The 57671-nt window shown below is 38.5% G+C and carries 55 protein-coding genes and 1 pseudogene (2 of these 56 cut by a window edge); 32 read left to right on the top strand and 24 right to left on the bottom strand.

The features are described from left to right. The 3 genes from J663_RS09635 to acnA all read left to right on the top strand — a co-directional run. A protein-coding gene (locus tag J663_RS09635; RefSeq protein ID WP_033849375.1) for an RsiV family protein crosses the window boundary here: on the top strand, window positions 1-425 show its 3' end. It extends 517 nt beyond the left edge of the window; only the last 425 of its 942 coding nucleotides appear in the window; its start codon lies off the left edge, out of view; the stop codon is at window positions 423-425. After that, window positions 425-1237, top strand: a complete 813-nt coding sequence (locus J663_RS09630; RefSeq protein ID WP_033849373.1) for a TatD family hydrolase — start codon at window positions 425-427, stop codon at window positions 1235-1237. Before J663_RS09635 ends, J663_RS09630 begins: the two co-directional genes overlap by 1 nt. A gap of 124 nt (window positions 1238-1361) precedes the next feature. Beyond that, on the top strand, window positions 1362-4118 hold the full coding sequence (acnA, locus tag J663_RS09625; RefSeq protein ID WP_033849372.1) for an aconitate hydratase AcnA: 2757 nt from the start codon (window positions 1362-1364) through the stop codon (window positions 4116-4118). 46 nt (window positions 4119-4164) lie between these two features. Here the strand turns inward: acnA and J663_RS09620 are convergent, their stop codons facing one another. Further along, a complete protein-coding gene (locus J663_RS09620; RefSeq protein ID WP_033849370.1) occupies window positions 4165-4920 on the bottom strand; it encodes a hypothetical protein in 756 nt (251 codons plus the stop codon). Between the two features lie 110 nt (window positions 4921-5030). Here J663_RS09620 and J663_RS09615 point away from each other — a divergent pair, with 110 nt between their 5' ends. Next, complete coding sequence (locus J663_RS09615) at window positions 5031-5792, top strand: ThiF family adenylyltransferase (protein WP_033849367.1); 762 nt, start codon at window positions 5031-5033, stop codon at window positions 5790-5792. Between the two features lie 64 nt (window positions 5793-5856). On the opposite strand, the gene J663_RS18905 is transcribed toward J663_RS09615, so the two are convergent. Beyond that, window positions 5857-5979 (bottom strand): hypothetical protein, encoded by a 123-nt coding sequence (locus J663_RS18905; protein ID WP_002117232.1) that lies wholly within the window; start codon window positions 5977-5979, stop codon window positions 5857-5859. A 96-nt stretch (window positions 5980-6075) separates the two neighbouring features. On the opposite strand from J663_RS18905, the gene J663_RS09610 reads away from it, so the two are divergent. Then, window positions 6076-6975: a LysR family transcriptional regulator gene (locus J663_RS09610; protein ID WP_081404691.1), complete on the top strand. Its 900-nt coding sequence runs from the start codon at window positions 6076-6078 to the stop codon at window positions 6973-6975. 31 nt (window positions 6976-7006) lie between these two features. Here J663_RS09610 and J663_RS09605 read toward each other — a convergent pair whose 3' ends face one another. The 3 genes from J663_RS09605 to dusA all read right to left on the bottom strand — a co-directional run bounded on the left by J663_RS09605 (window position 7007) and on the right by dusA (window position 9443). Then, window positions 7007-7402: a hypothetical protein gene (locus tag J663_RS09605; protein WP_081404700.1), complete on the bottom strand. Its 396-nt coding sequence runs from the start codon at window positions 7400-7402 to the stop codon at window positions 7007-7009. Between the two features lie 178 nt (window positions 7403-7580). Next, a complete protein-coding gene (locus J663_RS09600; RefSeq protein ID WP_033849361.1) occupies window positions 7581-8090 on the bottom strand; it encodes a hypothetical protein in 510 nt (169 codons plus the stop codon). A 336-nt stretch (window positions 8091-8426) separates the two neighbouring features. After that, window positions 8427-9443, bottom strand: coding sequence for a tRNA dihydrouridine(20/20a) synthase DusA (gene dusA, locus J663_RS09595; protein WP_033849360.1), 1017 nt, complete (start codon window positions 9441-9443; stop codon window positions 8427-8429). A 134-nt stretch (window positions 9444-9577) separates the two neighbouring features. Between dusA and J663_RS09590 the strand changes: the two genes are divergently transcribed. Further along, window positions 9578-10726: a tyrosine-type recombinase/integrase gene (locus tag J663_RS09590; RefSeq protein WP_033849358.1), complete on the top strand. Its 1149-nt coding sequence runs from the start codon at window positions 9578-9580 to the stop codon at window positions 10724-10726. On the opposite strand, the gene J663_RS09585 is transcribed toward J663_RS09590, so the two are convergent. From J663_RS09585 to J663_RS09565, 5 genes are all read right to left on the bottom strand, one after another. Further along, on the bottom strand, window positions 10710-10982 hold the full coding sequence (locus J663_RS09585) for a pyocin activator PrtN family protein (RefSeq protein WP_033849356.1): 273 nt from the start codon (window positions 10980-10982) through the stop codon (window positions 10710-10712). The two genes, J663_RS09590 and J663_RS09585, sit on opposite strands and share 17 nt — an antisense overlap. A gap of 18 nt (window positions 10983-11000) precedes the next feature. Continuing rightward, window positions 11001-11981: a hypothetical protein gene (locus J663_RS09580; protein ID WP_033849354.1), complete on the bottom strand. Its 981-nt coding sequence runs from the start codon at window positions 11979-11981 to the stop codon at window positions 11001-11003. A gap of 1 nt (window position 11982) precedes the next feature. Next, window positions 11983-13224, bottom strand: coding sequence for a YagK/YfjJ domain-containing protein (locus J663_RS09575; protein ID WP_033849352.1), 1242 nt, complete (start codon window positions 13222-13224; stop codon window positions 11983-11985). A gap of 750 nt (window positions 13225-13974) precedes the next feature. Beyond that, window positions 13975-15087, bottom strand: coding sequence for a hypothetical protein (locus J663_RS09570; RefSeq protein WP_033849351.1), 1113 nt, complete (start codon window positions 15085-15087; stop codon window positions 13975-13977). Window positions 15088-15448: 361 nt separating this feature from the next. Next, a complete protein-coding gene (locus J663_RS09565; RefSeq protein ID WP_033849349.1) occupies window positions 15449-15664 on the bottom strand; it encodes a hypothetical protein in 216 nt (71 codons plus the stop codon). Between the two features lie 546 nt (window positions 15665-16210). Between J663_RS09565 and J663_RS09560 the strand changes: the two genes are divergently transcribed. The 6 genes from J663_RS09560 (at window position 16211) to J663_RS09540 (ending at window position 20646) form a co-directional block, all read left to right on the top strand. Beyond that, entirely contained in the window at window positions 16211-16471 is a 261-nt protein-coding gene (locus tag J663_RS09560) for a hypothetical protein (RefSeq protein WP_033849348.1), read from the top strand. 104 nt (window positions 16472-16575) lie between these two features. Then, on the top strand, window positions 16576-16725 hold the full coding sequence (locus J663_RS19415) for a hypothetical protein (protein ID WP_002017940.1): 150 nt from the start codon (window positions 16576-16578) through the stop codon (window positions 16723-16725). 15 nt (window positions 16726-16740) lie between these two features. Next, window positions 16741-17814: a molecular chaperone DnaJ gene (locus J663_RS09555; protein WP_033849657.1), complete on the top strand. Its 1074-nt coding sequence runs from the start codon at window positions 16741-16743 to the stop codon at window positions 17812-17814. 233 nt (window positions 17815-18047) lie between these two features. Continuing rightward, on the top strand, window positions 18048-19166 hold the full coding sequence (locus tag J663_RS09550; RefSeq protein ID WP_033849346.1) for a hypothetical protein: 1119 nt from the start codon (window positions 18048-18050) through the stop codon (window positions 19164-19166). Window positions 19167-19249: 83 nt separating this feature from the next. After that, the gene (locus J663_RS18895; RefSeq protein WP_081404690.1) at window positions 19250-19543 is read left to right on the top strand and encodes a hypothetical protein; all 294 of its coding nucleotides are present in this window, start codon (window positions 19250-19252) and stop codon (window positions 19541-19543) included. Between the two features lie 53 nt (window positions 19544-19596). Beyond that, window positions 19597-20646 carry a DUF932 domain-containing protein gene (locus tag J663_RS09540; protein ID WP_033849343.1) on the top strand — a complete coding sequence of 350 codons (1050 nt, stop codon included), beginning with the start codon at window positions 19597-19599 and terminating at the stop codon, window positions 20644-20646. A gap of 320 nt (window positions 20647-20966) precedes the next feature. Here J663_RS09540 and J663_RS09535 read toward each other — a convergent pair whose 3' ends face one another. Both J663_RS09535 and J663_RS09530 read right to left on the bottom strand, forming a co-directional pair. Further along, window positions 20967-21848, bottom strand: a complete 882-nt coding sequence (locus J663_RS09535; RefSeq protein ID WP_033849342.1) for a copper resistance D family protein — start codon at window positions 21846-21848, stop codon at window positions 20967-20969. Between the two features lie 67 nt (window positions 21849-21915). Then, window positions 21916-22296 carry a copper resistance CopC family protein gene (locus J663_RS09530; RefSeq protein ID WP_000689218.1) on the bottom strand — a complete coding sequence of 127 codons (381 nt, stop codon included), beginning with the start codon at window positions 22294-22296 and terminating at the stop codon, window positions 21916-21918. Between the two features lie 278 nt (window positions 22297-22574). Between J663_RS09530 and J663_RS09525 the strand changes: the two genes are divergently transcribed. Further along, window positions 22575-24941 (top strand): heavy metal translocating P-type ATPase, encoded by a 2367-nt coding sequence (locus J663_RS09525; protein ID WP_033849340.1) that lies wholly within the window; start codon window positions 22575-22577, stop codon window positions 24939-24941. Window positions 24942-24988: 47 nt separating this feature from the next. Here the strand turns inward: J663_RS09525 and J663_RS09520 are convergent, their stop codons facing one another. Beyond that, complete coding sequence (locus tag J663_RS09520; protein ID WP_000149044.1) at window positions 24989-26365, bottom strand: heavy metal sensor histidine kinase; 1377 nt, start codon at window positions 26363-26365, stop codon at window positions 24989-24991. Then, window positions 26355-27038 (bottom strand): heavy metal response regulator transcription factor, encoded by a 684-nt coding sequence (locus J663_RS09515; protein WP_001221578.1) that lies wholly within the window; start codon window positions 27036-27038, stop codon window positions 26355-26357. Before J663_RS09515 ends, J663_RS09520 begins: the two co-directional genes overlap by 11 nt. Window positions 27039-27187: 149 nt before the next feature. Here J663_RS09515 and J663_RS09510 point away from each other — a divergent pair, with 149 nt between their 5' ends. The 3 genes from J663_RS09510 to J663_RS09500 all read left to right on the top strand — a co-directional run bounded on the left by J663_RS09510 (window position 27188) and on the right by J663_RS09500 (window position 30716). Then, window positions 27188-27529 carry a hypothetical protein gene (locus J663_RS09510; protein WP_033849339.1) on the top strand — a complete coding sequence of 114 codons (342 nt, stop codon included), beginning with the start codon at window positions 27188-27190 and terminating at the stop codon, window positions 27527-27529. 84 nt (window positions 27530-27613) lie between these two features. Beyond that, window positions 27614-29803 (top strand): multicopper oxidase domain-containing protein, encoded by a 2190-nt coding sequence (locus tag J663_RS09505; RefSeq protein WP_033849337.1) that lies wholly within the window; start codon window positions 27614-27616, stop codon window positions 29801-29803. Next, window positions 29790-30716 (top strand): copper resistance protein B, encoded by a 927-nt coding sequence (locus J663_RS09500; RefSeq protein WP_033849335.1) that lies wholly within the window; start codon window positions 29790-29792, stop codon window positions 30714-30716. Before J663_RS09505 ends, J663_RS09500 begins: the two co-directional genes overlap by 14 nt. A gap of 85 nt (window positions 30717-30801) precedes the next feature. On the opposite strand, the gene cadR is transcribed toward J663_RS09500, so the two are convergent. Then, window positions 30802-31221: a Cd(II)/Pb(II)-responsive transcriptional regulator gene (gene cadR / locus J663_RS09495; protein ID WP_024436134.1), complete on the bottom strand. Its 420-nt coding sequence runs from the start codon at window positions 31219-31221 to the stop codon at window positions 30802-30804. Window positions 31222-31309: 88 nt separating this feature from the next. Here cadR and J663_RS09490 point away from each other — a divergent pair, with 88 nt between their 5' ends. From J663_RS09490 to J663_RS09445, 10 genes are all read left to right on the top strand, one after another. After that, the gene (locus tag J663_RS09490; protein WP_033849333.1) at window positions 31310-32605 is read left to right on the top strand and encodes a cation transporter; all 1296 of its coding nucleotides are present in this window, start codon (window positions 31310-31312) and stop codon (window positions 32603-32605) included. A gap of 10 nt (window positions 32606-32615) precedes the next feature. Next, window positions 32616-32873 carry a FeoA family protein gene (locus J663_RS09485; protein WP_001048221.1) on the top strand — a complete coding sequence of 86 codons (258 nt, stop codon included), beginning with the start codon at window positions 32616-32618 and terminating at the stop codon, window positions 32871-32873. Further along, window positions 32863-34695: a ferrous iron transporter B gene (feoB, locus tag J663_RS09480; RefSeq protein WP_001093284.1), complete on the top strand. Its 1833-nt coding sequence runs from the start codon at window positions 32863-32865 to the stop codon at window positions 34693-34695. Before J663_RS09485 ends, feoB begins: the two co-directional genes overlap by 11 nt. A 137-nt stretch (window positions 34696-34832) precedes the next feature. Beyond that, the gene (locus J663_RS09475) at window positions 34833-35240 is read left to right on the top strand and encodes a hypothetical protein (RefSeq protein WP_001198643.1); all 408 of its coding nucleotides are present in this window, start codon (window positions 34833-34835) and stop codon (window positions 35238-35240) included. An 80-nt stretch (window positions 35241-35320) separates the two neighbouring features. Beyond that, window positions 35321-36622: a TolC family protein gene (locus J663_RS09470; protein ID WP_033849330.1), complete on the top strand. Its 1302-nt coding sequence runs from the start codon at window positions 35321-35323 to the stop codon at window positions 36620-36622. A 5-nt stretch (window positions 36623-36627) separates the two neighbouring features. Then, a complete protein-coding gene (locus tag J663_RS09465; RefSeq protein ID WP_033849327.1) occupies window positions 36628-38154 on the top strand; it encodes an efflux RND transporter periplasmic adaptor subunit in 1527 nt (508 codons plus the stop codon). Further along, window positions 38151-41297 (top strand): efflux RND transporter permease subunit, encoded by a 3147-nt coding sequence (locus J663_RS09460; RefSeq protein ID WP_033849326.1) that lies wholly within the window; start codon window positions 38151-38153, stop codon window positions 41295-41297. The genes J663_RS09465 and J663_RS09460 overlap by 4 nt, the downstream gene beginning before the upstream one ends. Before the next feature lie 34 nt (window positions 41298-41331). After that, a complete protein-coding gene (locus tag J663_RS09455) occupies window positions 41332-41697 on the top strand; it encodes a copper-binding protein (RefSeq protein WP_033849323.1) in 366 nt (121 codons plus the stop codon). 231 nt (window positions 41698-41928) lie between these two features. Continuing rightward, a complete protein-coding gene (locus J663_RS09450; protein WP_033849321.1) occupies window positions 41929-43692 on the top strand; it encodes a hypothetical protein in 1764 nt (587 codons plus the stop codon). Between the two features lie 170 nt (window positions 43693-43862). Then, window positions 43863-44681, top strand: a complete 819-nt coding sequence (locus tag J663_RS09445) for a hypothetical protein (protein ID WP_033849319.1) — start codon at window positions 43863-43865, stop codon at window positions 44679-44681. 75 nt (window positions 44682-44756) lie between these two features. Here J663_RS09445 and J663_RS09440 read toward each other — a convergent pair whose 3' ends face one another. Beyond that, complete coding sequence (locus J663_RS09440) at window positions 44757-45239, bottom strand: GNAT family N-acetyltransferase (RefSeq protein ID WP_033849317.1); 483 nt, start codon at window positions 45237-45239, stop codon at window positions 44757-44759. A 212-nt stretch (window positions 45240-45451) separates the two neighbouring features. On the opposite strand from J663_RS09440, the gene J663_RS09435 reads away from it, so the two are divergent. The 3 genes from J663_RS09435 to J663_RS09425 are packed head-to-tail and all read left to right on the top strand — an operon-like array spanning window position 45452 to window position 48070. After that, the gene (locus J663_RS09435) at window positions 45452-45724 is read left to right on the top strand and encodes a type II toxin-antitoxin system HigB family toxin (protein WP_033849315.1); all 273 of its coding nucleotides are present in this window, start codon (window positions 45452-45454) and stop codon (window positions 45722-45724) included. Beyond that, window positions 45714-46937: an ImmA/IrrE family metallo-endopeptidase gene (locus J663_RS09430; RefSeq protein WP_033849313.1), complete on the top strand. Its 1224-nt coding sequence runs from the start codon at window positions 45714-45716 to the stop codon at window positions 46935-46937. Before J663_RS09435 ends, J663_RS09430 begins: the two co-directional genes overlap by 11 nt. A 2-nt stretch (window positions 46938-46939) precedes the next feature. Then, on the top strand, window positions 46940-48070 hold the full coding sequence (locus J663_RS09425) for a beta family protein (RefSeq protein WP_033849311.1): 1131 nt from the start codon (window positions 46940-46942) through the stop codon (window positions 48068-48070). A 341-nt stretch (window positions 48071-48411) separates the two neighbouring features. Here the strand turns inward: J663_RS09425 and J663_RS09420 are convergent. The 3 genes and pseudogenes from J663_RS09420 to J663_RS09410 all read right to left on the bottom strand — a co-directional run bounded on the left by J663_RS09420 (window position 48412) and on the right by J663_RS09410 (window position 51024). Then, window positions 48412-49603 (bottom strand): annotated as a pseudogene (locus J663_RS09420) (MFS transporter). Window positions 49604-49618: 15 nt separating this feature from the next. Next, on the bottom strand, window positions 49619-50029 hold the full coding sequence (locus J663_RS09415; RefSeq protein WP_033849307.1) for a RidA family protein: 411 nt from the start codon (window positions 50027-50029) through the stop codon (window positions 49619-49621). 68 nt (window positions 50030-50097) lie between these two features. Continuing rightward, window positions 50098-51024, bottom strand: a complete 927-nt coding sequence (locus J663_RS09410; RefSeq protein WP_033849306.1) for a DMT family transporter — start codon at window positions 51022-51024, stop codon at window positions 50098-50100. A 238-nt stretch (window positions 51025-51262) separates the two neighbouring features. Here J663_RS09410 and J663_RS09405 point away from each other — a divergent pair, with 238 nt between their 5' ends. Genes J663_RS09405 through J663_RS09395 form a run of 3 tightly spaced genes read left to right on the top strand, consistent with a single transcriptional unit; the run spans window position 51263 to window position 54183 of the window. Further along, complete coding sequence (locus J663_RS09405; protein WP_032052909.1) at window positions 51263-52390, top strand: Re/Si-specific NAD(P)(+) transhydrogenase subunit alpha; 1128 nt, start codon at window positions 51263-51265, stop codon at window positions 52388-52390. A gap of 11 nt (window positions 52391-52401) precedes the next feature. Beyond that, window positions 52402-52716, top strand: coding sequence for a proton-translocating transhydrogenase family protein (locus tag J663_RS09400; RefSeq protein WP_000230434.1), 315 nt, complete (start codon window positions 52402-52404; stop codon window positions 52714-52716). Window positions 52717-52728: 12 nt separating this feature from the next. Continuing rightward, window positions 52729-54183, top strand: a complete 1455-nt coding sequence (locus tag J663_RS09395) for an NAD(P)(+) transhydrogenase (Re/Si-specific) subunit beta (RefSeq protein ID WP_033849305.1) — start codon at window positions 52729-52731, stop codon at window positions 54181-54183. Window positions 54184-54237: 54 nt separating this feature from the next. On the opposite strand, the gene J663_RS09390 is transcribed toward J663_RS09395, so the two are convergent. The 5 genes from J663_RS09390 to J663_RS09370 form a co-directional block, all read right to left on the bottom strand. Continuing rightward, the gene (locus J663_RS09390) at window positions 54238-55059 is read right to left on the bottom strand and encodes an SDR family NAD(P)-dependent oxidoreductase (protein ID WP_033849303.1); all 822 of its coding nucleotides are present in this window, start codon (window positions 55057-55059) and stop codon (window positions 54238-54240) included. 207 nt (window positions 55060-55266) lie between these two features. After that, window positions 55267-55668, bottom strand: coding sequence for a ribosome silencing factor (gene rsfS, locus J663_RS09385; protein ID WP_001047580.1), 402 nt, complete (start codon window positions 55666-55668; stop codon window positions 55267-55269). A gap of 81 nt (window positions 55669-55749) precedes the next feature. After that, the gene (locus J663_RS09380; protein WP_033849301.1) at window positions 55750-56544 is read right to left on the bottom strand and encodes a hydroxypyruvate isomerase family protein; all 795 of its coding nucleotides are present in this window, start codon (window positions 56542-56544) and stop codon (window positions 55750-55752) included. A gap of 16 nt (window positions 56545-56560) precedes the next feature. After that, window positions 56561-57427, bottom strand: coding sequence for an NAD(P)-dependent oxidoreductase (locus J663_RS09375; RefSeq protein WP_033849299.1), 867 nt, complete (start codon window positions 57425-57427; stop codon window positions 56561-56563). Window positions 57428-57439: 12 nt separating this feature from the next. Next, window positions 57440-57671 carry the 3' portion of a crotonase/enoyl-CoA hydratase family protein gene (locus tag J663_RS09370; RefSeq protein ID WP_033849297.1) on the bottom strand. The gene runs 557 nt beyond the window's last position, so the window shows 232 of its 789 coding nt (coding positions 558-789); its start codon lies off the right edge, out of view; the stop codon is at window positions 57440-57442.

Below are 57671 nucleotides of genomic sequence, written 5' to 3'. Positions count from 1 at the left end.
CTGTAGTGCTTAATAGTAGTAGTTATTTAGGAGGGGCTCATGGCTCTGCTGCACAGCATTATTATAATTTTGATTTAAAAGAGCAAAAGCAAATTAAGCTTGAAGATTTATTACGCCCTCAGCAAAAAGCAACTTTAGAGAAGTTAGCTCATGAAGCCTTTAAGACATGGGTAACGGACTCTAAATTGGCTGATAATGTTGCTGACTATGAACAAGCATGGCCATTTAAATTATCTAATAACTTCTTATTGGGTGAGCAAGGTTTAATCCTTCAATACGGTGAGTATGAAATTGGACCATATGTGGTTGGACTCCCTCGATTAGTCATTCCTTATGATCAATTGCAAGATGTGTTGAAAGAGGAATATTTGCCACAGCCTAAAGTTAAACCAGCTTCGGCACCAGTTGCAAAAAGTGTTGGCTAATGCATTTGTTTGATACTCATACCCATTTCGATGTTGCCGATTTTGATGAAGATCGGCAACAATTAGCATTTAATGCTAAAAAAGCTGGAGTTGATGCATTAGTCTTAATTGGGTTTGTGCAGTCACGTTTTGATGAGTTGGTGCAAACTCATCATCAGTTAAAAAGCTGGGAAAATGTGCCTGCTTCATATTTAGCACCAGGTTTACATCCGTTTTATATTGAGCAGCATCAACCAGAACATTTGACTCATCTTGAACACATCTTGCAGCAAGAAAATTGTGTGGCAGTGGGTGAAATTGGCTTAGATACTTTTTTAAAAGAACATAAAAAGCCAGATGTATATGCAAAGCAAAAACAATATTTTGCTGATCAGTTAGAGCTGGCAACCCAATACCAAAAACCAGTGTTGCTCCACATTCGAAAAGCGCATGGTGATGTGCTTGCTATATTAAAATCTCAAAAATTTAAATTGGGAGGCATTGCTCATGCATTTAGTGGTGGGGTAGAAGAGGCAAAGGGCCTTATTAAGCTTGGTTTTAAAATTGGTGTAACGGGGCAAATTACCAACCCAAATGCGAAAAAGCTTCATACTGTGGTAAATGCTATAGGTGCCGAGCACTTGGTGATTGAAACAGATTGCCCAGATATGACACCGCTTTGTTGTCAAACCTCAACTGAACAGCGTACTCGTAATACCCCTGTTAATTTGCCTTATGTTTTACAAAGTTTGGCCGAAAATTTAAACATGCCTGAGTCAGATTTAGCTGAGTTGCTGTGGAAAAACTCTCAATCTGCTTTGAAATTATCGTAATAAAAATCAAAGATTAGAAATAGTAACTAAAACAAAACACAGCGATTAGAAAAGAAGCTTAAAGTAAGAAAACAACATGTAAAAACGTGAAAAATAACATTGCCAGACATGGGAGGATAACCCAATGGCTAAGTATAGCAATATCAATAGTTTTAATGCTTTACAGACGCTAACAGTAGGTTCCAGCAATTATCAGATTTTTAGCTTAACCCAAGCCGAGAAAAAGCTAGGTGACATTGCCAGACTGCCGAAATCATTAAAAGTACTGTTGGAAAACTTATTACGGTTTGAAGATCAACATAGTGTTAAAACGGAACACATTCATGCTTTAGCTGAGTGGCTAAAAAACCGTAGTTCCGATCAAGAAATTCAATATCGACCTGCACGGGTTCTAATGCAAGATTTTACCGGTGTTCCCGCTGTAGTTGACTTGGCTGCAATGCGTGCTGCAATGGCACAAGCAGGTGGCGATCCTGAAAAAATTAATCCGTTATCACCTGTAGACTTAGTGATTGATCACTCGGTGATGGTGGATCATTTTGCTGATGATCAGGCTTTTGAAGAAAACGTTCAGATTGAAATGCAGCGTAATGGCGAGCGATATCAATTTTTGCGTTGGGGGCAATCTGCTTTTAATAACTTTAGTGTTGTGCCGCCGGGTACGGGGATTTGTCATCAGGTCAATTTAGAATATTTGGCTCAAGCGGTGTGGCTAGGTGAAGATAATGGACAAACCTTTGCTTTCCCTGACACCTTAGTTGGTACAGACTCCCATACCACCATGATCAATGGTTTAGGTGTATTAGGTTGGGGTGTTGGCGGGATTGAGGCCGAAGCAGCTATGTTGGGTCAACCCATCTCTATGCTGATTCCTGAAGTCATTGGTTTTAAATTGACAGGAAAATTACCAGAAGGGATTACTGCAACAGACTTGGTGCTGACTATTACTCAAATGCTTCGTCAAAAAGGTGTCGTGGGTAAATTTGTAGAGTTCTATGGAGATGGCTTAGCCGATCTACCTCTTGCTGACCGTGCAACCATTGCCAACATGGCGCCAGAGTATGGTGCGACTTGTGGCTTCTTTCCGATTGATGAAGTGACATTGGGATATTTGAAATTAACTGGTCGTCAAAGTGATCGTATTGAACTGGTTGAAGCCTATAGCAAAGCACAAGGCTTATGGCGTAACCCTGGTGATGAACCTGTTTTTACAGATACTTTAAGTTTAGATATGAGCACGGTTCAGGCAAGTCTAGCTGGTCCAAAACGTCCACAGGACAAAGTTCTTTTATCTGATGTGCCGAAAACCTTTAATGCTTTAATGGAGTTAACGCTAAAACCGGCTAAAGAAGCTAAAGAGCGTTTAGAAAATGAAGGCGGTGGTGGCACAGCCGTAGAGGCAAAAAAAGCAAATATCCAGCATGAAAGTCCGTCATGTGTGATTGAAGGAAAAGAGTATCCATTAACTCATGGTGATGTTGTTATTTCAGCGATTACCTCTTGTACCAATACTTCTAACCCAAGTGTAATGCTAGCCGCAGGTTTGCTTGCAAAAAAAGCGATTGAAAAAGGCTTGCAGCGTAAACCATGGGTGAAAAGTTCACTTGCACCAGGCTCGAAGGTGGTGACGGATTATTTGCTGGCTGCTGGGCTTACACCGTATTTAGATGAGTTGGGCTATAACTTGGTGGGATATGGTTGTACAACCTGTATTGGTAACTCAGGTCCACTACCCGAACCAGTTGAAGAAGCAATCCAATGCCATGATTTAAATGTTGCATCTGTACTTTCTGGTAATCGTAATTTTGAAGGACGCGTACACCCATTAGTTAAGACAAACTGGCTTGCTTCGCCACCTTTGGTAGTCGCTTATGGTCTTGTGGGTAATATTCGTACTGATTTAACTACGCAACCTATTGGGCAGGGTAAAGATGGACAACCTGTTTACTTAAAAGATATCTGGCCAAGTCAGGCAGAAATTGATGCTGTCTTACAGAAAGTAAATACAGACATGTTCCATAAAGAATATGCTGCGGTCTTTGATGGTGATGAAAGCTGGCAAGCGATTCAGATTCCAAAAAGTAAAACCTATGAATGGGCTGATGATTCGACTTATATCCGCCCCCCGCCATTCTTTGAGGGCATTGGCGAACCTCCAAAACCAATTAAGAATATTGAACAGGCACGTATCTTGGCAGTACTTGGTGACTCGGTAACAACTGACCATATTTCACCAGCAGGTAACATCAAAAAAGACAGCCCAGCAGGTCGATATTTGCAAGAGCAAGGTGTTGAACCAAAAGACTTTAACTCTTATGGTTCTCGACGCGGTAATCATGAAGTCATGATGCGAGGTACTTTTGCCAATATTCGTATTAAAAACGAGATGCTAGGTGGTGAAGAGGGTGGTAATACTATTCATGTGCCAAGTGGTGAAAAGCTCGCTATTTATGATGCAGCAATGCGTTACCAACAAGAACATACGCCGCTTGTGATTATTGCTGGTAAAGAGTATGGCACAGGTTCTTCGCGTGACTGGGCTGCCAAAGGAACGAACTTATTAGGCGTGAAAGCAGTAATTGCTGAAAGTTTTGAGCGTATTCATCGTTCAAACTTGGTAGGTATGGGAGTGTTGCCATTACAATTTGTTGATGGGCAAACTCGACAATCTCTCAACTTAACTGGTCATGAGGTGATATCAATTCGAGGTTTGTCTGATGGCATAGAACCTCATCAAATTCTTGAAGTTGATGTCAAAGGACCAAATGGAGTGGCGAGCCATTTTAATGTGTTATGTCGAATTGATACGTTAAATGAGGTCGAGTACTTTAAGGCGGGTGGTATTTTGCATTATGTACTTCGGAATTTGATTGCTGGTTAGTTAAAAAAGAAACCCCGTAAAATATGGGGTTTCTTTTTATGAAAATCTAACTAAATTTAAATAATTTCTTCCAGCTAAATGATGACGTCAGTACCCAAACATCGAATGGATTAAAATATAGTGAATCTACATCAAAAAAATCGCTAGATGCTTTTAGGGAAAGCTTTAGTGGTTCTGATTCTTCATCAGCCGAAAAAGTTTGATTTTCTAATAACTCAGGGTTTTCTATAAGAAGATATAACAAGAAGTTATTCACAATATAGGATGCTTGATCTACCTTTAGGTTTATACATCCATCTGGTTTGCCGAATTGCTGCATTCCACAAGAGTAGAGTAAATTATCATCAGAAATAATAGGTATAAAGGCTTTAAATAGATCTAATATATTTTCAGCGTTATAGCTAAGCCAATCGCTTTTAAGGTGTATAAGACCCGAAGTCTCAATTTTAATTGCTAAGCCACCTGCTTTCATGAGGGCCTGACCTATTAACAGAGCTTGTTGTGCTAACTCTATTGATCCGCCATCACAAACAACATAAATAACCATATTATGTTGTTCAATTTTTTTTAATTCGCTTTCAGAAAAACGACCTAGACTAAATGATCTAAAAACCTCACTGACATTTAGATCATTTCCATATTCTTCAACTTCAGCGTAATATTCATTTGTTAAAGATTTAATAATTGAGCCCGCATAAATATATCCAGTTTCATTAACAAGTAGGGCATGTAATAAAGCTTGATGATTTTCCCAAATACCAGGAATACATAAGATAATTTTTTGATTAAATTCTTGATTCATTATTAATAAGTTCTAAGGAGCTTTTCCCACTCATAATATCGTAAAAGATATGCGATACCAATTGATTGAGGTAAAATACCTCCCGTGTTTTATATCCCCACAGAGTAGCAATGACCGATCTCCAACAAGATGAATATGACCGCCGTTTTGCAGGTGTAGCCAAAGTTTATGGTGATTCATCGTTCCAGCACTATGAAAAAAGTCATGTGATGGTGATTGGTATTGGTGGTGTCGGCAGTTGGGCGGTAGAAGCTTTAGCACGCACAGGTATTGGTGAGATTACATTAGTCGATATGGATGTGATTGCAGCATCAAATGTAAACCGTCAGCTACCTGCCATGACCTCAACTCTGGGCTGTGAAAAAGTTGAAATTATGGCGGAGCGTTGTCGCCAAATTAACCCACATATTAAAGTTAATATTATTGATGACTTCTTAACGCCTGAAAATGTCACAGAGCTTTTAAACCCTGTACCAGACATTGTTTTGGACTGCATCGATGACGTTAAAGCAAAACTGGCTTTAATGCTGCATTGCCGCTTTAATAAGATTCCTTTGATTGTTTCGGGCGGAGCAGGTGGTAAGCTCGATCCACTTAAAATCCGCGTAGCTGATTTATCAAAAACAGAACAAGACCCAATGTTAGCTAAGCTCCGTAGCCAGCTTCGTGCTCGAGGTATCTGTAAAAAGCCAAAAGAGAAATTTGGCATTACCTGTATTTACTCAATCGATAACCCATTTTCTAGTGCAGATGTTTGCCCATCGGCGGGATTACGTTGTGGTGGCTATGGTTCAGCGGTAGTGGTGACTTCAAGCTTTGCGATGATTGCTGTGGCTGAAGTTTTGAAAAAGCTTGATTTAAAGAAAGCCTAATTTAAATATTGAAAAGGCATGTGCTTATGTGAGTGCATGCCTTTTTATTTTTGAGAGAAACTATTTAATCATACAGCTCTATGTTGTCTTGCTGGGGCTGTGTGGGTAGTTGCTGATCATAAAATTTAAAGCACCATAAAATTAGAACAACAACGGTGAAAATGACAAACCCTTTTAAATACTTCATGAATAATTCAATCAATTGAATGGTCTTGATAAAATTCTAGCGAAGGCTATCTATCTAATCTAATATAGAAAATAGACCTAATAATCTAATTTTGAGATGGTTATGCTCACATTAAAACAATTCCAATATTTCATAAAAATCGTTGAAGAAGGAAGCTTTACTGCGGCTTCTGAAAAGCTATTCATAGCTCAGTCTGCTTTAAGTCGGCAAATTAAATTATTAGAAGAAGAAATTGATTTTCAGTTATTTGATCGTACTGATAAGAAAGTAAAACTCACGGCGGCAGGAGAAGTCTTCTATAAAAAAATAAAAGATAATATGCATTATTTAAATGAGATCATTGGAGTTTCTAAGAATATTGCAGAAGGGAAAAATCGCCAGATTAAAATTGCTCACTCGAGCAGTATTGTTATGGATAATAAAAAGGTTCAGATATTAAAAGAAATTAGCTTAACGCAACAAATCAATTTTGAGATAAATACCTTGTCATCTGAGCATCAGATTTTGGCTTTACTGAATGGGGAAATTGATATTGGTTTGATTAGACCGCCAGTTCTGCATAGCCTTGAAGAAATAACGACCTTGAAACTATATGAACAGCCATTATTTGCAGCTGTTTATATTGATCATCCTAAATTTAAAGAAACACAAAGTATCCAGATAAAAGATTTAAAAGATGAATATTTTGTTTCGACTCCACATCCTAAGCGGGGAGGTTTGAGTTATTTAGTCTCAAACTTGTGTATAGGGGCTGGCTTCTGGCCTAAAGCAGCGACGATCCAATCACGTAAGCTAAACCAATTACAGTTAGTTGCTGCAAATTTGGGTATTAGCATTGTTCCCCAAGAGTTTGAGAAAATATTACCCAAAAATGTAAAATTGATTCCTCTAGAAAATAAGAATCTTTTATCTGAAGTGGTTTTGGCTTATAGAACAAACCAGAGTGATCTGATTCAGCATTATGTTGAGCAGATCTACCATCTGCTGCAAGTTTGAGAGGCAATATGTTTAACTTCTGCTGAAATAATTATTGTGGCCCAATGTGCTCACTAATAGAAAATGTATATTCGGTATCACCTTCTAACGGACGTTCCTGAGATAGAATGTCCATTTTGGGGCGTTTATGCTGGTAGAATTCCAAATTGATACAACCACTATTGTTAACCGCATAGCGAATATAGTAACGATCCGGCTCTAGATAAAATATTGCTTCTTCAAATGAGTGCAAAGATAGAATTTTCTTCTTGTCGTGATAAATCACAGAAGGACAGTCTAGTATTCCATTTAAATATTGTTTTCGTATCACATGGATTCGAGCTTGAGGAGTCGTCCCTTTTAATAAATATTGAGGTTGATAAATCCGTTTTTCGGGTACTTTCTTAAAAACCTCTATAATGTTTGTATCAGGGGCGGCATAAGTCATGCTAAACGATGTCAGTAAGTAGAAGCTCAGCAGTATTCTTTTCATAAAGTTCCATCATTATTTTTGATAATTACAATATGAAAATAAAGCAAAAAAGAAGCCAAGCTGGGTTTAAAACACTCGTTTGATCAGTTGTTTGAAACAATTAAAGCAATTGAACATCTAGTTCTTAGGTAGATTACCCTAGTCGATAATAGGTATAAGTTACGCTGTCATCTTTATAGACGTCATAGCTATTTTGTTTAAAGTCAGAGACCCATTCACTTCCAGTGTATCCTGCAATGTGACCATAAACGTGGTTGCGGGTTCTGTGAATGATGTAAATGTCACCTTCTTGAGGTTCGTCGAAGGCTGGATCAATTTGTTTATAGCCAATCTTTTTGAGGGTATCGCCCCAATCTGAAGCTGCGATTGGGTGGTTTTCAACATTAGCACCAGCAGATTCGAGTGCAAGACGGATACTACGTGCGCATCTAGCTTTACTGCGTCTAGAGGTAACGCTTTCTAATTTTTCTACAAACTTTTCTACATCGATCGGTGGGTTGGTTGAAGTTTTAGTTTGATGATTATTGGGTTTCATGGTGAAAGGATAAGGTAGGCTGGGTGCGCTGTGCGATACAACAATGGCTGCCTGATTTGAATCCTGATACATGTAATTATCAGCTACTTGTCCGTCATAAATAATCATCGTGAAATCTCTACCGTGCTACCCATATCCATATTAAAAAAAATCACCACCTACCTGTGGCGTTCAGAGATACTAATAGGCGTATCTTAAAAGTTTTGTTTATGTTATGTAATAACGTATCTTTTTTCCAGAGGTGTCTGCCTTGGAGCGAAAAGATACTTATCAAAAGAGGTGGTTAAAAATAGTGAAATTTAAATTATTGATATCATTGTAAATAAATAACTAATCAGAGCTTAAATTTGAATATTTTGTTCCAACATTTGCGAATATACTCAAAATCTAAGTCTCTGATTTAAAATGCCACATTTTCTTACAATTTAAGAAGTCGTCGCCAACTTAAACTTGCTGCTCTTTTACATACTCTTCAGTGCGAATCATGGCTGCTCGCATGTTCTGAATTGCAGTTTCAACATCGGCTAAAGTTTTTGCATTTCCGCCACTTAGCGCCTGACGCCATTTACGAGCACCTGGTAAGTTTTGAAATAAACCTAAAATATGACGTGTAATGATTGAAAGGGGTGCACCTTCAGCCATACGTTGCTCAATATAAGGCAGCATTTGTTCCATAATATCGAAACGGTCTGGTGCTTCTAAGTTCCAAAGCTGTCCCAATTCAGCGAGTAGGTAAGGGTTGTGATAGGCTTCACGGCCAATCATGACACCATCAACATGTTGTAAATGAGCTTGAGTTTCGGCAAACGTTTTAATACCGCCGTTAATTTCAATAGTCAGATGTGGGCGTTCTTGCTTTAAGCGGTATACATCTTCGTATCGTAAAGGAGGGACTTCTCGATTTTCCTTCGGAGACAAACCTTTTAATATCGCAATACGGGCATGGACGACAAAGTGCGTGCAGCCCGTTGCCGCAACGGTGTCTACGAAGTGTAGCATTTCTTCGTAAGACTGCATGTCATCAATACCGATACGGTGCTTTACTGTGACAGGAATATTAACCGCCTTTTGCATGCTGTGAATGCATTCAGCCACCAAGTCTGGCTCTGCCATTAAACATGCACCGATTTTATTGTTCTGTACGCGGTCACTTGGGCAGCCTACGTTGAGGTTGACTTCATCGTAACCCCAGTCTTCGGCCATTTTTATGCAAGTGGCAAGCTCTTGTGGGTTTGAACCGCCAAGTTGTAATACGATTGGGTGTTCTTGAGCGTTATAGTCTAAATGACGTTTTGCATCGCCAAATAAAATCGCGCCTGTAGTCACCATTTCGGTGTATAGCACAACGTTTGGGTTAAACAAGCGTGCAAAGAATCGGTAGTCCTTTGTAGTCCAGTCCATCATCGGAGCTACACTGATTCTTGGAGATTTAATAGTTTCAATGGTTTTATCAATAGTCATTAAAAATCATACCTTTAATCAGTGTTTTGTAACCTGTTTGAATCTGTGAGAACTCATGTTTAGCTGCGTTAATCGGTTTGCATTTACACCAAAGTTTACACCATAATGGAAAAAATGGTTCATGGTGTAAATTTATGGGGTCAATTACTGCCAGAAAAGGTGCAGATGGAAGTGTTAGTTACCGAGCTGCTATCCGGATCAATAAAAAGGGCTATCCAGCTTATTCTGAAAGCAAAACATTTCATTCAAAAAAGGTGGCAGAGAACTGGCTTAAAAAAAGAGAAGTCGAGATTCAAGAAAATCCAGATATATTACTTGGCAAAGAACAACTGATTGACCTAACTTTGTCAGATGCCATTGATAAATATTTGGATGAAGTTGGGAGCGAGTACGGAAGGACGAAACGCTATTCTCTACTCTTAATTAAGAAGTTGCCAATCGCGCGCAATATTATCACAAAAATACATTCAATACATTTGGCTGAGCATGTTGCTCTAAGACGGAGAGGCGTGCCTAATCTTGGTTTAGACCCTATTGCAACAAGTACACAGCAGCATGAGCTTTTACATATTAGAGGTGTTCTGTCTCATGCATCTGTTATGTGGGGTATGGAAGTTGATTTAAGTAGCTTCGATAAAGCTACAGCACAGCTTAGAAAAACTCGCCAAATCTCGTCTAGCAAAGTGAGAGATAGACTTCCTACAAATGAAGAGTTAATTGCTTTAACAAAACTTTTTGCTGAGCGTTGGAAATTAAATAAATATGGTACTAAGTATCCAATGCATTTAATTATTTGGTTAGCAATTTTTTCATGCAGACGTGAAGCAGAGTTAACACGCTTGTGGCTGCAAGATTATGACTCTTATCACTCTTCATGGAAAGTTCATGATTTGAAAAATCCAAATGGTTCAAAAGGCAATCATAAGTCTTTTGAGGTGTTGGAGCCATGTAAAACAATAGTTGAGCTTTTATTAGATAATGAAGTGCGAAGCCGTATGCTCCAATTGGGCTATGATGATCAGCTCTTATTGCCTTTGAATCCGAAAAGCATAGGAAAAGAATTTCGTGATGGATGTAAAATATTGGGAATTGAAGATTTACACTTTCATGATTTAAGACATGAAGGTTGTACGAGACTGGCAGAACAGAGTTTTACAATACCTGAAATTCAGAAAGTAAGTTTGCATGATTCTTGGAGCAGCTTACAGCGTTATGTTTCTGTGAAATCAAGGCGAAATGTAATTCAATTAGAAGAGGTGCTACGCCTCATTGATGAAACGTAGCAAAGTCTTTAGCAGCTTCAGAATACTTTTTGTCTAAAATACCAGCCAAGTCTTGGACGTGTACCAGAAATGGTGCACGTTTACTTGGATCTATTTTAAAGACTGAGAAAGGAAATTCTTGATTATTTGCCTTTCTCAGCGCTTCCGCCTTACTTAAATGAGGGTAATATTCTTGTACTACCGTCATAAGTTCAACAGTCATAGTGCGATATTTCATGAACAGGTAATCAGCGGTATTTAACTGAAATACTCCCATTGTGAAATCGCTCCTGAACTAACTAGCTTTAAATTTAGAATACAAAACATCGAAACCAGACTGCGTATCCCAGATTCGAAGGATTGTATCGGTGCCAACTAGGTATGTTTTAAGTAACTTAATAAGGTCTCTGTACTTTGGATCATCTTTAAAAAAGCGATTGGTTTGTATAAAACCGTTTAATGGCATTGGTACAGGATATGCTTTGCAATTAAACAGGTCTTCCAGATTACCTTGTAGGGCAATGAAAGCATTTTCATCAGACAAACCAAAAGGATCATCTATAAACTGACGTTCAAGTAAGAACACCAGTTTTAGAGCTAATTGTCCTTGTAGGGTAAGTTCCCATTTGGAAAATACGGCAATAATCTCATTATTACCACCTTCATTAAGGAAAATGGCGATCATATCTTTCTTCTGCTGATCTAAATATTGTTGTTTTGAATACATTGGAGTATTCGCTGAAAGCGTAAATAGCATTGGCAAATATAGCTCATGTGTTTCGAAGCCTGCGTAGCCTTTGAATAGAACCTTCATTGTCGAATCAAATAACTCTTCAGCACGACTTTGTTCTGTATTCCAAGCTGTTAAATCCTCATTAAACTGCCTAGTGTTGAGCATATATTGGTAGCCCGTAATTTGATTAGAAAAATACTGATCATGGCAGTAAATCCCCCCATTAAGCATAGGCCCCATATGTTTAATAAACTGAATAAACAATTCGTTCTCTGGCTTTAGCCGAACAGATAACATCCCATTAGTGACAGGGGAGCCTGTCACTAATGGATATGCTGATCTAATCAACTCAACAGGTTTACTGAGAGATAATGCCTGATTACTATTTTGAGAATTTTGTTTTGCAAACATACTCGTAGTTTTTGATCTCCCAAGAGCTTTTGCTGACTTCTCAGAACCAATCAGATCGTAAGCCCAAATAGGTTGAATGCTGCATGACGAATGTGTAGCTGCAAGTAAAGCATCTGATGCGTACTTAGTCATGTTACTGTCCTCCTACTTGAGCATCATCTGACTGATCAGAGTCTAGTAGGTTAAGTTGCTCGAACTTGCGTGGACGGCCAAGTTTGGTAGCAGGAACTTTTGGTATTTGGCTGGTTCGGAAGCTCCGAATTTGTTCTCCATTAGTAAAGGCGAAGTACTGATCATTTTTGCATATGTAGTCAAACGTAGCCTTAAGATTCTTAAGCATTTCATGGTCGGTATACTCCAAAATGCCTAAGGCACGATAGCGGTACTCATCTTTCTTCATATTGCAGATAAAAGCAGTCCCAAGATTGTTTGTAGCAACTTTCCATTTCTCAGCAATATATTGCCCCCACGTGATGTCCTCACGATGGTCATTGGCATTGAAGAAGTAATAAAGATGTCCATGGAATCCCTTGGTTGGGGTGTGTTCGATACGCAGGATATACCCGAGCGCATGCTTAAGCTGATTATGCTTAGATGCATCATAGAACCGAATAAAAGACTCTTGCATAAACTCACTATCATGCTCAGCCTGAGCAAAATCAGTTGAGATAGCAAGTTGTTGAAGCTTAGCTGGATCGCGTATTAATCCTAGGTCTACTCGAACAACAAGGATTCGAGAATGGATTTTGAGTAGAGTCTCTACAAGCTCAACACAACGCTTTTTAGAACGGCGTCGATTACTAGCACGATTCGAAAGTTGTTTACGAATTGAGACACTACTCATTCTTGCTGCAAACAGTTCCTGAAATTTAATTAAAGCTGCAACATAAGCCTGAGCCTGTTCAGATGTGTAACACTGATTGATCAGAGAAAATTCATAAAGGGTATATTGTTCTTCCTTTGAAAGTTCTAAGAATGAATCCTTAAAGGCCTGTAACTCTATGCCCATCTTGTAATTACCAGAGTGAGCAAATACAAAGATTGTCGCAATTTGGTTTTTCAGCAAAAGTGGAATATCTTTCGCATACTCAACACGTAGTTGCTCTTTGCCCTTAAAACTTTGAATAGATTTTAGTGTCGCGATTGGGCGCACTTTCTCAAAATACTTGATGAACTCAATACGACTGAGCATTGTTTCAACTTCAGGGGGGATACTCGTTCTGAATGTTTGAGTCTTACCGTTTTCTATCATGTATTCATGAGTTGAAAAATCTTCCTTGAGTTGTTCTATGAACGCATCTCTATCTGCATCTAAGAATTGTGCGACAGGTGGAAGAGTTGGTTTAGCTAAGGTGTTGGTGTTCAAAGATTTCATAATATACCTACATACAAATAATTAATTACGTATCAGGCGTCATGAGGTAAAAGCTCTCCCTATGGACATCGTTTAGAAATGTCCATTAGGGTAGGCGTAGAGTGGGTATTGGCTAATCTATCTGGAGTGTATTCATCTCACATGGATACACACTTAAATCAATCTAATCCATAAGCAGTATTTGCTAAGGCACACTGCTTATGACAATAAGTATCTAGTAGATTAATTACATATATCTAATATTACTTATTACAATTGTATTTAAACCGAAAAGCCGATTGCACTTTACTCCGAGAATGCTCTACCAAAAAATGACGGTAATACGAGGACTTTTTAAAAGTTACGATGTCCTGCGTTACGCAGCATTTAAATGGCTTCGTTGAGCAATTCTTAGATTGATCCACATTCGGAAATTGCTAAGCTTCCAATTGAATGTACTTCTCAATTTGATGTGTTGCTGGCTTTGGTTTAAGCTAGTCATATTGATTCCTTATGTAGCAAGTTTTGTATGCTTTATTGCATAAGGAAAATTCTAAAAAAAATTTCACACCCCTTAAAAAACTGCGGAGAATTTATCTAACCTATTGATATTTTTATTTTTAATGTCTTTAAAATATGGAAATTTCATTGTAATTATTATTCTTTTAATTTTTTTTTTAACTTTTTTAAGAGCATGCCAGTGTAGAACTAACAGGCTCTAAATAAACTATATGAGTAATCGGGTTTTTTATTGGGGTAGGAAGGGGAGTCTTAAAGTTTTCTACCTTTCTTTTCTATAAGATTGTTCAGCGCATCATATAGGTTTGGTTCGCTTTTCTTTAACCAAGATTTAGCTCCATTCAGTAATTTTAATCTTTGATCGAAGTCTCTAATTTTACTTTTTTGTGCTTCTAAGTCAGAAATCTTTTTCTGATAAAATACTCTTATTTCCTCATAACGTTCGATAGGATGGCCTGCAAAAGAAGTTAGGGGTTGATTACGGTTCTGAGCTTGTATGATTACAGTTTTTTTACCATATTTTTCAATTTCTTTGACTTCCGCTGTAGATAGATCATTTCGAGCTGCAAAAAGAAAATACTCAGCTTCTTCTTTTTTTCGTAAGCAATGTTCTATTTCAGCATTGTATTCTTGAGTGAGATATTCTGGAATCTTTGAAATAGCTTGTTCCTCAATTGCTCCTAAAACCATCTTCATACTTGAGTAAGCTTTTTGATTGCTTTTAATAAAACGTTGAACAATTGAGAGGTAAGTTTTTTTTACCCGTTGGGATTGTTTATGACTGTTTCGGGCTAATTGAGATTGCCTAATTTGTTTATAGATTTCTTTTGGTAGGGTGTAGACATAGAAGGAACAATCATAATGCTTGGAGTAGAGACTAAATGCTTCTTTAAAATGTTTCTCAGCTTCTTGTTCTGTTTTTTTGAATATTCTGATTTTAGTTGATACTAGGTTTTTAAATTTACGAATTTCAATCGCGATTTCATTATAGTGCCGTTCAAGTCGGTCCTCTTCTGGAATGTAGATGTAAATTTCCGATTCACCTCGAAGTAATGGTGGAGGTAATCTCCATGCCTGTTGACGGAGAGTCTTTTGTTCTGGCGATTCTTTTAATAAGCCTTGATCAAGCTGTTCATAAAACCACTTTCGGTCATTCTCCGTTATTTCTTCACTGATAGGTTCCATTTGTTCAGGTAAATAAGCTTTGTAGTGTTCGGCATAGGCTGATGGCAAACCATAGGGAAATTTATGTCTTCTAATAATATGTTCTTCAAGTTGGTCAATTAAGCCAATAAGTTTTTTGATGTTACTCGTAGATGTAGTTTCTTGTTTAGCCTTAGTATTTTTTTTAGCTGAAGTTACCATGTAATCAAGTTCACTTATTAATTTTAAAGAAGTGCAAATATTATAATTCGTAACTGCTTAAAATTTAATAATGATTTAGCCTAACTTGCAGGGGATTTTAGATACTAGGGTAGGATGCTAGCTCTTAAATCACACTCTATTTATGTACCGACTTGTGATGATTCTGTACCGACTTGCGATGTTTTGGGTGAAAAGTAGTCAAAATTAAAGTGTAGTTTCGAGTTGTAATTATTGGACTATAAATTGTAATACAGTGATCTATTTTAGCGGATTATAAACCTATTATGGACTGAATCAAGTCCTAGAAAATCACTCATTCTTGTTTAGTTAATAGTATGTTTCCGATACTACAACAAGAGCATCAAGAGCGGTTCATCAACTGTAATGCAAGATTATAGGCTACGGTTTTAGAAATTGACTCTGCTACAAAGAACTCTTGGGGTGGGGTGAAGTCTAAAGTCTGTTTACGATAATACGTATGTTTTCCTGTCTGTTTGTCTTTAAAAATAAACTCGTCATATGTATGAGAATATTCTTGTCCATACAGGGGACCACCAAGACACTTTAACCGAAGCACTGAACCATCCTTAAATTTACTTAATGGTTAGTTTAAATGGCTAATCTAATGAAAAACAATAACAATCCCTTTACGACTTAGTCGACAGATCATTGACACCTTAAATGTTGCACATTATCCTTTGCTTGCTGGCCTACATTGCCAGTCGGTTTTAGCAGACCGTTCACTCCGCATCAGAGAATTATTTCTTCTGAGGAATAATTCAATGTGTGTATCTCCGTTCCCTCCCGTTGCGGTAGGACGGGAGAGGGACACATTCGTGTGTGCTAGTTGAGTGACTAGTCTGCTAACCCTCTTTCGTTCTGCCACCATAATTCTAAATTAATGCTTTGGCAGAACTCCAAATATAAGGAGTTGGCTATGCATGTTCTTTTTATACCCCCTGATTAGTTTTAATAGGGTTTGATGAACTTCTGGTTTTTCAAGCTTTAGTTTTTTTCGTCTAAAAATTTAACTTTAAAAATATGTCATGTGAGATACACCGTGGCAGGGCCTCAATTTGCCTAAAAAAGCCTAAGCTCCATGACCATGTTACTGGATATAACGATGAAGAATAAAATTTTGATGGGTGTGGTCGGTGTCAGTGTTCTGATTCTAAATGGCTGTACTTCCGATTTTGAAAAGGGTGTCAAACATGGCTGTTACAACATGGGGGGCAGTCGCAGCTACTGCTCTTGTGTCTATGACAAAGTCGAAGAACATTATGGAAAAACTGTCATGCGCCAGATTGAACGTATGAGCTATCTCCCAAATGACCTAGACCGTGTGATGTATCAGTCAGGTCAACAATGCATGGACAAGCTTTAACACCAGATATTTAAAGCCTTAAGCAAATTATTAAATCACTCATTTCCTGTTGCCTGTTCGGGCAACGGGAAGGGGTTATGCAACTCAAATTAGGAATATTGATCATGAAACATCCATTTTTTACGTTCTATTTTACGATTGTCATTGGTTACTGGCTGTATTGCATTTGGGAATATCCGGGTCATTACTCTGGTGCTTATCTATTAGGGCGTGCTCTGGTCTGGCCTTTTATATTTATACGCTGGTTCTTCTAGGGGGGACTTATGGTGATGAGCATATCGGATCGAATCCAGCAAAGTCAGTGGGTGTCCTTATTACGAAGTAGCGACAATATCTATTTTGCGCCAGTCATTCCTAATAAGAAGCTACAAGGTGCCATGACCTATCTTCCTCATGGCGTAAATCCTAACGATGTATTGATGTTAATTGATGACACTGTGTTTGGCAGTGCCAAGGTCGGGATGTGCCTCACGGCAAAGGGGATATTTTACAAAGCCAGCTTTGAGGATGAGCAAGCCTATCTGTTTGAACATATTCAGCAGGTAGAGGCTGATATTGGAATGATCACCAGTTCCATTCTCATCAACGGTCAGGATGAACTGAACTTTACTCAACTGGATAAAGGTGTTGTGAGAACCCTAGTTGCCTTCCTAAAGGAATGTTGTCAGGGGCAACATGGTAGACAAAGCACTCATCAGAAAGTTGTAAGAATTGATGCCGAGATGCAAATCGTGATTGATCTGTTTGCCTATTTTATTACCTTTAATAGGAGGCAGTGGAATGCCAGATCAAAAGAAGTTGTATCCGATCATTTTACTAAATTGAATGATCAGGCAGTGCATCAGTATGTCGAAAAACTATTGAGTGAACAGATGAGCTTCGATTATGACGACTTGTTGCATCGGTTGGCCGACCTGAAAGATAGACTTGCCTATAACTTTCGTAGGGAAATGATTGAGCAACTGGTCTATGCCATGGCACTCGGTCAAGTTGAGCAGGAGCAGGCTGATTTGTTCATGACTCATTTGTGCCGAGTATCCAATGTCTCTAGGGCAGTCTTTCCAGACCTCGTCAAAATTATCTATCAATGTTTAGCAGAAGAACAAAATAAGAAAAGAGCTCCTGATTTGAATCATGAGCAACGACAGGCATGCCAACTTCTTGAGATTCAACCTCACGTATTGAGTGAGCAAACCCTGCAAGCCGCTTACCGAAAAAAGATGGCAGATTTCCACCCCGATAAATACCAGAGCCTACCAGAATCAGTACGCCAATTGATTGAGCAACAAGCCCAGCAATTCAACCAAGCCAGAGCTGTATTAAAAGCTTATCTCGGAGTCTAGCCGATGAAGATCAATACCCAACGGCTCATACGGCGCTGGAAATGGTATGCAGCTTATATCGTGATTTTTATCCTGACGTTTACCTTGTTTTATGCCTATGACCATATCGGAAAAACATAAATAAAGAAAATTTAAATACACATTACCTCTGTGAATAAGGTACTGCTCCTGATGAAAACCTCTTGATCAGTATTGTCTATCACGTGAATAAATTCGAATTTAGAGTACTTACCATGATGAAAAAACAATTACTTTGCTGTTGTATTACCAGTGTTTTATTTCTCGGTGGCTGTTCAAAAAAAGAGGAACCGCAGACGGTACAGGATGAATATGATGTCTCTGGTTCAGGCGAGAGTGAGACTGAAACTGAAACCGTAGCAACATCACCAGTCATTCTCTCAAAAACTGCTGTGCAACCTTTGCCTTTGATTGATGGTGATATTCTGGGCAACTTTCCAGAGGATGATTACCGATACGCAAGTCCGGCTAGATTTCCACTCAATATCGTCGAGAGACGAGATGATCAGGATACCCATTCATTTGACCAAGTCGCTGGGATATTAAGACAGAATTTGAAACTACGTAATGATCAGATTGTAGTGATGGGTCGTGAAAGTGGACCAATGGAAGGGATGGATCAAGTTCTGTTTGATTTAACTAATGATCAGCTCTATCAGTTTGCCAATAATCTGGCAATCAACTATATCCGGATGTTAAAAACACCGATCATTAAGCCGAAAGGTGAGTTTGAAACCACGGAGCAATACCAGTTACGTGTAGAGCAGACCCAAGCAGAGTTGAAGGCTTATCAAGTTGATTATGATGTCAACCTATTGCAGAACGCCTTAAATAAAGCCATGCGTCGACTTTACATTAAGGGTGGATTTGCAGACCCTGATTATCAGTACAATGCTGATCAAGGTATTCTGACCTTAAAGCTTGAAGAGAATGCATCATCTCGAAGACTAGAAACTTTACTCACGTTACCTATGGCAGCAGCAGATGCACAGGAACTGGTAAAAGGTTCAGGTTGGGCAAGAGCTTATATCATGGACTTTAAACAAAACCACTTAAAAGTATCTGGGGTACTGTTCTTTAAGTTTCGTTCCCAGATTACCCAACAACAACGGGTAGGGGGTGAATCGCTCATCTATACCCAAGTGTATAAACCCATTAAGTTTGAACAAAAATCGATTGATACATGGTTAGAGCCGAATGTCGATTTTGCAACGCTACCGTTTCAGGATGTCTTGAACTCGGCAGCGAACCAGTTTGAATTTGGTTTAAAGCATTACCTTCCAGCAGAGACTTATACCAAACAGTGGGAAGCAAAACGCCAACAGGCTGAATAGCATTATTTAAAACATAACCCTTCAAGAGGACTTGCTGATCAGGCAGGTCCTTTTTTTATGCCTTTTATTTAAGGGAGAGGTCCATGCACCAGTGTCCTTACTGTCACTCATTACATATCACATTACTGCGCCAGACTGAGCCTACTTCTGGTGTATTTGCAAAGCTTTCATCATTTTCACCGATGTCTCTGGCAGCAGCCTGTATGCAATTGTCCAAACGTAGTCCTGTTCATCCTTTGGTAGGGGGCTTAGTTGGCTTAGTGATCGGGGGCATGTTTCTGCTTTACGTCCAGCATCAAGACAACATGGTGACGCTGCATTACAAGTGTGAGCAATGTCTGGAACATTTTGAAATCCAGCAATCTGGATTTTCATAACTCCCATCTTTTACAGCATCCAAACTATTTAAATCACTTAAAGGAAATCAATCATGGCACATCAAATAGAAACTATGGCTTTTGTTGGTCAAACCCCTTGGCATGGCTTAGGAAATCAACTCCCTCAAAATCAGCCGATAGAAGTCTGGGCACAGCAAGCGGGTATGGACTGGCGCATTGAATCTTCTAATGTCAGTTATATGGCAAAGAATGAACGAGGGCAAAATATCATTCTGCCCTTTGAGGAACAGCGAGTGCTTTATCGTTCAGATACTCATGCGCCGTTATCGGTGGTGAGTCAGCGTTATCAGGAGGTGCAACCGATGGAGATATTAAATTTCTACAAAGACCTCACTGAGCAGTCAGGTTTTGAACTGGAAACGGCGGGGGTACTCAAAGGGGGGCGTAAGTTCTGGGCATTGGCAAGAACAGGGCAATCGGCAGCGTTGAAAGGCAAGGATGTTAGTAATGGCTACATTCTTCTGGCAACAGCATGTGATGGCACATTGGCAACCACGGCGCAATTTACCTCAATTCGTGTGGTGTGTAATAACACTCTGGCGATTGCTCTACGTGGGCAGAATAGCAGTGCAGGTGTGGTGAAAGTTCCCCACAGTACCAAGTTCGATGCAGAGAAGATTAAACAGCAACTAGGTATTTCAGTTCGTGCATGGGATGAACACATGTATGAGATGAAGCAACTGAGCCAGCGTAAAGTCACCCAACAGGAAGCTGCAGCCTACTTTGATGCCGTGTTTAATAACACGAACTTGAGCATTGCCGAACAGGATGAAAGTATCATCCAGTTCTACCGTAATGTGGCAAGACCTCAACCAATTCATTCATCCAAAGCCGACAATAGAACTGAACCGAATGGACGTGCTATGTCTAAGGTCATGACAATGTTTAACGGACATGGACGTGGTGCAGAGTTAGCTTCAGCCAAAGATACAGCCTATGGTTTACTTTGTAGTCTTACTGAGTTTGCGGATCATGAACGCCGTGCAATGAGTCAGGATCATCGATTGGATTCAGCATGGTTTGGAATGGGAGCTAACATTAAACAACGTGGGCTGGAACAGGCTCTAAGAATGGTGTCTTAATTTTTAATTTAAACGTTTTAATAGTAGGAGCTCTCTATTTAGAGAGCTCAATTTTAAAATTAAAAAATAAATATAATTTTTTTTTACTGTTTTAGAAGATTTTATCTTATTAAAAGTTCTATTAAATAAAAGGGTAATACAGTTACCAAAAAAGAATGGCCATTTTACGATTATCAATCAAACATAAGGGAAGGCGAGTTAGATTAAAGGGTAATTGTTTCTGGCAAAGTTGGTTTTGCCCAGCTTATCGTACTCATTACAATAGGTAGAAGTAAGATACAGCTTATCTTCTTCCATGAAGTCATTATTTGATTCTCCTCTCATTCGATACCTACTACTGTCGTGATATAACCAGTCGTTAAAAGAATTAAGAGGCCTAAAGACATCTCAAATAAAATGGCATAACCCAGTTGTTTAGCAAATTTCGGATCTTGTAAGCGAGGAGTGAAATACCATTTATTAAACGCGGCTAATAACAGAATACTTAGAACGAATAGGATTTTAATAATAAATCCATGCCCATAAGGAGTATTTAGCAGAGTATTGAAATCTTTAATCAGTAACAGAGCAATGCTGGCACCACAAGCAAGTAATATCCCTACAACAAAAGCTGCAATGCGTCCAAACAAATGCATGCGTTCTTTTAATGGTAAGCCAATAATTCTTTTACTGGTTTTCCATAAAGGATAAAGTGATCCCATCCATAAAGACATTACAAGTACATGTATTGACAATAAAAATTGAGCGAATAATGGTAAATTCGTAACGTGACCTAGTTGGGAAAAGCTAAAAACTATTGGTATGAGTAATATGGCAAATATGGTTCCTTCAATTTTCGAAACTTGAATAGTACCTTTACTCAGTTTTATGATCATAAATAGTAGTAACAATGCAAAACTGATTGACCGGATGATATGGATATGTCCAATAGGAGTATTGATCAAAATATTTATGTAGTTACTGTCCCACATGCCGGAAAGACCTGTATTGGCGAAACTCCCTATAAGAATGAAGAATCCTAAAACACTTGAAAAAAAGCCTAAACCAGCACCTATAGTGATGTATTTAAGAATCGTTTCCTTAATTTCTACATAACGGCCAAGTAAGAAATAGCAGAAAGCACCTCCGATAACAGATGCAATTCCTAAATATAGAATGACTTTAATTAGCCATGTTGCATATATCCAAGTTTCAGGAACCATATTTTTCTCCCCTTTTTATAGCAATATGCCAGCAAGCTGCTGGCATATTGCTATTTACTTTCTATTGTTATTTTGCAGATTTAATAGTGAAGTTATATTCACCATTCATGTTGTGGCCATCTGTACCCATTGTGGTCCAAACCACCGTATATTTTCCTTGTTTGAGTTTTGGTATTGCTACTTCGAATGATTTTTTCAAATCATGATTTACTTGATAATTTAAAGGGATGTCTTTGCGTTGAGCATCAAGTAATTTAACGTTCATGAGCATGACCGGTTCACCAAAATTTAACGTTATATTTTTTGGCTGGCTTGCTACCGTAGTATTAATTGCAGGAATTGCACTCTCAAGTTTGACATGTGCAAATGCGCTTGAAGCAGCAGCAACCATAGTTGCGCCTACTAGAACGTTACGTAGAGCTGACATTTTATTTTGAAAAATTTTCATTTCTTCATCCTCTTTAAACTAATGCTTGAATAAGTAATGACCGAATGAAAATCATAGTTTGGAAGCTTGGTCATCACCTTGTAGGTCTATTATTAAAGAATGAGAGAAACACTCCGATGACTTCAAAATTACATTTTTGTCATTTTTAAAATTGAAAAGGTACAAGTGTTACACTGACCTTATAGAAAATAATGTTCATTAAATAAACAAATAAGAGAAGATTTAGTACGCCTTAATCAGCCCTTTATTTTAAGAATTAAACATGAAGGAGGTTTTATATGAACCATCATCATCATGAAGAAAAAGCTGGCAACAATGCATTGACTGATCCTGTTTGTGGCATGGCTGTAACAGATACATCTAAATTTTTTGAAAAAATTGAGAATAAAACTTTTTACTTTTGCAGTGAAAAATGTCACTCAAAATTTAAAAGTGATCCTGATTTTTATATAACTAAAGCAGAAAAAACAGCGACAGTTAAAGAACCCGATAAAAAGATCAATTCAGATTTAAATGAAACTAGCCAGCCGGTTAATGTTAATACTTCTACAATTTATACTTGTCCAATGCACCCGGAAATACGACAAAATCATCCTGGTAACTGTCCTATCTGTGGTATGACCTTAGAGCCTTTACTTCCGAATCTAGACGAATCAGACGAGAATACTGAGCTTAAAGACTTTAAGAGAAGGTTTTGGTACACCTTACCTTTGACTATTATCGTAGTTTTTTTAGCAATGTTTGGCCACCGTTTTAATTGGTTCGACATGCAAGTGCAAAGCTGGATTGAGCTCTTCCTAACTTTGCCTATTGTCTTTTGGGCTGGCTGGCCTTTTTTTGTTAGATGTTGGCAATCAATCCTAAATCGTAGTCCAAATATGTGGACTTTAATAGGAATCGGAACTGGGGCAGCATTCATTTACAGTTTGGTTGGAACGGTAGCACCTCAAGTATTCCCGGCTTCATTTATATCTATGGGGCGTGTTGCAGTATATTTTGAAGCGACAGCTGCAATTATTTCACTGACCTTATTAGGTCAAGTCCTAGAGTTGAAAGCACGATCACAAACCTCAGCAGCAATAAAATCACTACTTGGATTGGCTCCTAAAACTGCAAGAATAATAAGAGGTGATGGTACGGAAGAAGATGTTCCACTATCCCATGTGCACGTAGGTGACTCATTAAGGGTACGTCCAGGGGAAAAAGTCCCTGTTGACGGAGTCATAACAGAAGGTACAAGTTCTGTAGATGAATCAATGCTGACAGGAGAACCTGTTCCCGTTACAAAACGTGTGGGTAATCAAGTCATAGGTGCAACAATGAATATGAATGGTTCATTAGTGATTCGTTCGGAAAAGGTTGGATCTTCAACAGTACTTTCTCAAATAGTTCAAATGGTAGCTCAAGCCCAACGCTCTAAAGCTCCGATGCAACGGATGGCAGATCACGTGGCAGGATGGTTTGTCATGGTGGTTATTGCTATTGCTATCTTTACATTCTTGGGTTGGGGAATATTTGGACCAGAACCAAGTTGGGTTTATGGTCTCATCAATGCTGTTGCAGTCTTGATTATCGCTTGTCCCTGTGCTTTAGGACTTGCTACTCCAATGTCGATTATGGTTGCAACAGGGCGTGGTGCATCAAATGGGGTGCTTTTTCGTGATGCAGCTGCGATAGAAAATCTTCGTAAAGTTGATACGTTAATCATTGATAAAACCGGCACGTTAACGGAAGGACAACCATCTTTTGATAAGGTTATTGCACTTTCTGGATATGAAGAAAATGAGATTCTTCGCTTAGCTGCCAGTTTAGATCAAGGAAGTGAGCATCCTTTAGCTGATGCTATCGTACGAGCAGCTCGTGAAAGAAAACTTTCACTAATGAAGCCCTCATCTTTTGAGTCGGGATCAGGTATTGGTGTTAAGGGCGAATTAAATGGACAACATTTAGCTTTGGGCAATACAGCATTGATGGAACAACTTGGAATATCTGTTGATGCCTTTATTTCTCAAGCAGAAAAGTTAAGAGCTGAAGGTGCTAGCGTTATGCATTTAGCTGTTGACGGTAAACTTGTAGGGCTATTAGCCGTTTCTGATCCAATCAAAACGAGTACTCCTGAAGCTGTACTTTTATTGAAAAACTCAGGTTTGAGAATTGTGATGGCTACTGGAGATGGTCTAACAACAGCAAAATCAGTTGGTACTAAATTAGGGATCAATGAAGTTTATGGGGAGGTTAAACCAGCAGACAAACTAGATTTAGTGAATAAATTACAAAAAGAAGGACGAGTGGTTGCCATGGCTGGCGATGGGATCAATGATGCTCCCGCTTTGGCCCAAGCTGATATTGGAATTGCAATGGGTACCGGTACTGATGTAGCAATGAATAGTGCTCAAGTTACCTTAATTAAAGGTGATTTACGTGGTATCGAAATTGCTCGCTCCTTATCAGAAGCTACAGTAAAAAATATGAAGCAGAATTTAATGTTTGCTTTTCTTTATAATGCTTTGGGTATTCCTCTAGCGGCTGGAGTATTGTATCCGTTCACTGGATGGCTGCTTTCACCAATGATTGCTGCATTAGCAATGAGCCTAAGTTCTGCCTCGGTTATTGGTAATGCATTACGATTACGTAATTTCAAATAAGCAGTATTGGCTACTCACAAACTAATTTTAAAATGAGTAGCCTATAATTAATTTTTAAAGACAATTTTAAAGATAATGCGTCCATCTTCATAAGTTGCTTGAATCGTAGCTCCATGAACATCAAGAATAGATTTGGTAATTGCTAAGCCTAAACCAGTACCTTCTTCGACACGTTGTCTTGAAGCATCAGTTCTATAAAAACGGTCAAATAGTCGATTCAGCTGATCTGATGATAACGGTGAGCTTTCATTTTCAATTGTAAAAACAGTCGTATCAAAGTTTTGTTGATATTTGATTTTGATTACTGAATCTGTTTTTCCATATTTGATTGCATTTGACAATAAATTGCTTAGAGCACGACGTAACATAGATGGATCGCCTTTAACAGAACCGTACCCCGTTTGTTCCAATAACATACCCTTTTCAGCAGCAATCGCATCGTAAAAGTCAAATAAAGCAGATACTTCTTTTACTAAATTAACTTGCTGTAAATTTGGTAAATGTAACCCGTGCTCAGCCTTTGCAAGGAATAGCATATCGGAAACCATCCGAGCTAAACGTTCAAACTCTTCCAGGTTGGAAAAGAGGACCTCCTGATAGGTGTTAATATCTCGACTACGTGATAAACAAACTTGGGTTTGAGTCATCAAATTATTAATAGGTGTTCTAATCTCATGAGCGAGGTCTGATGAAAAATCTGAGAGCTTTTCTACCGCTGTTTCTAAACGATCTAACATATCGTTAAAAGCTATGGCCAGTGATTTTAGTTCAGTTGGAGTGTTTTCAACTTCTAGGCGTTCAGAAAGATGTTGAGCTGAAATACCTTCTGCTACTTTTGCCATCTTTTGAACTGGACGTAATCCCTTCCATGCAGCAAACCAGCCAAGGAACATTAAACAAATAGTGCCTAAAACGCCGATATATAATAACTGCCGTCTAAAGTCATTTAAAAAATGTAGATGCTCTGATGTATCTATTCCAACAATAATTTGAGCTGACGGAATACTCTTATTTCTATCAAAAGACTTTTTATAAACTAAACCACGGTATGTTTTGTTCTGAATCTCCCATTCTATCCATGGAGTATGTCTAGATTTGACTAAAGCTTGAGTTTTAATCACTGCTGGTGCTGAACTAAAAATAATTTGTCCAGTTGGGCGCTCTATCTGAACAATGAGGTCATGATGACCAATTAGTGCATCTTTTAAATATATATTTAATTCATCTGTATTGGCTGGGTTTTGCTCAAGAAGGTTTTCTACAAGTTGAATTTTACCTTCTAACTGTGTGCGGTCTTGAGTTTCGAAATGATGCATTACAAGTTGATGAATAACCAACCCCATAATCATTAAGATGATGACGGTAGAAAGAGAGAAGATAATTGCTATACGGAAACTGATAGCATTAAACAGTTTATGAGTCATCTTCTACCTCTAGCACATAGCCCATTCCACGTATGTTCTGAATAAGCTTAGGGCTAAAATTGCTGTCTATTTTACTTCTTAACCGCTTAATAGCGACTTCCACTACATTGGTATCACTATCAAAATTCATGTCCCAAATTTGAGAGGCAATGAGAGCACGAGGTAGAATTTCTCCTCGTCTTCGCATAAATAACTCCATTAATGCAAACTCTTTGGCTGTTAGATCAATACGCTGTCCAGCCCGAGTCACACGACGTTTACGGAGATCAAGTTCAAGATCGGCAATCGTAATAATATTGCTGTCTTCTTTTTGTAGACCCCGACGAAGTAAACTTTTTATTCTTGCGAGTAGCTCAGCAAAAGCAAAAGGCTTGACGAGATAATCATCGGCACCTAACTCTAAACCTTTAACTCTATCTTCAATCTGATCACGCGCTGAAAGAAAAAGAATAGGCATTGTTTTTCCGCTTTTACGGATGTCATTAATGATATTCCAGCCATCTAACTTTGGTAGCATGACATCTAAAATAATTAAGTCGTATTCTTCCGAAAGAGCTTGGTGTTTACCAGATAATCCATCCGTAACCCAATCTGTAATATATCCAGCTTCAGAGAGGCCCTGTTTAAGGTAATCACCTGTTTTTTGTTCGTCTTCAACTAGTAAGATTCTCATTTAAAAAATCCCATACCCTTTATTAAGACCATAATAACGTTATAAATACGCAATTCGGTCTAGATTACAAAAATGTCATTTTCAGGTCACATTGATGTTCGGTGAGAGCCTATAAGGTAGATACATAAAGTTAGTTTTTGGAGCAAACAATGAAATCTCTATTCCGTCGTGGTTTAACTACTCTTCTATGTGTTGGGACTTTAGTTGCTGGAACTCAATCTTGGGCAGCAGATGCTAAACAGGCAAATAGTGCAAGTACAGAAGTCAAGGTAAATCCAAAAGCGCAAGAAAACTGCAAAAAGCCTTGTGACATGAAGAGTGAAGAGAAAAATCAACAAGATCATAGTCAACATGATCACGGTAAGATGACAGATATGTCCCAAATGGATCACTCAAAAATGATGAATATGGATCACTCTAATATGGGTGACATGGATCATTCAAAAATGATGAACATGGACCATTCTAAAATGAACATGTCAAATAAATAACGAATACGATAAATCAAAGATTGAGGGTGAAGTGAAAAATAAACCTACTTTAGCCCTCAACTAAATATTAGATAGGTGAAATAAATGTCTAAAAAGTTAAGTCATGTCCTATTGATAGGAGTGGGTTTATTTTCATCAACTTGGGTTATGGCAGCGGTTAAAGAATATGATTTAACAATTGCTGAGCAAACGGTGAATATTACTGGTAAGCCTCTAAAGAGAATTACAGTAAATGGTAAGTTTGTTGCACCTCTTCTTGAATTTGAGGAAGGTGATGATGCGGTTATTCGTGTCCATAACAAATTAAAAAACCAAGACTCTTCTATTCACTGGCATGGCTTAATCTTACCCGGCATCATGGATGGGGTACCAGGATTTAATCAGTTTGATGGTATCGCACCAAATAAGACTTATGAATATAAATTCAAAGTTCGTCAAAATGGTACCTATTGGTATCATTCGCACAGTAAAGGCCAAGAACAAGATGGCTTGTATGGGCCTCTCGTTATTTATCCAAAGAATAAAGTGCCTCTAACAGCTGGGGAAAAAGCTGATAGAGACTATGTTGTCTTACTCTCTGACTTTCATAACTCTACTAGTGGTCAGATTATGAGTAATCTCAAAAAAGAAGCTGATTATTATCAAAATCGAAGAGAAACTGTTTTTGATGTTTTTAAGCAAATTAAAAGGGATGGTTTAAAAGCTACGTGGCAAGATCGTTCCATGTGGAATCAGATGCGAATGCTGAAGACAGATATGTCTGACGTAACAAATTATACTTTCTTGATGAATGGTAAAACTCCAGAACAAAATTGGACTGGAAACTTTAAAGCTGGAGAGAAAGTTCGTCTTCGGTTCATTAATGCCTCGGCAATGTCTTTCTTTGATGTAAGAATTCCTAATCTGAAAATGACCGTAGTAAGTGCAGATGGCCAACCCGTAAAACCTGTGCCTGTTGATGAGTTTAGAATAGGAACGGCTGAAACTTATGATGTTATTGTGGAACCTAAACAAGCAAATTATCAGATAGAAGCTGAATCTATTGATCGCAGTGGATTTTCTGTTGGCACACTACACGATGAAAATACTACACCTGTAAAAAATATTGTGATGCCAAAACCACGCCCACGTTCCCTATTAACAATGGAAGATATGGGTATGGATCATGACATGTCTTCGATGAAAGGCATGGATCATGATATGTCTTCGATGAAAAGTGAATCAAAAGACCAGTCAATGTCTGGAATGGACCATGACATGTCTTCAATGAAAGGCATGGATCACGATATGTCTTCGATGAAAAGTGATTCAAAAGAGCAGTCGATGCCTGGAATGGACCATGACATGTCTTCAATGAAAGGCATGGATCACGATATGTCTTCGATGAAAAGTGATTCAAAAGAGCAGTCGATGCCTGGAATGGACCATGACATGTCTTCAATGAAAGGCATGGATCACGATATGTCTTCGATGAAAAGTGATTCAAAAGAGCAGTCGATGCCTGGAATGGACCATGACATGTCTTCAATGAAAGGCATGGATCACGATATGTCTTCGATGAAAAGTGATTCAAAAGAGCAGTCGATGCCTGGAATGGATCATGACATGTCTTCAATGAAAGGCATGGATCACGATATGTCTTCGATGAAAAGTGATTCAAAAGACCAGTCGATGTCTGGAATGAACCATGATATGTCAGCAATGAACACAAACACTTCTGAAACAAGTGATGTGGTGTATGGATGGGCAAACGCATCGACTCCAGTTGGTCAAAGAGCATTGAAGTATAGTGACTTACAATCTTTGAACCCTCAACAAGATACACGTGCTCCGGAACGCGAAATTGAAATTCGCTTGGGTGGAAATATGGAGCGTTATATCTGGACTATTAATGGTAAGAAGTTTAATCAAACAGAACCATTTAAAGTCAAATATGGTGAGCGTATACGTTTAAAATTCATCAATGACAGTATGATGGCCCACCCAATGCATTTGCATGGCATGTTTATGCAGCTTGAAAATGGTCAAGATCCTAGCAATATGCCAAATAAACATACAGTGATAGTTCCACCAGGTAAAACAGTGACAACTTTACTTACTGCTGATGAGTTAGGTGAATGGGCTATCCATTGCCATTTGCTATATCACATGTCTGCTGGAATGATGAATAAACTTATTGTGGCAAATGTCGATAGCAATGGTACTGATATGAAGGATGTTGTTGCTCAACCTAAGACAAATGATAAGGGAGTAAATCAACATGCGCACCACTAAGAAATTATATTCAAAGACACTTTTATCTATCGCTTTAATCGGATTGTCAGGTGTGGTTTTTGCAAATAATGGTTCTACTGAGAACATAGATAATAGTGTAAGTCCTACTCAGTCAGAAGGTATCAATATCCTATTAAAAGAGCCTGGTGGTTTAGGATATGTTGAGCGTAATGTTTATCAGAAACCATCTACTGACAATGATAAAGGTAAAACCAAAGCTTCTGAAAACCTCATGCTTAATCAGAACCACGATAAGCATCTTAAAGAGCATGGTGGACAAATTTTTCAATCAACAAAGTTTGAAAATGAGTGGACTGTGGATGAAGATGGTAAAGGAGCTTTAGGTTCTAAAATAGAAACATTGATAGGAACAGATGAAAATCGTCTTTTCATTGAAGCCAATTTGGATAAGACAGAAAGTAATGATCCAAAATACGATGTGTCAGCACTTTATAGCCGTAATGTAGCACCGTTTTGGGATGTACAAGCTGGGGTAAGATACAGTGAAGATAAAAATAACAGCAACAGCGATCGAGTTGATGGTGTTATTGGTGTATTAGGATTAGCTCCTTACTTCTTTGAAACTCAAGCTTATTTATACGGTGGTGAGAATAATTTTTGGGGAGCAAGTTTTGAGGTCGAGCGTGATTTCTTATTAACCCAGAAATTGATTACACAGCCTTATCTAGAAATGGATGTGGTATTCAGTGATGACTCTGACTATGCTGCAAAATCAGGTTTGTCAGAATTGAAAACTGGTATCAAAACCAGATATGAGATTACTAAGCGTATCAGACCTTTCATTGATGTTGCTTATCAATATGAAAAAGGACAAAAAGCTACTTCTATGCAAGAGGCTACTGAGTCTGAAAAAGGGTGGAAATATGGTGCAGGTATCGAATTAGTTTTCTAGAGAATTTTGCTATATGACTAGTAGCGTAAGATGCTAGTCATATAGCAAAGAATTAAAAGTAATTCCATTTATAAATTAATAACCCTCAAGTTATAGCTAATTTAGTTTCATAATCTCCAATTTCTTTTAGAACACCACATTTATCTACTGTACATAATCCATCACATGTTCGTCTAATATCTAAGAGTTGCTGAATTAATTTTTGTTGAGAATTTATATTTTCTTTAATAATTTTTATATGAGAGTCAACAAGATGATTGATGCTTGAACAATTCTGATTCGGTGTGTCTTTATACGATAGTAATTGTTTTATCTCACTTAAATTCATATTAAGTGTACGGCAGTTTAGAATGAATTTTAGGCGATCTATATAATCCTCATTATACAGCCGATAGTTCCCTTGAGTTCTTTCGGGAGATGGAATCAATCCTTCTTTTTCATAGTAACGGATAGTTAAAACAGAGCACGATACTTTTTTTGCTAATTCACCAATTTTTAAAGACATATCAATATCTCTAATTTTCATCTTGACTCTATAGTAGCTATAAGGTTTTTAATATGCAATAAATTAAGATCTGACTATAGGCACATCAATGAGTGGTTGCGGTTGTAATAAAGGAAGTTCTTGTGACGACACTAAGCAAAATCAACCTGAATCAGAAATAGATTCTTGTAAGGGTAAAGATTCAGCTACTGAAGAAAATAAAAGTTCTTGTTGTGGTAATAAGGTAGAAAAAGTACCTAATTATGATGAAAAAGATTCTTATGGTAGTAATCAGCCGTGTTCTGGGGAATTGAATTCGTGCTGCGGTCCAGATTCTTTAAAGTCACCTGAATTAGTTAATGGGGATAAACCTATAGCGACTTTCATCAGTGACTATAACATTCCGAAAATGGATTGTTCCGCAGAAGAACAAATGGTTCGGATGACTTTATCTTCTTTAGTGGATGTTAAGAGATTGGTTTTTGATTTGCCAAACCGGAACTTAAAAGTTCTGCATAATGGTGAAAGTAAAGAAATCACTGCAAAACTCGAAGCTCTTGGATTTGGAGCGAAGTTAAATAAAACTGAATTTTATGAAAATAAAGAGCATGCACAAGAAGCCAGTACTTTTTTAATTCCGAAGATGGATTGTTCGGCAGAAGAGCAAATGGTAAGAATGGCCCTTTCTCCCTTGCATGAAGTTAAAGGTTTATCTTTTGATTTAGCACAAAGGAAGTTAGTTGTTTTCCATACAAATGGGATTAATGAAATTACTACAAAACTTGAAGCCCTCGGTTTTGGTGCAAAAATTGTTGAAACGGTAAAAGCTACAGGAGAATTGCCCGAGACACTTGACCCAAATAATCAAGCGAAAGTTCTAAAATTATTATTAGCAATCAATGGTGTTCTTTTTCTTATTGAATTCATAAGTGGAATTATTGCAGCATCAACGGGGCTTATTGCGGACTCTCTTGATATGTTTGCGGATGCTGCCGTTTACGGTATAGCACTTTACGCAGTAGGGAAAGCCTCTAAATATCAATTAAAAGCAGCTCATTTTGCAGGATGGATTCAACTTTTATTAGCTTTGATCGTTATTGTTGATGTTGTCAGACGCTTTATGTTTGGTAGTGAACCTGAGTCAGATTTGATGATCCTTATTGGCTTCTTAGCACTTATTGCTAACGTATCGTGCCTGTATCTCATTTCTGGACATAAAGATGGTGGAGCTCATATGAAAGCGAGTTGGATCTTTTCCGCTAATGACGTGATCGTAAATATGGGAGTTATTTTAGCAGGTGTGCTTGTTGCATGGACTGGTTCAGCTTACCCAGATTTGATTATTGGCATCCTTGTTTCTCTGTTTGTGCTTAATGGCGCTCGAAAAATTTTGGCGTTGAGATAAGAGGCAGACAATGAATTTATTTCAAGTAAAGCAAAATCAGACCGTAAAAATCATTGATCTTAAAAAAGGCTCTCAGTTTCAAGATAAAAGTGATCCTGTTCTTGAACGTCTAGAACTGCTTGGCTTTCGAGTCGGTGAATCCTTACAAGTACTTGCGAAAGGGCTTTTCGGTGGTGACCCAGTACTGGTCCAAATCGAAACTTCACGTTTTGCATTAAGAAAAAATGAAGCAGAACGAATTTTTGTAGAGATTATCAATGAACACTAAAAATATTGCACTTATTGGTAATCCCAATTGTGGTAAAACCTCTCTTTTCAATACACTCACAGGTACTCGTCAAAAAGTTGCTAATTACGCGGGAGTAACGGTTGAACGAAAGGAGGGTTTTTTTAAATTACCTTCTGGCGATACTATTCGAGTATTGGATTTACCTGGGACTTACAGTTTAAAACCAAGTAGCTTAGATGAAGAAGTAACTAGAGCTGTTTGTTTTGGCGAATTAAAAGGCGAAGTCATACCTGATATTTTTGTATGTGTTGTTGATGCTACTAACCTTCATCTTCATTTAAGCCTTGTACTTGAAGTCAGAGCATTAAACAGGCCTATGATACTTGTTCTCAATATGATGGATGAGGTTAGAAAGCGTGGAATTTCAATTGATACAACGAAGCTATCTCAGCTTTTAGGCATTCCTGTCGTTGAATCGGTAGCTGTAAAAACAAAAGGAATTCAGGGGCTATTGACCCAGTTAGACCAAAAGAAATTATTTGTTGCCCCTTATCATTCTGACCTAAGTCACTTCGACCAAATTAAGTACATTACAAAACAGGTCATCTTGAAAAATGATAATGGTGACAAAAGGACTGCTTTCTTAGACAAAATATTCTTACATCCAATTTTTGGATTATTAATATTGACCTTTACCATGTTTGTAATGTTTCAGGCAGTCTTTATTTGGGCCCAACCATTAATTTCATTTGTTGAAGATTCGATTACATGGTTTGGGGGGGTAATTGGGCCATTGATCTCTCATTCACTTTTAAGAAGTTTGATTGTTGATGGCGTAATTGCAGGTGCTGGTAGTGTACTTGCTTATATGCCTCAAATTCTGATCTTATTTTTCTTTATTCTAGTTTTAGAAGAATCAGGGTACTTACCTAGAGCTGCATTTTTGTTAGATAAATTGATGTCCAAAGCTGGCTTAAGTGGACGTTCATTTATTCCATTACTTTCAAGCTTTGCTTGCGCAATTCCCGGAGTTATGGCGACAAGAAGTATTAGTTCTGAAAGAGATCGTTTAGCAACGATTATGATTGCACCTTTGATGACGTGCTCTGCACGATTACCTGTATATGCTTTACTGATATCAGCCTTTATTCCAAACAAATTAGTTTATGGTTGGCTCAGTTTGCAAGGTTTAGTTCTATTCGGGCTTTACATGTCAGGAATCGTATCAGCTTTATTGGTTTCTTTATTTCTGAAATTAGTAAGAAAAGATAAAACTGAAAGTATTTTTATTTTTGAATTACCAACATACCGTATTCCAGATGTTCGAAATGTAGCTTTGGGGCTTTATGATAGAGCAACTATATTCTTAAAAAGAGTTGGTGGAATTATTGTCGCACTTTCTATTTTGTTATGGTTCTTGGTAACATTCCCCTTACCTCCAGATAATCCAACTATGCCTCCGATCAATTATAGTATCGCTGGACAGTTAGGCCATTTAATCCATCCAATATTTGCGCCGATTGGATTTACATGGGAAATTTGTATTGCTTTGATTCCTGCGATGGCAGCTCGTGAAGTAATTATTGCTGCGTTAGGGGTAATTTATGCAATGTCTGGTGATGAGGATGCAGTTACTCAGACCTTATTATCTCAAATATCAGGCCCGGATGGTTGGAGTCTAGCGACAGGTTTGTCTTTATTAGTCTGGTTTATTTTTGCTCCACATTGTTTAGCAACATTGGCTACCATAAGAAGGGAAACTGGCAGTTGGAGACAGCCTATCATTATGGCAACTTATTTATTCTCTCTTGCTTATCTCTTTTCATTTATCACTTATCAAGTGGTGAGTAGAGTTACATAATTTAATAGTGAATATAAATTTTTATATAAACAGTTAATTAGGAATAGTAGTGTAAGTTACTATTCCTAAGACCTCACGATTGCTATTTTCATTAGAATCTGTAAAACTAAAAAAGTATAAAATTTGGTCTTATCTCTATGCAGTGGTTAAAGACATGCCTATCGCTGTTTTTATCGTTTGCTATCCTCTTTGTAGGATCGGCAGCAGCTGCTGCATCTGTGCATAAAAAATGTTTAATGTCTTCAGAAAAGATGCAATCTATGCAAATGATGCAATCACCTGAAAATAATCAGGTAAATGCTGCGCATATGGATTGTATGAAGGCGGACTCAAAAATCAAAAAAATAACGGTTCATGATTCTTCTTGTATGTCTGAACCAGATTGTATTGCTTCATTTGCAAAAATTGCTTTTCCCAAAGACTCTTTAGTCCCTTTGCCGGAAATAGCAGGACCTTTATTAGATCAATCTAATTTTACCTCTCCTAATCAACAACTTCCCCCATCCATTCTTTATAGTTTATGGCGACCCCCACAAGCCACCTAATTTGATGACCTTTTAATCATTCATAGTTGATCTATGGGTGTTTTGCATATTCGTATGCGCATCATTTTAGGATGAGAATTATGCCTCACTATAGAAAATTGCCGTCCAAAGTATGGGTAAGGCAATCGTTAAGCATTGTGTGTCTATTATTTTTGTATGGTCATGCAAATGCAGAAATACTGACTTTAGAGAACGCCTTAAAGCGTGCTGAGGAAAATGCACCTACTTTAAAAGCAAATTATGCTCAGATTGAAGGTGCAGAGAACAATGTACTCGCTTCAGGCATTTTACCTAATCCCAAACTATTTGTTGGATTAGATAATTATCCAGTATCTGGAGATTCTGCTTGGTCAGTCACCCAAGAGGGTATGACTATGCAGAAGATAGGCGTTATGCAGGATTTTCCAAATAAGGCCAAAAGAAAGGCCGAAGTTGAACTTGCTCAAGCTGAACTCGGAGTTGCAAATAGTCAAACACAAATTCTTCGAATTGATCTACGGCAACAAGTCGCTACAGCATGGTTTAAGCGCTTTTATCTTGAGCAAAAGCTAGCGCTGATAGATAAGTTACTTGCAGAAAACGGGCTGCTTGGAAAACTGACTCAAACACAAATAATTTCAGGTCAATCGTTGATCGCTGATGCAATGACACCTAAACAAGAATATACGGTATTACTTGATCAAAAGGATGATTTATCGCGAGATCTGACAAAAGCAAAGCTGGAGTTGCATCGTTTAGTCAGTGCAAATCCTTTGGAAAACTCCTCTCAGATAGAGACCTTACCAACTCAGGCCCCCAACCTGCGAGTTGATACCGCGCAACTATATCACCACCTACATCAACACCCTGAACTGAAGGCATTTCAAGCACAAAAGCAAGTCACTGAATCAAAGCTGAAACAAGCACAAGCTTTACAGAAGCCAGATTGGGGAATAGAGGTGGCTTACCAGCATAGAGCTCCAGAGTTTGGAGACATGATTGGAGTTCAGTTGACGACAGAAATACCAGTATTCTCAAGAAAACGAAGTGGTCCCCTCATTCAAGCCGCGTTAGCAGAGCAAAATCGAGTCACTGCGGATCAAGAAGCAAAATATCGTGAGCATTTAAGCATGTTGGATGATGGACTTGCAGATATTGAAGCTCTTAATCAGCAAATTAAGCGGGCTACTCAAATGAGTATTCCTTATGCAATGCAAAAAGAGCGGTTACAGCTCGCGAGTTATCAGGCAGGAAAAGCCAAATTAACTGATGTAATAGCAACACGTCAGGCACTACTTGAACAACGGATGCGTCTTATTGATCTTCAACAACAACAATCAATGATAACGGCTCAACTGTACTTTAATTTTGTTGAACCCACTCAAAACCATACCGAGGAGTAATCCTAATGTTAAGAAATAAGTTGGCATTTGCAATGGCGGGACTTGTCGGTGTGAGTTTGGCAGTTGGTGGTGGTGCTGGTTATTGGTTTGCCCATAAAAGTGAAAAAACACAATCGGACAGTACGCAGAAGACAGCTAAAGTTTTGTATTGGTACGATCCCATGAAACCCGAGCAGCATTTTGATAAGCCAGGTAAATCACCTTTTATGGACATGCAGCTGGTTCCTAAATATGCTGATGAAGGTGATGCAGGTGCTACTGAAAGTACAGTAGTAAAGATTGATCCCTCTATTCAGCAAAATCTGGCTATACGTTATGCCATGGTTGAACAAGCAATGGTAGGAAGTAACTTGCTGACCAATGGCATATTGCAGGCGAATGAGCGTCAAGTTGCTATTTTACAAACAAGAGCAAATGGATTTGTTCAGCGTGTCTATGGTCATGCCGTTGGAGATATTGTGTCTCAAGGTAGTCCGATTGCTGATGTTTCTATACCCGAGTGGACGGGTGAGCAAACAGAATTTCTGGCTGTGCTTAGAATGGGTGATCGTTCTTTAATTCAGGCAAGCAGACAACGATTACAGCTTTTGGGAATACCGCAAGATGTGATCCAGCGTGTGGAAAGAACACGTAAAGTCCAGTCCACTATGACTTTGAGCGCTCCTGTGAGTGGATTTATTGATTCACTAGAGGTACGTAGTGGAATGGCCTTAAGTATGGGGCAAACGCTTGCCACAATTAAAGGGTTTAACCCGATTTGGCTAGAAGCTGCGGTTCCCGAAGCTCAAATTGCAACAATAAAACAAGGAAGTAAGGCCGAAGTAACATTGGCTGCCTATACAAAAACAGTTACAGGTAAAGTTATTGATATTCTACCAACACTCGATACCACAAGCAGAACCATAAAAGTTCGTATTGAATTACCCAATTCAGATGGTCGTTTAAAACCGGGTATGTTTGCTAGCGTAAAATTCCTTAATAATCCCCAAGCAAGTTTAGTGATCCCGGAGCAAGCGGTAATTCGAACCGGTACACGGAATGTCGTCATTGTGGCACATGAGCAAGGACGTTTCGAACCTGTTGTCGTGCAGTTGGGACAAAGTGACGGTCTTAAAGTAGCCATCTTACAAGGGCTAAAAGTTGGGCAAAAGGTTGTGATTTCAGGACAATTCCTGATTAATTCTGAAGCAAATTTACAAGGTGTACTCGATAAGCTTAATACAGGAAAAGCTATTTCCACCTCTCAAACTCAAAATTCTAAACCATCCCTATATCAAGGTATTGGTAGAGTCGAAAAAGTTACACTTCAGGAAATTACAATCTCTCATCAAGCGATTGCAGGACTTGGTTGGGGGGCTATGACAATGAGCTTTAAACAACCTGCAAAGCCTTTTACTCAAATTCGGTCAGGTGATCAGGTTAGTTTTAGCTTTAAACAAGTTAGTGATGCTTATGTCATTTCTAATATTTCCAAGATATCTAACAATATGTCCATGGCATCTATGCCGAGTGAAAAGGGAGATCCATCATGATTGCCCGTATTATTCGGTTCTCAATTGCAAACCGTATTTTTGTATTGCTCGCAGCTCTTGTTTTAGCAGTATGGGGTACATGGGCAGTTAAGAATACACCTATTGATGCTTTGCCAGACTTATCTGATGTACAGGTTATTGTACGAACGAATTACCCTGGCCAGGCGCCTCAAATTGTTGAAAACCAGGTGACCTATCCGCTTACAACAACCATGTTATCTGTCCCTGGTGTAAAAGCGGTGAGAGGCTATTCATTTTTTGGTGATTCATTTGTTTATGTCATTTTTGATGAGCATACAGATCTTTATTGGGCTCGATCGCGTGTATTGGAATATCTGAATCAAATCCAAGGGCGGATGCCAACAAATGCAAAATCTTCGTTGGGACCAGATGCAACAGGCGTTGGCTGGATTTATGAATATGCATTAATTGACCCGACTGGGCAGCATGACCTTTCCCAGCTTCGTAGCTTACAAGACTGGTTTTTAAAATATGAGCTCAAGACATTACCCAATGTTGCAGAAGTCGCCACCATTGGTGGAATGGTAAAGCAATACCAAGTTGTACTAGATCCTACAAAAATGGCTGCATTGGGCATTACCCAGCGTAGCATTATTGATGCAATCCAAAAGGCCAATCAGGAAACTGGTGGCTCGGTATTGGAAATGGCTGAAACGGAATACATGGTGAGAGCATCCGGATACCTGAAAACTTTGGAAGATTTTCGTCAGATTCCCTTGCGCACCAATGGTTTCGGTATTCCTGTTACATTGGGCGATGTCGCAACAATTCAGCTCGGGCCTGAAATGCGCCGAGGGATCAGTGAATATAATGGCCAAGGAGAATCTGTTGGTGGTGTCATCATTTTACGGGCAGGCAAAAATGCACGTGAGACGATTGCAGCTGCAAAAGAGAAACTTGCTGAGTTACAACGGAGCCTACCGAAGGGCGTACAGATTGTTCCTGTTTATGATCGAAGTCAACTCATTGACCGGGCTGTAGAGAATCTAAGTCATAAGCTGCTGGAAGAGTTTATTGTTGTAGCGTTGGTATGTGGTTTATTCCTATGGCATTTACGATCGGCTATGGTGGCGATCGTTTCTTTACCATTAGGTGTTTTATCGGCTTTCCTTGTTATGCATTATCAAGGGCTCAATGCCAATATTATGTCACTAGGCGGTATCGCCATTGCCATAGGTGCAATGGTTGATGCGGCAGTGGTCATGGTTGAGAATGCGCATAAACATATTGAAGCTTGGCAGCATGAACATCCTGATCATATTTTGGATTCACAAGAGCGCTGGTCTATTATTGCCCGTTCTGCCAGTGAAGTTGGTCCAGCTTTATTCTTCTGTCTTCTTATTATTACTTTATCCTTTATTCCTATTTTTACCTTACAAGCACAAGAAGGTCGGTTATTTTCTCCATTAGCTTTCACAAAAACCTATGCTATGGCCGCGGCTGCTGGATTATCCATTACCTTGATTCCAGTTTTGATGGGTTATTGGATTCGTGGAAAGTTACCTTCGGAACAACGTAATCCGCTCAACCGTTTTCTTATAAAAATATATCGACCAATGTTGGATAAAGTTTTGGAGTATCCAAAGTTTACGTTATTGGCAGCATTAATCGTATTTATTCTGAGCCTTTTTCCTCTCACTCGTTTGGGTGGGGAATTCCTACCGAACATGGATGAAGGCGATTTACTTTATATGCCTTCTGCTTTACCGGGGTTATCTGCTGCCAAAGCATCTGAACTACTCCAGCAAACGGATAGGATGATTAAAACCGTTCCGGAAGTTGCGACTGTATTTGGTAAGGCTGGTCGTGCTGAGTCTGCCACCGATCCTGCACCACTTGAGATGTTTGAAACGACGATCCAGTTTAAGCCTCGTTCTGAGTGGCGTTCGGGAATGACGCCAGAAAAACTGGTCAAAGAGCTCGATAAGGCTGTTCAGGTTCCTGGATTGACGAATATTTGGGTACCACCTATTCGTAACCGGATTGATATGTTAGCGACAGGAATCAAAAGTCCAATTGGTATTAAGATTTCTGCGAGTAGCCTTGGCGAGATTGATCAGGTCGCACAGCAAGTTGAGCAAATTGCTAAAAAGGTACCGGGGGTCAGTTCTGCTCTTGCCGAAAGATTAACGGGTGGACGTTATGTTGATGTTGATATTAATCGACTTGAGGCTGCCCGTTATGGTCTAAATATCAATGATATTCAACAGATTGTTGCATCAGCGATTGGTGGAGAAAATGTTGGTGAAACCGTAGAGGGATTAGCAAGATATCCGATTAATGTTCGTTATCCGCGGGAAATTAGAGACTCATTAGAAGCTCTCAGAAATCTACCTATTCTTACTGAATCAGGTCAGCAAATTATCTTGAGCAGTGTTGCGGATATTCAACTTACGGATGGCCCACCCATGTTGAAAAGTGAGAATGCTCGTCCAAGTGGTTGGGTCTATGTGGATGTACAGGGCCGCGACTTAGCTTCTGTGGTTAAAGAACTGAAGCAGTCTATTGACCAACAAGTGAAACGTTCCGCTGGTATGAGTATTAGCTACTCGGGTCAATTCGAGTTTATGGAACGGGCAAATGCTCGTTTAAAAGTGGTTATTCCAATTACTTTGATGATCATTTTCCTACTGCTCTATCTGATTTTTAGGCAAGTACAGGATGCGGTTCTAATTATGGTCACTCTACCATTTGCTCTAATTGGTGGTATTTGGGCGATGTATTTGAGTGGTTACAATTTTTCAGTCGCAATTGCCGTTGGTTTTATCGCCTTGGCTGGAGTTGCGGCCGAGTTTGGTGTTGTTATGCTGTTTTACCTGAAACAAGCGATAGAACACACTCAGGAGAAATTACATTCGTCTGAACAATCCTTAAATGAGCAACAACTAAATGATGCAATTCGTACAGGGGCAGTATTACGGGTCCGCCCTAAAGCAATGACGGTTGCTGTGATTTTGGCAGGATTGTTGCCAATTCTTTGGGGAACTGGAACCGGATCTGAATTAATGAGCCGTATTGCTTTACCTATGGTTGGAGGCATGATTTCAGCTCCACTTTTATCAATGTTTGTTATTCCGGCTGCATATCAGCTTTTAACCAAAAGAAAACTATCAATTCATTGATAGTTTTATTGCTTATCCAAAAGAGGTTTTTATTATGTTGAAAATTATTAAAGTTATGGCATTTGTTGCGACTGTTACTGCACTCAGCGCTTGTAGTAAAAATGAAGCACCAAAGCAAGAAAAAAGCGAAGCACCGATGGAACAGATGAGTAAAGACACAGCTAAAGCTGTTTCTGCCCAAGCCATCGGCGTCATTACTGCTATTGATACTAAAGAAAATTTACTGACTCTCAACCATGAGGCTATTCCTGCAATTAAATGGCCTGCCATGACAATGGGATTTAAAGTTGTTGATCCGGCATTGTTAAATGGTTTAACTGTAGGACAACATGTAGAGTTTGAGTTAAAAGCTGAAGGCGAAAACTATATTATCATTGCTGTTAAACCGAAAGCTTCATAATCAAGAGTTTAGTTAGCCCAATAGTATCTCCTTTCTAAATTGGAGAGATACTATTGGGTATCAGCTTTTTCTATTATGTTCAAATTCATGTGCTTAGAATTTTTATCTGTGTGTTTTAAGATAAGGTCAATATACGAATAAATTAAAAATTAGAACTCAGTTTCTTGTTATAACGTTCAAAAAAGTATTTAAATATATTAGGTTATTTATAACTATAGGTAAAAATAAATTATGGACCAAGATTGGATTCTTCAAAAGAAAGAAACTCGTAGAACTTTTGCTAACTCTACATGGATTCCGTTGAGAGCATCCTCTAGTGAAGAGAAAGGGAATGTCAAAAATATTGGTTATATTAGTGAGTTTTTTGGGTGTGGTTCAGCTGCATTTCCTTCAGAAAAAATAGAAATTGCAGAAACGTTAGGATGGGGGGATCTTGGATTAAGTCGTGATGTTGCTCCTTATGCATACGATGATGGGTATTACTCATCCATTGAGCAATATCAATATAATGATAGAGATCCTATCGGTATTAACCTTGTATTTACTCACCAGCAGCCAGTAATAGGTTTAACTAAATGGATAATAAATCCTGATTTAATAGTAGCCCTTCGTTTAGTGAAAGAAGGAGATAATTGGGTAAGACCAGAAGAAGATTTTTGTGTAGTTATAAGGGAGTTTTTTGACTCTAAGGGTAATCATCGTTTAATTGAAATTAAAAGGGAGTTTCTTGCTGATTATTTAGCAGCAAGGGGGCTTTCTCTACGTTTATCTTATTATCGTCAAAGAGTAGAAAATGTTTCTAATATTGAAGATAGTAGTTATGTAGGGCTTGAGAGCTTTAAAGAACAAAGGGATCAAGGTCGATTTGAGCTTTTAATTCGTGATTTAGAAAAAGTTTATGGGGGTGGATGGGCTTCTTTTCGTGTTTGGAGAACTGATATAGATGAAGAAGAAGATGCTCCTGTGATGGGGCCAGAAAATAATGAAAATACTGAATCGGAAAGTTCAGAAGGCCATATAGAAGGTTATCCAGGAGTAAGAGTAGAAGGGGAGTTTTGGCGTGATGAATGGATTGTACATCAAGGGCGAAGTATCCGTGTTCGTGGGGATATGGATATTAACCTACCAAGTTTCATCGTAGAAACTGATGGGAAGAGAATTTCATCACTAGATTTAAATAATGAAGATGTAGGACGCTGGTTATGGTTTCGCCCAAGCATTGTAAATGAGCTTCTTAATCATCGCGGTTTTTATTTGAAATGGTATACAGCTGAAACAGGTGGTATCCAGTCTACTTCAGGTTATTCTACGCATTTTGGAATCAATGACTCTGATCTGATTACTGTCTATGCTTATGATATTGCTCGTCTTGAGGCATGGGAACAACATATTTGGGCTGCACATAATGTTGCTCCTGAAGGGAAGGTTTCTGCTGAATTACTGTCCGCTCAAGTAAAAGTACAAGTTGCATCAACTTATGCTGTTGAAGAGTTACTTTTTCAGAGTATGCGTATGCTAGAACAAGGGTTTCGTAAGAAGTTTAAAATTGATTTATATAGACATGACATAGATGATAGCGAATTAACACAAAGTATTTCTCGCTTTATGAGTAGGGATCGCGCTTCATTATTGCGTTTGGCAAAAGATTTGATCCGGGTGTTTTCTGAGCGTCTTAATATCACTGCTCTTCGCACGTTATCTGCTCATAAAGACAAAGATAAATTAGGTTCTAATAAACTTCTTGAAGATATTCTAGCCCAAGAAATTGGCAATGATAAAGCTCGAAAAGTATTTGGAGTAATTGCTGGTACGTATGACATGCGTTTAGGTGATGCTCATCAAACTAGTTCTAAAATTGAAGATGCTTTAAAGCTTGCTAAAATTGATGAACAAGACTCATTTTTAAGGCAAGGTGAACAGCTTATTTCTAATTTTGGGCAAACAATTTGGTGGATTGGGAAATTTTTGTTTGGTCAAAAAGAAGCTGTAGATTAAACATGGGGTTAGAGACTTTAATTATTTTTTTAAAACAAAAACTCTTGTTGTTTATTTAGTTTTTCATGGGAAGGTATCTGAGTACTTTAAAAGCTAGGAATGTTCAGATACCGACATACCTAAAGGAGCTCATTACACTATAGACACGAACAGTTATAGAGACGAGAACCATGATATCGATAGATCAAACAAAAGCCCTGCAAGTGTGTGAAAATATTCTATTAGATAAAAAAGCTAGCAATATACAGGCGCATATTTTACCTAGTGAAAACATAATCATTGACAGGTTACTTGAGCGAAAAGTTGAGTTACAACACGCTTATCGTGAATTGTATTTAAAACTGGGTAAATACCATCAAGCACTCAGAAGCTTTTTAGAAATATTTGTAAGCATTACTTCTATGCATAACCCAGAGGAGGTAGTGAAGTCTAGGTCAGCTCAAAAACAATTAAACGAAGTTAATCAGCAAATTGCTGTTAAAGCTCATGAACTGGCTAACCTGTTAGAGTCAAGATCGGAGTTAATAAATACATCTGATTTTACAACCCCTACCCATTATCACATTGGTAATGTAATTCGTGAAGCCTCTCAAAGTAATCCGTATTTCAGATCACATTTGCAAGCAGAGCTAAAGCTGCTTCAAGGTCGGTTTGATTTTAAATATTGGCCTCAGTTACATGAGTTGATAAGAGTAATTGCTGAAGATGCAAGGGTAGCTCTACCTACTGCCATAGATTCTGTTACTGAAGCAGCAACAAGTGGGGAGAGGGCTTCCTTGGCAGATTATTTTAGAGCTTTTTTTGAAGCCATAGAATGTAATCGTCATAAAGAGTATGGTTTTTTACCTGATGACTTTAAATTAACTGATAGTTCAATTGCTACCTTAGCTAATTGTGCACTGCTGTTAGAACCAGAAGAAATGATTGATGGACCATATGTGAAAAACTTTAGAAGTCGTGAGCGCAAACGCCTAAATAGTGGCTTTTAATCTTGAAGTATGTGGACAACTCTAAAGTTGTCCCCAAAGTCGATGAAACAATCTGTAAACCTACTGCGATTGAGTTCATGCGAGACTGACTTTTGCTTGTTTCGAAAGCTCGTATTCTTGAATAGACTTTTTCAACTGATCAATTGGAAGATAGAACTCATCTTTAAAGCCTAATTTTTTCATAAAAGCTTGGCAGTCAAGGTTTGGGCATTCTACTTGTAAATATTCATACCCAAATTTTTCTCCGAAATTACAGAGTTCCTTCAATAAAGCTGTTCCATAACCATTTTTTTGTTTCTTAAACCCAATGCGGGCTACAACAATGTATTTCTTATCTTTATGATCAGCAAAGGCATATTTTCCGAATCTAAGATAAAGATCATCAAATCTTCTACTAAAAGCAATATTCATGCTTTCTTTAGGTTTCTTTTGACTTAATGCGATAGATGAAATTCTTACTCGCGAGTATCCTAATTGTTCTGTGGCAAATCTTTGAAGTAAACATGAGATTTCATTTTGTTCCTCAAGTCCAATGAGTTTATCTTCTGCTGGTGTCATTTTTTCTCAGATTATTAAAAATAAAATACTTAGCCATAAATAATGGTCAGCTTTTATATTTCAAGAAAAAAATCTAACTCTTTCCCTATCTGTGATAAATGATTAGGCAGTTAAAGTTGTCTTTCATACTTTATATATAATAATTACCAAAATGGGAATTGAGATGTTTTTAAAATTGGTGTAACTTGTTACCAAATTGGGAATATTTTTAAATGAAGCTTTTAGGACTTGAAAAAATAACAGTGATTGAATGTGAGTTTGCCAAAAAGTGGCTCATAAGTTGGATCTCTGAAATACGTGATGCTCATTGGCGGGGGGCGGAAGATATTTTGAAACAATTTCCCAAAGTATCTATTTTGGAAAACCAATGTTTCGAATTTTCAATACATAACTCTAATTGGGTTATTTGTCTACAAATCGCGTTTTCTCAAAGAATAGCGATTATTAAAGCTGTAAACATTAAAGGTGCTAACAATGGAATTTAAAGTTATTCGTACAAGAGAGCAGTATCAAGCTTATCTTGACGAAGTGCATTCTTTAATTATGCTAAATCCTGCTATCGGAAGTCTTGAAAGTGATCGGTTGGAATTATTATCAGTTTTAATTGAAGATTATGAAAATAAACAATATCCGATAGAGGCACCTGATCCTATTGATGCAATTCTATTTAGAATGCACGAGAAAGGATTAAAACAAGCTGATTTGGCCCCATATTTTGGTACTACAAGTCGGGTTTCTGAAGTTCTTAATCGAAAAAGAGCTTTAACCGTAGATATGATCCGAGCATTATCTGTAGGGTTGGGACTGTCGGTAGAGACATTAATTGGTTTATCAAATTCAAAGAATACATTAGATAAAAATAACATTGATTGGTCTAAATTTCCTGTTAAAGAGATGAAAAATAGAGGGTGGTTAAAAACACTTCTTTCAGATACAGCCGCATCAACCGAGAGTATTATCCAAAAATATATTGCTCAATCTGGTTTACAAATCGGCTCAGCTTCTTTTAAGCGTAAGTTGTCTGGTGATGCTCAAACACCTAACACGATGTATGCATTGTATGCGTGGTTAGCTAGAGTCATTCTCCAAGCTAGAGATAAGAAAAATAGTTTAGGAAAATATGATCCTAATTTAATAAATAGTAATTTTTTAAGAGAGTTGGCTCAATTAAGTTGGTTTGAGCATGGGCCAATATTAGCAATTGAATACTTAGAAAAACATGGAATTGCTGTAGTCATTGAGCCTCATCTTAAAGGTACGCATCTTGATGGAGCTGCATTGAAGGACAGTGATGGTACACCTATTATTGGACTAAGTTTACGATATGACCGATTGGATAATTTTTGGTTTACGTTACTACATGAATGCGCACATATTTGGAAACATGTTGATGAAACAGAAGCATTTCTCGATGATCTAGATTCATCAAGTATGGAGGATCGGAGGGAAGCAGAAGCAAATCGATTGGCAAGAGAGGCATTTATACCAAGAGGAGTTTTGAGACGTACAGAGGCATTTATCTCACCAAGTAAAGAATCTATTGAAAAGTTGGCTAAAGAGTTGAGGATTCATCCAGCAATCATTGCAGGGCGTATTCGAAAAGAGTTGGGAAATTACACCTTATTTTCAGACTTGGTTGGTCAATATCAGGTCAAGGCATTATTAACCAATTCTCATTTATTAAGTGTTGAGGAGTAGAGATGATGAAAATTCCAGAATATGTCCCAATCATGAAAGCGAAGCAAGGTGAATTTGATGCGATAAAACCTATTAGGTCTGAGCAGTTAGAATATCAAATACAGCCAACGTTCCACCCTTTATTTGAAATGCCTAATGTTTATAAAGAAGGGGCTTCAAGACTTGTTGATGTTAATAGCCGCTGTGAGAAAATAGGGAAATTATGGAGTGGAAATATTGCTTTAGTGGATGGTTATTTTTGGAAACCATCTGAAGCTTTATTGGAGAATGGTGAGCATTTCATAACCTATACTTATAACAAATTGTTTGCATTAGGAGTAAAGGTAGTTCCTGTAATTGGTTATGACCGTTGGTTTGATCAAATGAGTAGTCTTTATCATCAAACAATGAAAAATTTAAATTATCCAGAGGCTCCTTATTTTTGTATAAGACTAGATGGTGATGCACTGTATGATATTGATGAACCTGATTTTTTTAAAGAACAGCTAGAATCAATTATTTCTGATTTAAAATTAGCAGAAAATAATTGTTCTATTTTATTAGATTTTGGTGATGTAAGTGTCAATCGTATAACAATTGAGCAGATGCTAAGTAAGTCGAGAGACTTTTTAGAAGTATTGGCTGAATATGATTTTAAATACATTTCTATCAGTGGGGCTTCATATCCTTCAAGCATTGCGGAAGCCATCGAAGATCATGATACGGATGGTCCGGTACTTCGAAAGGAAATGGTTGTATGGCAGACATTAAGAAACATGTTCCCTAATGTTAAATTGAAGTTTGCAGATCATGGGGCAAGGCATCCAGCTGCAGAAAAGCAAATTATTAATCAGCATACAAATGGAAAAATTATCTACACTATAGATAAAAATTACTATGTCGTAAGAGGTCACCCATTTTCTAGAGATGGCGGAAGTCATAAACATAGAAAGCAATTAGCAATGAGATTAATTAATTCTATCTATTATGAAGACGCGAGCTTTAGTTGGGGGGATAATAAAATTTTTGAGTGCGCGCATGGTATCAAGGGGTTTATAGGAAGTTCTACGCAATGGGTTGCAATTGATACAAATCACCATATTCGGCATGTCTTAGAGGAAATAGGATCTTTTGAGCTAGCTTATCAAAAATAGATTAAATAAAAATCCAGTCTTCAAAAGGGACTGGATTTTTTAATTATTTTTCAGCAATTAAATTTTTACACTAAATTTACACCATGATTTTTATTTTTCTTATTAAGTGTTTAATATTAATAATTATTTTATATTAGTTGATCCTATCCATCATAGGTGCGACAGAAATACGAGGTTGTAACGATTGAAGTGATTGCATAGCCAATAGACCCAAAAGTCGCTAAATTAATGAAAGGGCAGCATTATACGGGGTTTAGCCCTGAATCGACAGTGGCATTTAACCGAGTAATTTATAACCACCCTTATGTTGAATATAGAAAGATGATTTATAACAATTTACTTCATGAGTGAGCGAGCTGCTTTTTTTGTAAGAAAGCATCAAATGACACAAAAAAAAATACAAAATACAACGACCCCCACCCCTGCAACACATGTCATAGCCCCCCCGCCATGATTCCAAGCAAAAATCCCTAAGGCAGAGCCACCAGCTCCTCCAATAAAATAAGTGGTCATATAAATAGCATTAATACGTGATTTAGCATCTGGACGTAAACGGAAAATAATGCTCTGGTTGCTGGTGTGAACGAGTGCGAGTGCTAATTGAATTAAAGCAAATCCAATAATATAAGTAGAAAGTAGAGTTTGTCCGAAGTAGAAACAAATCCAACTTATCAAGAACAATCCACAGCCCATCCATGTAAGTAATCTTGTGTAGCCTTGATCGGCATATTTACCAATATAGCGTGTTGATAATGCCCCAAAGATACCGACTAGAGGTACTAGTCCGATAAATAGATCTGGTAAATGGTGTGCTGAGGTGAGAAGTAATGCGATGGTTGAATACAAGGTACTTACTGCTGCAAAGGCAAAAGCACCTGTAAGTGCTCTTAATAAGAGTCTTTTTTCTTGCTTTAAAAGCTGAGCCATGGAAACAAAGATTTGCCCATAGTTCATTTTCATACGTAAGACATAAGGCAAGCGACTTTTTAAAGTAAATGCCAACAGAAGCATTAATACGCCGCTTACGACATACACTATTTTCCAGTGGAAAAGGTTGGAAAATAATCCAGCTAGACTGGTAGAGAGTAAAATCCCGACCAATAAGCCGCTCATTAAAAAACCAATGATCTCGCCAGTTTTTTCGGGTTTTACTGTCATGGTTGCAAGTGGAATGAGGACTTGGGCAGCAACAGAAAACAATCCCGCTAAAATTGTACCGATCCATAACATGGGTAAGTTCACGGCAAAAGCAGATGTAAATAGGCCAACTGCGCAAAGTACCATCAAAAACGGAATAGCTTTGGCTTTATTAACGATGTCACCCATTGGGACAATAAATAGTAAACCGAGGGCATAAGACACTTGAGCAAATGTTACAGTTAAAGCAGCTTGTGCCTGAGTTACAGCAAACTCTTGCTGAATGGAGTGAATCAGCGGCTGACAATAATAATTCACACCTGCACATAAACCGCATGCTGCTGCCATCAACCAAAGCAAAGGTTTATTTTGACTGATATCTTCAGGGGTAGACATGACGTTCTCTCAGTTTTATTGGGTGTATGCTGTTGCTTCAACTTCAATAAGCATGTGTTCTAGCGCAAGGCGCGGCACAGGAATAAGTGTACAGGCAGGAAAAGGATGATTTTTCCATAAATTTTGCATAATTTTAATCAAAATTTGATGTTTTTCGACCGAGTGGTCAACAACTAAAACTCTCAATACAGCAATATTGCTAAGCTCTGCATTGGCTGCTTTTAAAGCATATTGAATATTATCAAAGACTTGGATCACTTGTTCTTCAAAACTTGGGCTTAATTCACCTTGGGAATTTTCGCCTCCTTGACCTGCTACATGAATAATATTCTTAAAGCTTTCCACTACAGCAACATGACTATAAGCGTTAGGAGTTGGGTTATATAAAGTTGATGGATTTATGATTTTAAAAGTTTCTTGACTCATTGGAACTCAACCGTTCATTAAAATTTAGATGAGTATCCAACCTCAACTTAAGTTGAGGTCAAGAGAATTTAATATTTTAGTCTTTTCTTTCTGAGTGTAATCATCATGACACCGACAATATTGAGAAGGCAGCCGACCCATTGCCACATATTGAGATGTTCATTTAAAAAAGCAACGGCAAGCAAAATCGTTAAAACTGGTCCAATTGAAGCAATCATTGCAGATTGAGAGGCACCTAATCGTTCAATGCTTTGCATGAGCATAACGGTGGGTAGCACGGTAACTAAAAAGCCTAAGCCAATGCCATACCAAATTACACTAGAGGGAAGTTGTAATAGAAGTTGAATTGGATGAGGTGTACTTAATGCGTAATGAGTTAATGTGCCGATACAAGCCACAGTTAAGGCTAACCCTGTGAAATTCCAAGAGCCAAATTTCTTAATGAGAGGTGGCGTCAGCAACAAATAGCCAGCGAAAGCCACGGCACTTGCAAATACGGAACTTGTTCCTAACCAGAAGTTGCCCTGAATTGGTGCGTTGTTGTGCTCCTGAAGCATAACCAGTACCGTTCCACCATAACTAAGAAAAATGGCAAATAAACTTTTTACATCTAATTTTTGTTTGTAGAGTAAGCTCGAGACTATGACAGTAAGCGTGGGATATAAAAATAGAATAATTCGTTCTAGAGAGGCGCTAATAAACATAAGACCCATGAAATCGAGCCAACTTGCAAAGTAGTAGCCTAATAGACCGGCAAAAATTAAAATTAGCCAATCCTTCTTTTTTATGCCCTGATTATGATGCCTGTTAAACCAGCAAATTAATAGAAAGAACGGTAAGGCGCTTAACATACGTAAAGCCATCAAGATCGTACCGTCTACTAATGGAGAAAGGGCATAAGTCTGTTTAATAAAAATTGCTTTGGTACTGAATAGAAACGCAGAGCAAAGAGCAAAAAAAGACCCGATTTGAAACGAAGATAAAGAAATTTTCATATACAGGACTGTATAAGAGAGACTATTGTCTGCAAAAAAAGAAAAACCTTCTTATATTACACCCCTAAACAAATATCGTGAATCATCAGTTCAAAATATGGGTATTTATTAAATAAATAGTGGGTGGTATTTTAAAAAAGTTCAATTAGAATCCAAATTCTGTACAAAGAATACACATGGGGGAAACATTGCAGCTTGCAATGTTTTTGACAATGAGAAATTAGCTTGAGGAACGCTCATGCAGATCGGAATCCCAACCGAAACTGTCGTCGGTGAAAATCGTGTAGCTGCTACGCCAGAGACAGTAAAGAAGTTGATTAGCGCTGGTCATAGCGTTGTGATTGAACGTGGTGCTGGTGTAAAGGCTGCGTACATTGATAGTGCTTATGAACAGGTCGGTGCAACCATTACGGATGATGCCTATACGGGTAGTCAAATTATTTTGAAAGTTCGCGCACCACAGGGCGCGGAAATTCAGAAACTTGCAGCAAATACCGCTGTTGTAGCAATGTTTGATCCTTATCGTAACACCGAGCTAGATCAGTTTGCGAATCAACAAGTGTCTGCTTTTGCTTTAGAACTGCTTCCTCGTACGCTTTCTCGTGCACAAAACATGGATGTGTTGTCTTCTCAAGCAAACTTAGCTGGTTATAAGTCGGTTTTACTTGCTGCTGCTGAATATCAACGCATGTTCCCAATGCTTATGACTGCTGCGGGTACTGTAAAGCCTGCGCGTGTTGTAATCATGGGTGTTGGGGTTGCTGGTCTTCAGGCGATTGCAACTGCAAAACGTTTAGGTGCAATTGTTGAAGCGACAGACTTACGTCCTACAGCAAAAGATCAAGTTGAGTCTTTAGGTGGCAAGTGGTTAGACGTCCCAATGTCTGAAGAAGAGCAACAACGTGCAGCAGATGCCGCTAAAAATGGTTATGGATGGATGCCGGGTGAGCAATACATCAAAGACCAAGCTGCGATTGTAGATAAAGCTGTTTCTAATGCTGACATCGTGATTACTACTGCATTGTTACCAGGTCGTGATGCGCCGCGTCTGATTAAAGCTGAAACTGTTGCCAAGATGAAACCAGGCTCTGTCATTTTAGATATGGCTGTTGAAACTGGTGGTAACGTTGAAGGCTCTAAAGTTGGTGAGACTGTGTTTACAGAAAATGGCGTGAAAATTTTGGGTGTTCCAAATATTCCGGCAACTGTAGCAACAGAAGCTTCTGCATTGTATGCGCGTAACGTTTTTAATTTCGTAGAGACCTTATTCGACAAAGAGAAAAACTTTGCGATTAATCAGGAAGACGAAATCCAAAAAGCCCTATTGGTCACTCATGGCGGTCAAGTACTGCTTAAGCGTGGTTAAGGAGATTTCTCATGGTTGAAACTATTACAATTTTCGTCCTTGCCATCTTCGTAGGTTATTACGTGGTTTGGGGTGTTACGCCAGCTTTGCATACACCACTTATGGCAGTAACTAATGCGTTGTCATCTATTATTGTGGTAGGTGCGATGTTGCAAACTGTAGGTCTGCCAGTTTTAGGTGTGGATGCTAACGTTGCATTTCAAAGTGTGAATGTGGTGAGCGTACTCGGTGCGATTGCAGTATTTTTGGCAAGCATTAATATTTTCGGTGGCTTTGCAGTAACTGCACGCATGCTGGAAATGTTCAAGCCTAAGCAAAAGAAATAAGAGGGCTTTGACATGGAATTTATTCAAGCAAATGCAAACTGGTTGTACCTTGTTGGTGCAATCCTCTTTATCTTGACGCTTCGTGGTTTATCTGGTCCTAAAACGGCAATTCAAGGTAACCGTTACGGTATGATCGCAATGGCGATTGCAGTTGTAACAACCTTCTTTGTTGCGAATAACCCAGTTATTTGGATGATCGTTGGGGCAATGGTGTTAGGTGCAATCGTGGGTATTGCGCGCGCACGTACAGTACCAATGACGCAAATGCCAGAAACAGTTGCGCTTATGCACTCATTGGTGGGTTTGGCTGCTGTTTTAATTGCGATTGCTGCAATTTTACATAACAACCAACTTACTGAACTATTCGTTCAAAATGAAGCGGCTTTAACAGCAGCTGGCGTGCAACATGCACACATGAGCAAGGTTCACTTATTTGAGTTGTTTGTTGGTTGTTTCGTTGGTGCGATTACCTTTACTGCATCTGTGTTTGCGTACGGTAAATTGGCTGCGAAAAAATGGGCTAAAACAATTTCTGGTGCATGGGTTAAACCTGTTCAAGCACTTATCTTTGTTGCGATGTTGGCTTGTGGTTTCTACTTCTTCACGACTGGCAACATGACTGCTTTCTGGGCAATGACAGCACTTGCACTTGCATTTGGTTGGGTTTGGATTGCACCGGTGGGTGGTGGTGATATGCCTGTAGTGGTATCGCTTCTTAACTCATTCTCTGGTTGGGCAGCGGCAGGTATTGGTTTTACTCTTGAAAACAACATGTTGATCGTTGCAGGTTCACTTGTAGGTTCATCTGGTGCGATTCTGTCGTACATCATGTGTAAAGCAATGAACCGTTCGATCATCAATGTATTGTTTGGTGGGGCAATGGGTGGTGCAGCAGTTGCATCTGCAGATAAAGGTGAACAAGTTCAACGTAACTACCGTTCAGGTTCTGCTGATGATGCAGGCTTCTTGATGTCAAATGCGGACAGCGTTGTGATTGTACCGGGTTATGGTATGGCGCAAGGTCGTGCTCAAAATGCGGTAAAAGAGTTGTGTGAACTTTTGAAAGAACAGGGTGTAACGGTTCGCTTTGCAATCCATCCGGTTGCAGGTCGTATGCCTGGTCATATGAACGTACTACTTGCTGAAGCGGACGTGGCATATGAAGACATCTTGGAAATGGATGAGATCAACTCAGACTTCCCTGCAACTGACGTAGTACTTGTAATTGGTGCAAACGACGTTGTAAACCCGGCTGCGAAAGATGATCCAAGCTCACCAATTTATGGTATGCCGATTCTTGAAGCTCATAAAGCGCGTACAATTATGGTAATTAAGCGTTCTATGGCAACAGGTTATGCTGGTCTAGACAACGACTTGTTCTATAACGAAAAAACAATGATGATCTTTGGTGATGCCAAGAAAGTTGTTGAAGATATGACAAAAGCAATTAACGGTACAGGCCACTAAGCTGCTTTGAAATAAAAAACCACCTTTCGGTGGTTTTTTATTTGGGCTGTTTTTTTAAAGAAATTTTTCTACAAGGTCCATAGATTGTTGATAGAGGTCACGTGCAAGTTGCTGATTTTTAGCATGTGATGATTTCCAGTCTGGCATATGTGCACTGACATATTCGCCGTTGCGGTTTTGCCATGCCTCAGAAGTTGCCATTTCTGTAATGAGCTTTGCTGGAACTGAGGTTGGGACTAGGCCTAATTTCATCGCCGCATAGACAGGTTTGGGTAAGTCGCGATAAATATCAGAAGCGACACCGCCTGGATGTAGTGCGTTATTGGTAATTGAGCTTCCAGCTAACTGTTCTGCTAATGCATTGCTGAATAGTAAATTCGCAAGCTTTGATTGACCATAATAGAAGAGGGGATTGTAAAAACCTTCTGCGCGAAATTTATTGGGTTTAATTGAGCCAACCCAATGAGCAATAGACGCAAGATGAATAATGCGCGCTTTAGGAGACTGTTGTAAAACTGGAAGTAGTTTTTGAGTTAATAAAAAATGGCCTAAATAATTAACCCCAAATTGTTGCTCAAAGCCTTCATGGGTCAGTTGTTTTGTTTTGGCAAATAAACCTGCGTTATTAATGAGTACGTCAAGATCGCCATATTTTTCTGCAATTTCATCGGCAGCTTTTCTAGTTAATTCAAGACTATTTAAGTCGAGAGAAACGACATCGACTTGTCCTTGGTTAAGTGAGCGTAGTTTGTTTTGTGCCTCTTGCGCTTTTTGAGGATTTCGACATGCCAAAATCACATGTTGCCCTTGTTTAACAAGTTGTTCTGCTGTCGCGAAACCTATGCCCGTATTAGCACCTGTAATTAATATCTTCACTTTCTGTACTCCGGTTATGCTATTTATTGGTGGGGACTTCAAGAATTTGTATAGTGCTGCAAATTTGACAATTTGTCATGTCAAAATTAGTTGTAAGTGATGATTGGTGCTTTGGGGGTAGGGTCTGCGTATTTGAATGTAATTAAAATCGATATTAGATAAATAAAAAAGCGGCTCAAAAGAGCCGCTTTTTTTAAAAGCAAAATTTTAAGCAACCGACTCTGGAGCGGTACGCCATAAGCTTTCTAAATCATAGAATTTACGGGCTGTTGGTAGCATTACGTGTACTACAACAAAGCCGAGATCAATCAAGATCCATTCTGCATCTCGTTCACCTTCAACGCCAATCGGGCGGAAACCGGCTTTTCGAGCTTCTTCTGCAACATTGTCAGCAAGTGCTTTGACATGGCGAGTAGAAGTACCACTTGCAATTACAATAGCATCAGCGACATTGCTAATTGAGCTAACATCTAACTGGAGAATATCTTTTGCTTTTACATCAACTAAAGCGTCGTGGACGACTTTGAGACAAGCTTGTACGTCTTTATTTGAGGTGTTCATTGCGAAATCGTGAGAATTAGACACGCTGGGCGATGGTTCTAAATTCATATAGGGTATATTTTCCTGACAATTACTCACTATCTAATATAGTGGTTTTCTTACTAAATTTCAAACAGAAGTCGTAACAGTTTATATATTTACATCATCAGAAAAGTATTTTTTCTTCCATGTAAATGACTGATTTGAAGCATTTTCAGGTTTATATTCCGCTGCAATATAGTTCTGATATGAACTTTGCTTTAACCAAGAAAAAATTTGTTCATAAGGAATTTGAGCTGTATCAGGCTCATGGCGGCCCGGGCAGTCTGCAAATTGAATATGACCAATTAAGTTAATGTTTTCTTGTAAACCCTCAAGTACATCTTCACCCATCATGGCCATGTGATAGCAGTCATATTGCATTTTGAGAGCAGGGTGATTGACTGCTTCTAACATTTCTTGGCCCTGTGCAATGTTCTGTACTAAAAAGCGTGGCATATCCGTGCCATTAATCATTTCGAAAACAGGCTCTATACCATGTTCACTTAATAAGTTGCAGGCATGTTTTAAATTGGCTGCTAACGTTTTTAAACAAGGAAGTAAGTCAGCATCTAGCGGTTGTTTACCCGCTAAAATATTAACACGAGGAACTTTTAAAGCAGTAGCATAGCTAATGGCCAATTCTAAGGCTTCATGAAAAGCTATCTCTTGGCCGGGAATGCCTGCTAAACCGTTTCCGCCTTGCATAAGATCACCAGCAGGCACATTGATTAGACAGAGATTGAGGTTGTAACGTTCAAGTTGGTCTTGAATCTCGGAAATGGTAAGTTCGTATGGGAATTGGATTTCTACATGTTCAAAGCCCTCTGCATGGGCTAATGCGAAGCGTTCAATTAAAGAAACTTCGGTAAAAATCATGGATAAGTTAACGGCAAGACGACCCATACACAAACTCCGTTTATTATTGCTCTACTACTTGAATCATAGTAGCTAAATCTTTCTCAGCAAAGCCATTTTTTTGGTGAGTTTGTAGCTGTAATAGAGCTTTTTGTGCAACAGGGATATCTAAATTAACATTGTTAGCCAATGTTACCGCGTTGTTAAGATCTTTAGATAATGTTTGAACTTTCCACTGAACAGGCTCGAATGTATGAGTTGCCATGCGTGGTGCAAGTATTTGAAATGGCTTTGAGTCGGCAAATCCACCAGCTAGAGCTGGAGCAAGTAATGTGGTGTCTACACCAGCGCGGTCTGCTAGTGCTACAGCTTCAGCGATAAGAGCACTATTTGCTGCCACAATCAATTGATTACAAATTTTAGTGGCTTTACCCGTACCTATATCACCCATTCGTGTTACACGTTGAGATAAGACATTAAAAATAGGAGCTAATTCCGTAATCGTTTGAGCATCGCCACCTGCAAAAATAACAAGTGTGCCTTGTTCTGCACCAGCTGTTCCACCTGATACTGGTGAATCAATCCATATAACGTCATGCGCAGCAGCAGCTTGAGCAAGCGTTTTTGTTGCAGCAACAGATAAGCTTGAGAAATCAACAATTACCTGTTTAGCTTTTAAATTAGGCTGAATTTGTTCAAATACTGCTTCTACAGCCTTGTCATCTGCTAGGCAGGTTAAAATAATAGGATACTCACCAATATCTGAAAGTTCTAAAGGCTGTGCGCCGATATCAATCAGTTCTTCACATGCAGAAAAGCTTCGATTCCAAACCGCAACTTGAAAACCAGCCTGAATAAGACGGGTTGCCATGCGGCTCCCCATCAGCCCTATACCTAAAAAAGCAATAGGGGTATTACGATCAAAATTCATAATCTAAGCTCTTTATTTATATTGGCGTGGTAAAAAATTAACTTCCGGATGTTTGTCTTTTTTACGAGCAAGTTTGCTATTTTTACCAAGTAATAATTTAAGTTGCCAGATTTTTTCTAGACGTAATGACTTTTCAGGTTGGTGTTCCATTGCATCAAGTACACGTTTTGCTGCAGTTAGGGCATCAGGTGAGCGTTGTAACATTTCAGAAGCTATTTCATTGGCTTTTTCTAGTGGAGAGTTG

This window comes from Acinetobacter sp. 826659 (genome assembly GCF_000588515.1).
Lineage (GTDB): Bacteria > Pseudomonadota > Gammaproteobacteria > Pseudomonadales > Moraxellaceae > Acinetobacter > Acinetobacter pittii.
Note: the sequence above shows the minus strand (reverse complement) of the source record. Positions and strands in the feature narration are given on the sequence as shown.

Bases quoted from the DNA above. Each gene is read 5' to 3' on its own strand.
- J663_RS09450 (WP_033849321.1), top strand. From the start codon at position 41,929: ATGGACCAAGATTGGATTCTTCAAAAGAAAGAAACTCGTAGAACTTTT.
- J663_RS09455 (WP_033849323.1), top strand. From the start codon at position 41,332: ATGTTGAAAATTATTAAAGTTATGGCATTTGTTGCGACTGTTACTGCA.
- J663_RS09490 (WP_033849333.1), top strand. From the start codon at position 31,310: ATGAGTGGTTGCGGTTGTAATAAAGGAAGTTCTTGTGACGACACTAAG.
- J663_RS09620 (WP_033849370.1), bottom strand. From the start codon at position 4,920: ATGAATCAAGAATTTAATCAAAAAATTATCTTATGTATTCCTGGTATT.
- J663_RS09400 (WP_000230434.1), top strand. From the start codon at position 52,402: ATGGTTGAAACTATTACAATTTTCGTCCTTGCCATCTTCGTAGGTTAT.
- J663_RS09515 (WP_001221578.1), bottom strand. From the start codon at position 27,038: ATGAGAATCTTACTAGTTGAAGACGAACAAAAAACAGGTGATTACCTT.
- J663_RS09580 (WP_033849354.1), bottom strand. From the start codon at position 11,981: ATGACTAAGTACGCATCAGATGCTTTACTTGCAGCTACACATTCGTCA.
- J663_RS09570 (WP_033849351.1), bottom strand. From the start codon at position 15,087: ATGGTAACTTCAGCTAAAAAAAATACTAAGGCTAAACAAGAAACTACA.
- dusA (WP_033849360.1), bottom strand. From the start codon at position 9,443: ATGACTATTGATAAAACCATTGAAACTATTAAATCTCCAAGAATCAGT.
- J663_RS09560 (WP_033849348.1), top strand. From the start codon at position 16,211: ATGAAGAATAAAATTTTGATGGGTGTGGTCGGTGTCAGTGTTCTGATT.
- J663_RS09470 (WP_033849330.1), top strand. From the start codon at position 35,321: ATGCCTCACTATAGAAAATTGCCGTCCAAAGTATGGGTAAGGCAATCG.
- J663_RS09630 (WP_033849373.1), top strand. From the start codon at position 425: ATGCATTTGTTTGATACTCATACCCATTTCGATGTTGCCGATTTTGAT.
- J663_RS09555 (WP_033849657.1), top strand. From the start codon at position 16,741: ATGAGCATATCGGATCGAATCCAGCAAAGTCAGTGGGTGTCCTTATTA.
- J663_RS09540 (WP_033849343.1), top strand. From the start codon at position 19,597: ATGGCACATCAAATAGAAACTATGGCTTTTGTTGGTCAAACCCCTTGG.
- J663_RS09410 (WP_033849306.1), bottom strand. From the start codon at position 51,024: ATGAAAATTTCTTTATCTTCGTTTCAAATCGGGTCTTTTTTTGCTCTT.
- J663_RS19415 (WP_002017940.1), top strand. From the start codon at position 16,576: ATGAAACATCCATTTTTTACGTTCTATTTTACGATTGTCATTGGTTAC.
- J663_RS09435 (WP_033849315.1), top strand. From the start codon at position 45,452: ATGAAGCTTTTAGGACTTGAAAAAATAACAGTGATTGAATGTGAGTTT.
- J663_RS09525 (WP_033849340.1), top strand. From the start codon at position 22,575: ATGAACCATCATCATCATGAAGAAAAAGCTGGCAACAATGCATTGACT.
- acnA (WP_033849372.1), top strand. From the start codon at position 1,362: ATGGCTAAGTATAGCAATATCAATAGTTTTAATGCTTTACAGACGCTA.
- J663_RS09530 (WP_000689218.1), bottom strand. From the start codon at position 22,296: ATGAAAATTTTTCAAAATAAAATGTCAGCTCTACGTAACGTTCTAGTA.
- J663_RS09445 (WP_033849319.1), top strand. From the start codon at position 43,863: ATGATATCGATAGATCAAACAAAAGCCCTGCAAGTGTGTGAAAATATT.
- feoB (WP_001093284.1), top strand. From the start codon at position 32,863: ATGAACACTAAAAATATTGCACTTATTGGTAATCCCAATTGTGGTAAA.
- J663_RS09535 (WP_033849342.1), bottom strand. From the start codon at position 21,848: ATGGTTCCTGAAACTTGGATATATGCAACATGGCTAATTAAAGTCATT.
- J663_RS18895 (WP_081404690.1), top strand. From the start codon at position 19,250: ATGCACCAGTGTCCTTACTGTCACTCATTACATATCACATTACTGCGC.
- J663_RS09615 (WP_033849367.1), top strand. From the start codon at position 5,031: ATGACCGATCTCCAACAAGATGAATATGACCGCCGTTTTGCAGGTGTA.
- J663_RS09380 (WP_033849301.1), bottom strand. From the start codon at position 56,544: ATGGGTCGTCTTGCCGTTAACTTATCCATGATTTTTACCGAAGTTTCT.
- J663_RS09605 (WP_081404700.1), bottom strand. From the start codon at position 7,402: ATGACTTATGCCGCCCCTGATACAAACATTATAGAGGTTTTTAAGAAA.
- J663_RS09575 (WP_033849352.1), bottom strand. From the start codon at position 13,224: ATGAAATCTTTGAACACCAACACCTTAGCTAAACCAACTCTTCCACCT.
- rsfS (WP_001047580.1), bottom strand. From the start codon at position 55,668: ATGAATTTAGAACCATCGCCCAGCGTGTCTAATTCTCACGATTTCGCA.
- J663_RS09415 (WP_033849307.1), bottom strand. From the start codon at position 50,029: ATGAGTCAAGAAACTTTTAAAATCATAAATCCATCAACTTTATATAAC.
- cadR (WP_024436134.1), bottom strand. From the start codon at position 31,221: ATGTCTTTAAAAATTGGTGAATTAGCAAAAAAAGTATCGTGCTCTGTT.
- J663_RS09485 (WP_001048221.1), top strand. From the start codon at position 32,616: ATGAATTTATTTCAAGTAAAGCAAAATCAGACCGTAAAAATCATTGAT.
- J663_RS09425 (WP_033849311.1), top strand. From the start codon at position 46,940: ATGATGAAAATTCCAGAATATGTCCCAATCATGAAAGCGAAGCAAGGT.
- J663_RS09500 (WP_033849335.1), top strand. From the start codon at position 29,790: ATGCGCACCACTAAGAAATTATATTCAAAGACACTTTTATCTATCGCT.
- J663_RS09585 (WP_033849356.1), bottom strand. From the start codon at position 10,982: ATGGGAGTATTTCAGTTAAATACCGCTGATTACCTGTTCATGAAATAT.
- J663_RS09430 (WP_033849313.1), top strand. From the start codon at position 45,714: ATGGAATTTAAAGTTATTCGTACAAGAGAGCAGTATCAAGCTTATCTT.
- J663_RS09460 (WP_033849326.1), top strand. From the start codon at position 38,151: ATGATTGCCCGTATTATTCGGTTCTCAATTGCAAACCGTATTTTTGTA.
- J663_RS09590 (WP_033849358.1), top strand. From the start codon at position 9,578: ATGGGGTCAATTACTGCCAGAAAAGGTGCAGATGGAAGTGTTAGTTAC.
- J663_RS09395 (WP_033849305.1), top strand. From the start codon at position 52,729: ATGGAATTTATTCAAGCAAATGCAAACTGGTTGTACCTTGTTGGTGCA.
- J663_RS09465 (WP_033849327.1), top strand. From the start codon at position 36,628: ATGTTAAGAAATAAGTTGGCATTTGCAATGGCGGGACTTGTCGGTGTG.
- J663_RS09550 (WP_033849346.1), top strand. From the start codon at position 18,048: ATGATGAAAAAACAATTACTTTGCTGTTGTATTACCAGTGTTTTATTT.
- J663_RS09405 (WP_032052909.1), top strand. From the start codon at position 51,263: ATGCAGATCGGAATCCCAACCGAAACTGTCGTCGGTGAAAATCGTGTA.
- J663_RS09510 (WP_033849339.1), top strand. From the start codon at position 27,188: ATGAAATCTCTATTCCGTCGTGGTTTAACTACTCTTCTATGTGTTGGG.
- J663_RS09520 (WP_000149044.1), bottom strand. From the start codon at position 26,365: ATGACTCATAAACTGTTTAATGCTATCAGTTTCCGTATAGCAATTATC.
- J663_RS09375 (WP_033849299.1), bottom strand. From the start codon at position 57,427: ATGAATTTTGATCGTAATACCCCTATTGCTTTTTTAGGTATAGGGCTG.
- J663_RS09610 (WP_081404691.1), top strand. From the start codon at position 6,076: ATGGTTATGCTCACATTAAAACAATTCCAATATTTCATAAAAATCGTT.
- J663_RS09505 (WP_033849337.1), top strand. From the start codon at position 27,614: ATGTCTAAAAAGTTAAGTCATGTCCTATTGATAGGAGTGGGTTTATTT.
- J663_RS09475 (WP_001198643.1), top strand. From the start codon at position 34,833: ATGCAGTGGTTAAAGACATGCCTATCGCTGTTTTTATCGTTTGCTATC.
- J663_RS09440 (WP_033849317.1), bottom strand. From the start codon at position 45,239: ATGACACCAGCAGAAGATAAACTCATTGGACTTGAGGAACAAAATGAA.
- J663_RS09600 (WP_033849361.1), bottom strand. From the start codon at position 8,090: ATGATTATTTATGACGGACAAGTAGCTGATAATTACATGTATCAGGAT.
- J663_RS18905 (WP_002117232.1), bottom strand. From the start codon at position 5,979: ATGAAGTATTTAAAAGGGTTTGTCATTTTCACCGTTGTTGTTCTAATT.